Source organism: Enterobacter sp. AN-K1 (assembly GCF_020971765.1).
GTDB lineage: Bacteria > Pseudomonadota > Gammaproteobacteria > Enterobacterales > Enterobacteriaceae > Enterobacter > Enterobacter hormaechei_C.
The window spans coordinates 569,591-626,874 of sequence record NZ_CP087390.1; the positions used below are offsets into that span (position 1 = coordinate 569,591).

The window sequence follows — 57,284 nt, forward strand, 5'->3', positions numbered from 1 at the left end:
GAGCGGCTTGTCGTAGAAGCTGGTACGCCAGCCCTGGAAGTTGGTCAGACGGGCTTCATCGCTGTTGTCCGGGTTATAGACCAACGCCCGCAGGCTGGAGTGCGGATGGGGTTCGACGCCGCTACCGCCGCGCCCCACCAGCATGTCGAACTTGCGCTCGCGCATTGCGCCGTAAATCTGGTTCCCGGTGCCGGTGATGATTTTGGCGTTGATGCCCGCCTGCATCAGCGTCGACTGCACGGCGATGGCGATATTGAGGAACGGCTGATCCGCCAGCACCCGCAGGGTGGTGTCAAACCCGTCCGGGTAGCCCGCCTCCGCCAGCAGCTTTCTGGCGCGCGGGATATCGAGCCTATAGCCCGGGTCCGGCAGCGTGGACGGCATACCCGCCTTGATCGGGCGCTGGTGCAGCACGCCGTAGCCCGGCATCAGCGCGCTGTTGATGCCCTGATAGTCAATCAGATAGCGCACCGCTTCGCGCACCTTCGGGTTAGCGAAATGGGCCTCTTTCATGCTCATCGCCACGTAGTACACCGTGCCTTTCTGCACGGCTTCGACGGTGAGCTGCGGGTCTTTGCGCAGGGCGTTAATGTCCGCCACCGCCATGTTGTTGGCAACGTCGAGGTCGCCTTTCTCAATCATCAGGCGCAGGGTTTGTGACTCCTGGAAATGACGCAGCACCACCCGGCTCATTTTGGGTTCTTCCCGCCAGTATTGCGGGTTGCGCTGCATGCGCAGCACATCCTTCGCCTGCCAGGTTTCCAGCATAAACGGGCCGGAACCCGCTTCGTTGGTGGTAAGCCAGCGGTTGCCCCAGTCGTTATTCACCGCGTGCTGCTGCACCGTTTTGCTGTCGAGCACGCCGAGGTTGCCGAGCGCGCCGAGGGAGTAGATCACCAGCTGCGGATCGTTAGGCTTAGGCAGAACAATTTGCACCGTGTAGGCATCGGTGGCGCTGATTTGGCTGTCGATGTTTTGCTTAGAAAATCCATACGACTTCCACACCGAGGCCTGGGCAAGGTTGAGGTGCAGCAGACGGCGCATCGACCAGACCACATCCTCCGCCGTGAGCGGGTTGCCAGAGTGGAATTTAACGTCGTCACGCAGGTGAAAGGTCAGGGTTTTACGGTCCGGCGAAATATCCCAGGACGTCGCCAGCGCGGGCCTGACGTTGGTGAGCGCGTTCGGGTCCAGCTCCACCAGCGAGTCGTAGAGATTGACCACAATGCCGACCACTTCGTTACCGGTCATTGCCGCCGGATCGAGGGTCAGCAGGTTATTCATGTTCATGCCGATGATGAGCTGGTCGGGCGGCGTTTTCGCGTACGCCGCACCGCTCCCCATCATCAGCGAGAGCGCGAGCAAGCACGCCCCGGCTAAGGGAGATCGTTTCATGTATATATCGCCTGTAGGGTACGTTTTTATCTGTCAGTCGTGGCTGACGGTATTGGCTTCGATATATGCAAAATTAATGTCTTCGCCCAGTCCCGGGCGGGTCGGCAGACTGACCATGCCGTTTTCGTCCATCGGGTCCACCAGGCTGTTGAGGTACGCCGCCGGTTGGTCGTAGTCGAGGAACGGGTGCAGCAGGCCGCGCTCGTACCAGCGGCAGTTTTTGATGGCGCCAATCACCGCCAGGCTGGCCGCGCCGTTGCCGTGTATTTCGCAGTCCATGCCAAAAGATTCCGCCAGGTTCGCCACCTTCAGCGTTGGGGAAATGCCGCCCACGCCGTTCGACCCTGCGCGCAGGATGTCGCAGGCCCCGGCTTTGATCCAGTCAGCACGGCTGTGGTGCTTTCCGCCCAGGCTTTCCGGCCCGATAACCGGAATCGAGAGATTCTCCGCCAGCCACGCGTAGGAGGCCATGCTCTCCTCCTCCATCGGCTCTTCAAACCAGGCGAAGTCAAGCTTTTCCAGCGCTTTGCCGATGTACAGCGCCTCGGTACGGCTGTACCAGTGGTAGCCGTCAATCATCAGGTCAATGTCCGGGCCAACCGCTTCACGCACGGCGGCACAGGCTTTGACGTCCATCTTTGGATTGGGGGCGAAAGAGACCGGCGGCATCCAGGTGTGCAGCTTGATGGCCTTGTAACCGCGCGCCACCAGCTTTTCGGCAAAGCTGGCGTACTCCTCTGGCGTGGATAATCCGCCCGGCAGATCGTCGCCGCACATGGTGCTGCCGTAGGCCGGCACCTTATCGCGATAGCCGCCAAGCAGTTTCCAGACCGGCAGGTTGAGCTTACGGCCAATCAGATCCCACAGCGCCTGTTCAACGAAGCCCAGCGCACGCTCGGTCAGCTGATGCGCGCTTCCCCGCTGCCAGTGCGCCAGATCCTGCCAGATGCGTTCCCGGTTGAATGCGTCCTGCCCCACCAGCACTTTGCGAAAGAAGGTATTGACCACAAAGGGGCGCACCACTTCCGGCGGCGCGAACGAATATCCGCGGGTGCCCTCTTCTGCCGTGATGGTCAGCATCGCCATTTTGGCCATGCTCTCCGGCCCAGGATGCGAATGCCCCGCGGCGTCAGAGACCCGACGCGTCGGGTACTGAAAAACGGTGACGTTTACAGATTCAATTTTCATTATCGGTCCTTAAGTCCGGCGATAAGCCCAGAAGCAGAAAATGACAAAGGGGTTTTATGATTTTAAAAATGCGTTTCAGTATGTAATTTAAGCATAAAAAATCAGCACGTCCTCGGACAAAACGCGTTAAGGAGAGGCTATTTTTTGGGCATATGCACGGTCGGACGTGACAATTTTCACAAAAGCGCGGGGAAATGTGAGGTTGATCGGGAGGCGTTATTTGAAGGTAAGCGCAGAAGCAGGAATATGCTGACCGGCAACAACCCGCGGAAACTTCTGCGCTTACAAATCAGTCAACTAACCCGCTTCCGGGGCTGGAACGGCAAGCGTTTCCAGCAGCGCATGCATAGACGCATACCGGCCACTGGCATTGTTAAAGCTGGCATGATGGCACGCTGGCGAGACGATGATGGTTTTGAGCCCCGCACTAAGGGCGGCACGGTAGCCGCTCTGGCTGTCCTCAATCACTATGCACTGCGAGGCCGTCAGGCCTAATTTTCGCAGCGCCGAGAGATAGACGGCAGGGTGCGGTTTTCCGTAGCGTTCATCGTCGGCGCTGCAAATGACCTCAAAATAGTGACCCATCCTGAGTTTCTTAAGCACCGCATGCACGATTTCATGCGACGAAGAGGTGGCAAGTGCAATCCGGTAACCTGCCTCACGAAAATACGACATCACGTCGTAGATGCCTTCTATCGCTTTGCCTTCCCGGCCAATCAGTTCGATGATGCGCAGACGAATGGCCGCTTCAATCATTTCAGGATCGGCCTCAAGTTTGCAGTATTCGCACCAGGTCCGGGCAATCTCATCCAGCCGCTTGCCTTTCGTCAGTGACTCACACTCTTCGTCGCTGACCTCAGCACGCCAGCCTGCCAGAGCTGCTTTCTGCGCCTGACGCCACAGGCCTTCGGAGTCAATGATGACGCCATCCATGTCAAAAATTACCGCCTTAACATCCATCATACGTCTCCGTGAATGGCCCGACGCTGCCGTCAGGCCTGAATAAATTACGAAATTCCGACCGTTTCACCCTTACAGGTTTCCTGACGAACAAACCCAGGCTGTTCAACCCGAATAAACGGACACAGGATGAAGGCCACGACATACAGCGCCGTGTAGGCAATGACCACGCCGAGCGTGCTGAACCAGGGCAGCAGCACCACGGCAATCGCCGGCGCAAGGAAGTTTGACAGACCGGCTGACAGGTTATACACCGAAATCGCCGCCCCCTTGTGCCGCGGCTCCAGCGCCGGGAACACCGCCGCCATCGGTACGAAGGCCGCCACAAAAATCCCCAGCGCGATGGCCGGGACCAGTGCCATGGCAAAGTTATGCCCGAAGTGCTGCGGAATGTAGTAAAACGCCAGGCTCGAGAGCGCCATCCCGATACAGCCAAACCAGCGCACCACCCGCATCCAGCCCATTTTTTCCGCCACCACGCCCCAGAAGACGTTCGAGAAGATGGTGGTGAAGAAGAATACCGCCCAGACCTGAAGCCACTCGGAGGTGGTGAAGCCCAGTTCGTCAACAAACATCATCGGCATGATGACGGCAAACCCGAACAGGGAGAGGGTGTTGATGATACGCACCATGCTGGAGAGCAGAATACTGCGGTTGGTGTAGAGCAGCGTCGCCGCACGGCCCAGCTCGGCGAATTTTTCCCGGGTGGAGAGAGTCTGCATATGCCGTGGCGTTTCCACCTTACGCATAGAGACCAGCGCAATGATCCCGCCGGTTACGCAGAATGCCAGCGCCAGCCACAGGGTGCCCATCTCCCCGATGTGCGGAATGGTAAAGCTCGGAATGTAGCTGCCGAACACGCCGATGCCGATAGAGTAAACCGCCCAGAACCAGCCCAGCGCCGCGCTGGTACTGTCGCTGCGAACGTTATGCACAATGGCGACGATAAAGGCATAGAGGAACAGCGGATAGGCCAGGCCGCGGATCCCGTAGAACAGCAGAATTAATGCGTAATTTGCCTGACCCAGACCAAAAACGAGAAACAGGACGTGGAAAACGCACCACAGGACGAAGCCAATCAGCATGGTTTTTTGCGGGGTGATGATTTCAGCCACCACGCCGGAAATCCATGCGGAGAGCGCCGCCGCGAGACCGTAGAGCGTGAAGGCGAAAGAGGCTTCAGCAGGCGTGAAGCCCAGCGCCTTAATATAGTGCGACAGGAATGCCAGCTCGAAACCATCGCCCGTCATAAAGACCGCGATAGCGATATACCCCCAGACCAGACTCAGGGGTAATCCCAGCCATTGTTTGTTATTTAACGACATATTGACCTCGTTTTTAGGGTACAGGGAACCGCTCCGGCAGCATCACCGGAGGGTCTTTGCCACAGAATTATGGGTTTCGGTAGTTCAGGTCGTTTTGGTAAAGCGCGTTAAACTGCTGGTAACGCGTCATCAGCGCACGGTGGCGCGCCGGATCGCTGCGCCAGGTTTTATAGACTTCAGGTTTTTCGCACACGGAAGCCAGCGGCTTACCGGCTGCGAGACAGGCCAGCCGTGCAGCCCCCAGCGCACCGCCGGTTTCGCCGCCCTTATGCGTCACCACCGGCATCGCCAGAATATCGGCCAGCAGCTGGGCCCAGAAGGGGCTCCGCGCCCCGCCGCCGACGAGGGAGCACTGTTCAATCTGCGTGCCGCTCTCCTGCAACACGCGAAGGCCATCGGCAATACCGAAGCTGACGCCTTCCAGCACCGCATACCCCATCAGCGCACGCTGGCTGGAGTGCGTTAGCCCCCAGAACATGCCCCGTGCACAGGGATCGTTATGCGGCGTACGTTCCCCGGAAAGGTACGGCAGGAACATCGGCGCGCTCGCTTTCTCCGCATCGCTTAGCTGGGCGATCTCCTCAAGCAATGCCAGCTCCGTGACGCCCACCAGACGGCAAAACCACTGTAGACAACTGGCGGCGCTTAACATCACGCTCATCTGATGCCACAGGTTTGGCAGCACGTGACAGAACGCGTGCACAGCAGACTGGGGCGCCGGACGGTAGGCATCCGTGACCACAAACAGCACGCCGGAGGTGCCCAGCGAAATAAACGCATCGCCCGGCGAAACGGCCCCAACCCCTATCGCGCTGACGGCGTTATCTCCCCCGCCGCCGGCAACGATAACCGAGGGGTTGAGACCCCACCGCTGCGCTACCGCAGGTTCGAGTAGCGCCGAGACCTCACACCCTTCCACCAGCGCAGGCATGGCGGCACGCGACAGCCCACATTTTTCCAGCAGTGCATCCGACCAGTCTCGTTTTCCCACATCCAGCCACAGCGTCCCTGCCGAGTCCGACATATCAGAGATTTTTTTTCCGGTCATTTTGAAGCGCAGATAATCCTTCGGCAGCAGCACGGTGGCGAGACGGCTGAAGTTCTGCGGCTCATGACGGCGCACCCAGAGCAGCTTTGGTGCCGTAAACCCCGGCATTGCCAGGTTCCCCGCCACCTGGTGCAGCTCGGGCGCCATCTCTTCCAGCTCTGCGCACTCCTGCGCGCAGCGGGTGTCATTCCACAGGATGGCCGGACGCAGGGGTTCACCCGCGGCATCCAGCAGTACCGCACCGTGCATCTGTCCGGAAAGGCCAATGGCTTTTATCGCCTGCCAGTGGTGGCCGCACTTCTCCCGGAGGGTGGCAATCAGGTATTCGGTTGCCTCCCACCAGGCTTCCGGCGATTGTTCAGACCAGTGCGGCTTCGGACGCTGTATCGTCAGCGGCGCGCTATGGGTAGCGACAACGCCGTTGTTTTCGTCAATGACCAGCGCCTTTACTTCTGATGTGCCAAGATCGATGCCCAGATACATACCCACCTCTCACTTAATCAGCGCGTAGACGTCAGCGATTTTTTCACGCAGAAGCGCGGCAAAATCTTCCCGGCCGGTCAGATCGCCAAACAGGGCGGTATCGCTGGCATATCGGGCTATCGGATCGTCCGATTCGAACATCGCATGTACCGCAGAGGCGTTGAGGATACCGTCCTGGTATTCATACGGCAGCTTGCCGTGATGCCACTGCTCCATATAGACGTAGAACAGCGCAGGCAGCATAGCGGTAGCGTCAGGACGTACGCCGCGCTGGTAACATTCACGCAGCGTTGGGGCGATCATCGCCGGGATCTTCGAGAACCCGTCGGCCGCGACGCGCTGGTTGGTGTCCTGAATCCAGGGGTTGGTAAAACGCTTAAGCACCACGTCGCGGTAGGCTGGCAGATCGATGCCATTATCTCCCAGGCAGGGAATGACATCTTCCGTCACGTAGCGGTCGGCAATCTTGTAGATAAATTCTGTCAGCGTGCTTTCATGGATATACTGCTGCCCGACCAGAGTACCCGCCCAGGCGATACAGCTATGGGAGGCATTGAGGATGCGGATCTTCGCCTCTTCATAAGGGATGACGGATCCCACCAGCTCCACGCCCACCGTTTCCAGCGCGGGACGAACGTCGCGGAAATTGTCTTCAACCACCCACTGAATAAAGCGTTCCCCCATAACCGGGGCGTTATCGTCTATGCCCGTTCGGGCCTTAATGCGCGCCGGGAGATCGGCCGCCGGACGCGGTGTGATGCGATCCACCATGGTATTCGGACAGGTCGCATTAGCGCTCAGCCAGTCGATGACCCTCTGTTTGCCGCTGAGGGTTAAGAATTCAATCAACCCGTCGTGGAAGCGCTCGCCGTTATGCCGCACGTTGTCACAGTTAAGCAAGGTTACCGGACCCGCTCCGTTCGCCATACGCGCTTCGAGGATGCGGGCAATTGTCCCGTAGATGGTTTTACAGCCGCCCTTAATATCGCTCGCCAGATCGGCATTGGCCACATCCAGCCTGTGGCTGGTATCCAGATAGTAGCCCCCCTCCGTCACGGTAAACGCGATGACCCGAGTCTGCGGGTTCGCCCCTTCGGCAATCAGCGGCTGCAAATCCGCCTGCCACGGGATCAGCGTCTGAATCGAGGCGATCTCTTCATAGTCTCTCTCGCCTTCCGGGCTGACGGTCTCCAGTACATATCGCCCCTTCTGCGCGGCCAGCGCCTGCACCACATGTTCAGCATCGTTGCGTATGTTGCCCGCAGCGATGTGCCAGCGCGTATCGCCGCCGGCAATCAGGCGGTGCAGATACCACGCCTGATGCGCACGATGAAAAGACCCCAGCCCAATATGTAGCCATGTGTATTTCTCGGTCATTGTTCTGTTCTCCAGTGAGGTTATGGCTGAACTGTAGATGATCATTTGATTAAAATAAGAGCTACAGATCACAAAAGAACAAATGACCATTCAAATAACAAATGACCAATAAAGAGCAAACCGCTTGCCTCAGCGCGGAGCACCCGCCAGAATGACAGACAATTGTTGTGGGTGTTGACCGCCCTCAACCCCACTCTTGAGGCAGGGAAACGTGAGCAAAGAAGATGACATCAGGCTCGATCAAAAAGTGCGGGCGGCATGGATGTATTACATCGCCGGGCTTAATCAAAGCGAAATTGCCAGCCAGCTCGGCACATCAAGACCGGTGGTGCAGCGGCTGATTGCCGCCGCGAAAGAGGAAGGCATTGTCTCGATTGGGCTTCATCACCCTGTCGCTAACTGCCTCGATTATGCGCAACTTCTCGCGGAAAAATATCACCTGACCCACTGCAACATTGTGCCCGTCTACCGCAATGAAAGCGCGCTGGATAGCGTGACGTTTGGCTGTTATCAGCTGATGGCCCGCTACCTGCAAGGTGATAAACCCACGGTTGTCGGAATTGGCTCCGGACTGACGCTAAAAAAAACCATCAAGCGTATCGATTTTGACAGCCACAACACCCGCTGTGTCGCCCTGATCAGCGCCATGAACGAGCACGGGCAATGTAACTATTACGATGATGTGCCGTTGCTGCTGGCGCGTAAAATTCAGGGAAAATATTACCAGTGGCCGGCGCCGCGCTATGCTCAGTCCAGCGAGGAGCATGAGATGTGGTGCTCAAACCGCCTGTTCCGTAACGTCTGCGCCGTGGCGGATGCGGCCGATGTGATTTTTGTCGGCATCGGGGCGCTGGGCAGGCAGAGCCCTATCTTCAAAGACGGGTTTATCGATGAGGCACAGCTGGAAGAGTTGACCCAGCGCGGTGGCGTTGGCGAAATACTCGGACGCTTTATCGATGCCGACGGCAAGGTCATCGACAGCCAGATTAATCGCTTTATTACCAGCTACGATATTCGCCAGAGCCAGTGTCCACGTATTGCGGCCGCCTGCGGCGAGGATAAACGCCCGGCGATCCTTGCCGCCCTCAAAGGCGGCTGGGTAAACGGTCTGGTGACGGATGAACAGACCGCGCGCTGGCTGCTGACGCGTCAGGGCTAGCCCGTGACGCTCTGGCTGCCAATCAGTTCCGGTGGGATCTCAATACGCCTGACCGAGGTATCACCGGAATCGAGAATTTCAAATACCTTCTCCAGCATCGCCGGGACGTCCTGGCGCACCATGTCGATATCATGTCCCAGCAGAGAGACAAATGGGTCCCAGTCAAAACAACCCATCGGCGGCTGATTTTGGCCGGTCTGCCCGTATTGGGCCAGCCAACGTACCACCCCCTCCAGCGAAATGGTCGAATTGACAAACAGCCCCTTTAGCGCCGTCGATGGCGACGGGAAGGTGGCTCTGAGCTGCTCCTCCACGCGCGATGACGAGTACCCGGTGACCAGCAGCTGCTGTTCCGGAACGGTCAGCCCATGGGCCTGATGGGCATCAAGGAACCCGCGCAGGCGCTCTGCGGTGTTGTTATCACTCCGGCGTCCGCCCACGAAGGTCAGCGGAGCCAGCGAACCAAACCGTTTAAAGCTGCTGGCGAGGATCCGCTCTGTCAGCATCTTCGCGCCGCCGTAGTTATCCGAAATGATAGAGGGCGCCAGGGTACCCGGCAGATCAAGATTTAGTGTAGGTACGCCCGCCTGATGACAGAGTTCAGCAATTTTGTCCGGGTGTGTCGCCCCCGTGGCAATGACCCAGTCAACCTGCCAGGAGAGCATGGCACGGGCGGCATCCAGCTCGAGTTCCGGCTGTCGGCGTGTGCAGGTAATAATCGGCAACAGCCCTCTGGCACGCGCCATCTCTTCGAATTTTTCCGCTATAGAGCCGAAATAGCGGTTGTCATATTTCGGCACAATCATGCCGATAACGTTCGATTTCTTGCTGCGCAGCAGGCTTGCCTGACGGTTAACCGCGTAGCCCTGCTCTTGTGCAATGCGGGTTACCTTCTCTGCCAGGCTGGCGCTGATGCGGCGTTTCTTCCAGTTGCCATTCAAAATAGCACTCACCGCGCTGGCAGAAACGCCGGTGAGTTCCGCCAGATCGTAAATGGTCGTTTTCTTCGTTTTCTCAACGCGCGTCACAAAATCGCCTCTTCATTTTGAATGTCTCTTGCTGGAGAAATAAGCAAGTGCTAGATCTGCTTCATCGATTGAGCAGTTTGCTTCACGCGTCAGTCAGAACCCCCGTTCTTCACGCGAAAGCAGACACACCCTAAAAATCATCTCTGCATAAAGGATTATAAAATGAATCACTCTGTCCCCTCCATGAATAGTTCCCTTCAGGGCAAAGTCGCTGCTATCACTGGCGCCGCCTCAGGTATTGGCCTGGAGTGTGCAAAAACGCTGCTCGGCGCTGGCGCTAAGGTGGTGTTAATCGACCGGGAAGGCGAAAAGCTTCAGCGCCTTGTCGCCGAGCTGGGCGAGAACGCGTTTGCCCTGCAAATCGATCTGTTCAAACCCGAGCAAGTCGACGCGATGCTGAGCGACATTGTCGGCCTCGCCGGCGGCCTGGATATTTTTCACGCCAATGCAGGCGCCTACATCGGCGGGCCGGTTGCTGAAGGCGACCCGGACGTCTGGGATCGCGTACTGAACCTGAATATCAACGCCGCCTTCCGCTGCGTTCGCGCCGTACTGCCGCATATGATTGCGCAGAAGTCAGGCGATATTATCTTCACCAGCTCCATTGCGGGCGTGGTGCCGGTTATCTGGGAGCCGATCTACACCGCGTCCAAATTTGCCGTTCAGGCGTTCGTGCATACCACCCGTCGTCAGGTCGCGGAACATGGCGTACGCGTCGGAGCCGTTCTGCCTGGGCCGGTAGTGACGGCTCTGCTCGACGACTGGCCGCAGGCCAAAATGGATGAAGCGCTGGCAAACGGCAGCCTGATGCAGCCGATTGAAGTCGCAGAATCGGTGTTGTTCATGGTGACCCGTTCGAAGAACGTTACCGTCCGGGATCTGGTGATTCTGCCTAACAGCGTCGATCTTTAAGGGCCGCAAGGATGAAGAGTACACCAGAAACCGTTATCGGCGTAGACGTCGGCTCCGGCAGCGTCCGCGCGGGCATTTTCGATCTCAGCGGCAGGCTGCTTTCCCACGCGACGCAGAAAATTGCCACCGTGCACCGCAGCGGAAGCCGCGTGGAGCAGTCCAGCGCCGAGATCTGGCAGGCCGTTTGCCGCTGCATCCGCGAGGCGCTGGCGCACTCCGGGACGACTCCGCAGAGCGTTGCCGGCATCGGGTTTGACGCCACCTGCTCGCTGGTGGTGTTGGACGACGACGGCGAACCGCTGGCGGTCAGCCCTGACGGTGAAGCGGAAAACAATATCATCGTCTGGATGGATCACCGTGCGACAGACCAGGCGGAGCGCATCAACGCCACCCATCATCCGGTGCTGGACTATGTTGGCGGAAAAATATCGCCCGAAATGGAGACGCCCAAGCTGCTGTGGCTGAAAGAAAACCACCGAGAGGTCTACGATCGCGCCTGGCAATTTTTCGATTTGGCCGATTTCCTGACCTGGCGCGCGACCGGCGATGTCACCCGTTCCATCTGTACCGTAACCTGTAAATGGACGTGGCTGGCCCATGAGAATCGCTGGGACCCGGACTATTTCCGCACCGTTGGCCTGGACGAGCTGGCCGGAGAAGATTTTGTCCGCATAGGGCAGCATATTGCCGCCCCCGGCACCCCTTGCGGCGAGGGCTTAACGGAGCAGGCCGCGCGTGAGATGGGCTTGCTGCCAGGCACGCCGGTGGCGGTAGGGTTAATTGATGCCCACGCTGGCGGCATCGGGACGTTGGGCGTTGGCGGCGGCGCGCTGAACAATCTTGCGTATGTCTTTGGCACCTCATCGTGCACCATGACCAGCGCCGAGAGCGCCGTTTTTGTGCCCGGCGTCTGGGGGCCTTATTTTAGCGCGATGGTACCTGGGCTGTGGCTGATTGAGGGCGGACAAAGCGCCGCGGGTGCCGCTATCGATCGGTTATTAAGTTTCCATCCTGCCGCACCGCAAGCGCGCCAGCTGGCACAGGAGTCAGACCTGCCGCTGCCGGTTTACCTGGCGGACCGGCTTTTACAGACCTTCGCCACCGCCTCAGAGGCGGTGAACCTGGCAGCAGGACTGCACGTGGTACCCGAATTTCTGGGTAACCGCGCGCCCTTTGCCGATCCCCATGCGCGGGCCACGATCTGCGGGCTGGGCATGGAGAACGATATCAATAACCTGATGGCACTGTATGTGGCCGGTCTGTGTGGTATCGGTTACGGTTTGCGACAAATCATTGACGCCCAGCGTGAATGCGGCGTACAGACCGAAAATATTGTTATCAGCGGCGGCGCGGGCCAGCACCCTTTCGTCCGCCAGCTGCTGGCAGATACCTGCGGGCTGCCGGTGTTAGCGACCCAATGCAGCGAACCGGTATTACTGGGTTCGGCCATTCTCGGGGCGGTGGCGGGAAATATAGCCCCTTCAGTGACCGATGCCATGAAACAATTTACCCACGTGGATAAATATTTCTATCCGCAAGCGAACTATCAGTCCCTTCATCTGCGTCGATACGAGGCTTATAAGCAGTTACAACAGACTGCGACAGTAATCAGAGAATAAATACACGTCAGTATATTTAGAGAAAAAGACAATAAGAAAACTCACGCCGGAATATTTCCGGTGTGGGCTTACCTGTACGCTACAAACGAGGTCAATATGTCCGAAATAAATAAACAGTGGCTGGGATTGCCGCTGAACCTGCTATGGGGATATCTGGCGATCGCGGTCTTTATGACGGGTGACGGTTTCGAGCTGGCATTCCTGTCGCACTATATTAAATCACTGGGCTTCACGCCTGCTGAAGCCTCTTTCGCCTTCACGCTTTACGGTCTCGCGGCGGCGCTCTCCGCGTGGATTTCCGGCGTGGTGGCTGAAATCATCACCCCGCAAAAAACCATGCTGATTGGCTTCGTCCTGTGGTGCGTTTTCCACGTCCTGTTTCTCGTTTTTGGTCTGGGTCAGGCAAATTACGCATTAATTCTGCTGTTCTATGGGATCCGCGGTCTGGCCTACCCGTTATTTTTGTACGCCTTCATCGTGGTCATTATTCATAATGTGCGTAGCGATAAATCCAGCTCGGCGCTGGGCTGGTACTGGGCGGTTTATTCCGTAGGTATTGGCGTGGCGGGCAGTTATATTCCGAGCTTTACCATTCCGCACATCGGGGAGATGGGCACCCTGTGGCTGGCACTGGCGTTTTGTCTGGCGGGGGGAGTCATCGCCATGGTATCCCTGCGCAGCGTCAAAACCCCAACGCACATGCATAATCTCTCCACCCGGGAAAAATTCGCCGAGCTGGGCCGTGCAGCGACGCTGCTCTACACCAACCGCAGTATTCTGCTCTCCAGCATGGTGCGTATCATCAACACCCTCTCCCTGTTCGGGTTTGCCGTCATCATGCCGATGATGTTTGTTGACGAACTGGGCTTCACCACCTCCGAGTGGCTTCAGGTCTGGGCGGTATTCTTCTTCACCACCATCTTCTCGAACGTCTTCTGGGGCGTGGTGGCGGAAAAAATGGGCTGGATGCGGGTGGTGCGCTGGTTTGGCTGTATCGGGATGGCGCTCTCGAGCCTGGCGTTTTACTACATTCCGCAGCACTTCGGGCATAACTTTGCCATGGCGCTGGTCCCGGCCATCGCGCTGGGGATTTTTGTGGCGGCCTTCGTACCGATGGCGGCGGTGTTCCCGGCGCTGGAGCCGCGGCACAAGGGGGCGGCGATTTCGGTGTATAACCTGTCAGCCGGTCTGTCTAACTTCCTTGCGCCGGCGATTGCCGTGGTGCTGCTGCCCTGGTTCAGCACGCTCGGCGTGGTCATCGCCTATACGGTGCTTTATCTGCTGGCTTTTGTTCTGTGTGCCTTTATCCGCGTCACGCAGCCGGGCTTAGAAAAAGCAAATAGCAGCAAGAGAGGGATGGCGGGTCTGCTGAATACTCCTCATCCTGAAACGCTGAAGGAGTAAGCGAGAGAACTTTCCTGCCGGGTCACGCTTATCCCGGCAGGAAGATGCGTGCGATTAGGCAATCGTCACTTTATTGTCCAGATAGACATCCTGAACCGCATTAATCAGCTTGACGCCGTCGGCCATGGATTTTTTAAACGCCTTGCGGCCCAGGATCAGCCCCATTCCGCCGGCGCGTTTGTTAATCACCGCCGTGCGCACCGCGTCGGTCAGATCGGTTTCACCGCCTGCTGCACCGCCGGAGTTAATCAGCCCGGCGCGGCCCATGTAGCAGTTAGCCAGCTGGTAGCGCACCAGATCGATAGGGTTGTCGCTTGTCAGCTTGCTGTAGACGCGGTCGTCGGTATAGCCAAAGTTCACCGCTTTATACCCGCCGTTATTCTCGGCCATTTTCTGTTTCACGATGTCCGCGCCGATGGTTGCCGCCAGGTGATTTGCCTGACCGGTCAGATCCGCTGATACGTGGTAATCCACGCCGTCTTTCTTAAACGCGTTGTTACGCAGATAGGCCCACAATACGGTCACCATCCCCAGCTCGTGCGCGCGCTCAAACGCGGCAGAGATCTCTTCTATCTGCCGACGCGACTGCTCAGAGCCAAAATAGATAGTCGCCCCGACCGCTACCGCACCCATGTTGAACGCCTGTTCGACGCTGGCGTACAGTGTCTGGTCGTATTCGGTTGGGTAGCTCAGGGTTTCGTTGTGATTCAGCTTGACGAGGAACGGAATGCGGTGAGCATAGCGGCGGGAAACGGAGGCCAGCACGCCATACGTCGATGCCACACAGTTACAGCCCGCTTCAATCGCCAGCTCGACAATGTTTTTCGGGTCAAAGTAGAGCGGGTTAGCAGCAAACGACGCTCCCGCCGAGTGCTCTACGCCCTGGTCAACGGGCAGAATGGAGAGATAGCCGGTCCCGCCCAGACGACCGGTATTGTAAAGCGTCTGCATGTTTCGCAGTACGGCAGGCGGACGGTTGTTGTCGACCATGACGCGGTCTACGTAATCATGGCCAGGCAGATAAAGCTGGTCGGCTGGAATGGTCATACAACGATGCTGTAAAAGGCTGTCGGCGTCTTTGCCAAGCAGTTGCGCAATATCAGTCATAGTGATGCTCCCGTAAGTCCGACATGATGTCGGAGCGTGTGATCCAAGCCCACGTTTTTGCAGGCAGACTAAGCCTGGTACCGACTTAACCTATTTTCCACCATTTGCAACTTTTTTAAGCACAATCTGCTGGCTCGTTTCGTGTACAACATTTTTGTTACACTGATCAAACAATCGCCTTAAAGGTATTTAAAAGGTATTATCACATGGTATGTTACATGCGTACCTCTGACATGCAGGATTAAAAAATGAAAACGAAAGTCCAACTGTCATTCATGATGTTCGTTGAATGGTTTATCTGGGGCGCATGGTTTGTGCCGCTGTGGCTGTGGCTGAGTAAGAGCGGGTTTACCGCCGGGGAAATTGGCTGGTCGTACGCCTGTACCGCGATTGCCGCGATCCTCTCTCCCATCCTTGTCGGCTCGCTGACGGACCGTTTCTTCGCCGCCCAGAAAGTGCTGGCCGTGCTGATGTTCGCTGGCGCGATTCTGATGTATTTCGCAGCACAGCAAACCCAGTTCAGCACCTTCTTCCCGCTGCTGCTGGCCTACTCCCTGACCTATATGCCGACCATCGCGCTGACCAACAGCATCGCCTTTGCGAACGTCGATGACGTGGAGGCTGATTTCCCGCGCATCCGCGTGATGGGCACCATCGGCTGGATTGCCTCCGGCCTGGCGTGCGGCTTCCTGCCGCAGATGATGGGCTATAGCGACATCTCTGACACCAATATCCCGCTGCTGATGACCGCTGCCAGCTCCCTTCTGCTTGGCGTCTTCGCGTTGTTCCTGCCGAATACCCCGCCGAAGAGTACCGGCAAGCTGGATTTCAAAGTGATGCTGGGGCTGGATGCGCTGATCCTGCTGCGCGATAAAAACTTCCTGGTGTTCTTCTTCTGCTCGTTCCTGTTCGCCATGCCGCTGGCCTTCTACTATATCTTTGCCAACGGCTATCTCACCGAAGTGGGGATGAAAAACGCCACCGGCTGGATGACCCTCGGCCAGTTCTCTGAAATCTTCTTCATGCTCGCTCTGCCATTCTTTACCAAACGCTTTGGTATTAAGAAGGTCTTGCTGCTGGGCCTGATCACCGCCGCCATTCGCTACGGTTTCTTTGTTTACGGCGGCGCCGAGCAATACTTCACCTACGCCCTGCTGTTCCTCGGCATTCTGCTGCACGGCGTAAGCTATGACTTCTATTACGTCACCGCGTACATCTACGTGGATAAAAAAGCGCCCGTGCACATGCGCAACGCGGCGCAGGGCTTGATCACGCTGTGCTGTCAGGGCTTTGGTAGCCTGCTGGGTTACCGTCTCGGCGGCGTGATGATGGAAAAAATGTTCGCATATAAAGAGCCGGTGAATGGGCTGACCTTCAACTGGGCCGGAATGTGGACGTTTGGTGCAATCATGATTGTGGTGATTGCCGTGCTGTTTATGCTGTTTTTCCGCGAATCGGATAAAGAGATCACCGCAATTGAGGTGGTTGATGGCGATACCGCGCTGACACGAGGGGAAGTTAAATGAAACAAGACCGTATTCTCGGTGCTCTTTACGGGCAGGCGTTAGGGGATGCGATGGGGATGCCGTCGGAGCTGTGGCCGCGCAAGCGGGTGAAAGCGCACTTCGGCTGGATCGACCGTTTCTTACCCGGCCCGGCTGAGAATAATGCCGCCTGTTACTTTAAGCAGGCCGAATTTACGGATGATACGTCGATGGCGCTGTGCCTGGCCGACGCGATTATCGAATGCGACGGGGAAATTAACCCTGACGTTATCGGTAAGCATATTCTGGACTGGGCGCTGGATTTTGACGCGTTCAATAAGAATGTGCTCGGCCCGACCTCCAAAATTGCCCTGAACGCCATCCGTGACGGCAAGCCGGTGAGCCAGTTGGAAAACAACGGCGTCACCAACGGGGCGGCGATGCGCGCCTCCCCGCTGGGATGCCTCCTGCCAGCCACGCGTCTGGCGCACTTTGTGGAACAGGTTGCGTTAGCCTCCAGCCCGACCCATAAATCGGATCTCGCCATCGCCGGTGCGGTGGTGATCGCCTGGGCGGTTTCACGCGCTATCGACGGCGAGCGCTGGCATAACATCGCCGATGCCCTGCCGGGTATTGCCCGTGCGGCGCAGGAGGCGAACACGACCACCTTCAGCGCATCGCTTTCCGCTCGTATTGAGCTGGCCCTGAAAACCGTGCGCGAAGCCAACGGTACCGAGTCCGCCAGCGAGCAGATCTATCAGCTTATTGGCGCGGGCACGAGCACCCTTGAGTCCGTTCCGGCGGCGATTGCGATGGTCGAACTCGCGGGTACCGATCCGAACCGCTGCGCGGTGTTATGCGCCAACCTGGGCGGTGATACTGACACTATCGGCGCGATGGCAACGGCCATCTGCGGCGCGCTGCACGGTGTACAGGCCATTGATCCGGTACTCAAAAACGAACTTGATGCCGTAAACCGGCTCGATTTCGGCCACTACTGCGAAAAACTGCTGCACTTCCGGGAGCAAAGGGAGGGCGTATGAGTGCTTTTGCCCGCCGTCTCGAAACCCTTCACGCCACGCGCCCCGTAACGGTACTCGGCGCGGCGGTCATCGACGTGATTGCCGACGCCTACGCCCTGCCCTGGCGCGGGTGTGATATCGAGCTGAAGCAACAGGGAGTGAATATTGGCGGCTGCGCGCTGAATATCGCCATCGCCCTGAAGCGGCTCGGCATTGCTGCGCAAAACGCCCTTCCCGTCGGCCACGGCGTGTGGGCCGATATTATCCGTAACGCCATGGCGAAGCAGGATCTGCACAGCGCCGTGGAAGCGGAAACGGGCGATAACGGCTGGTGCCTGGCGCTGGTGGAGCCTGACGGTGAACGGACCTTTATGTCGTTTAGCGGCGTGGAGAACCAGTGGCAGCAGCGCTGGCTGGACGGGTTAAGCGTGTCGGCAGGGAGCCTGATCTCTTTGTCCGGCTACCAGCTGGCGTCCCCCAGCGGTGAGCTGCTGACGGCCTGGCTGGAAAGTCTTCAGGATGCGACGCTCTTTATCGATTTCGGTCCGCGCATCGCGGATATTCCCGACCCGCTGATGGCGCGGATCATGGCCTGCAAACCAATCGTCTCGCTCAATCGTCAGGAGGCGCAACTTGCCGCCGAATGGCTTGGCGTAAACGTGGAAGAGCTCGGCACACGGTGGCAGCAGAGGTTTGGCGCTGCGCTGATCGTACGCCATGATAAAGACGGGGCGGTCTGGTACGACGGTGACGCTTCCGGACACGTTCCGGCGTTTCCTGCTACCGTGGTCGATACCATCGGCGCGGGTGACAGCCATGCGGGAGGTACCCTTGCCGGGCTGGCCGCGGGATGGTCACTGCCAGAGGCGGTGCAGCTTGGCAATGCCGTAGCCGCCTGGGTAGTCAGCCATCGCGGTGGCGACTGCGCCCCCACGCGCGAGGCCCTACTCCTCGCACACAAAGACGTATAGGTCGCTGCGGCAGTAGCTGATGCTGTACTCAATTGGCCGGTGCTGTTGATCGAGCGCGACTTGCTTGATCACCAGCACCGGTATCTTATCGTCCATCTTGATATGTGCCTGAAACTCGCTGTCCGGCATCCGGGCGCTGACGCGGGAACGGGTGCGCTGCGGAAAGATATTCTGGCTGCGGAAGTAATCGTAAAGCGAGACGCCGATGTCGTCCGGATTGGGGATTAATCCTACCGGTACCCAGGACTCCTCTATTGATACCGCATCGTCATCCACGTAGCGGATGCGCTTAAGCAGAAATACATCGCTGTCCGGCGCAAGGGAAAGGTGGCGGGCGATCTCTTCCGGGCACTTCACGACGCGTTTATTAACCCACAGCGTGTTGGGCGTTTTGCCCCGCAGCACCACCTGCTGAGAAAACCCGCGCGCCTCTTTTAGCGAATATTCAAAGATATTGTTGATTTGCGTACCGTATCCACGCGCGCGGGTGACGACGCCGGCCTCTTCCAGCGCCTGCATCGCTTTACGCACCGTAATGCGCGACACACCGGCCAGCTGGCTCAGATCGCGCTCGCCCGGCAAAATATTACCGTGCGCGAGCACGCCGCTGCGTACCGCGTTTTTAACCGTTTCGGCAAATTTCAGGTACAACGGCGTGTTGTCCGGTGCGGCAATTCGTTCCTTGAGTTGAGCAATTAACCGGGTATGCGCTTGTTCCATCTCTGTTTTTCTCTGGCATAAGGTTTTATGCCAGTATACGGCTTACCACCATGCATGAAAATGGTGAACCGGCCCAATACCGTGACCCACTTCCAGAGAATCGGCTTTTGCCAGCGCGCACGAGAGCCAGATCTTCGCCTCCTGCACCGTATCCGCCCAGTTCGCGTTTCGGGGACGCAGCGCCGCCAGCGCCGCCGAGAGCGTACATCCCGTGCCGTGGGTGTTTTTGGTCTGTACCCGCGGGGCGGTGAAACGTTGCGCGCCATCGCGGGTGAAGAGCCAGTCCGGGCTTTCTGCATCATCAAGATGACCGCCTTTCATCAGCACCGCGCTGCATCCCATCGCCAGCAGCGCATTGCCCTGCTCTTTCATCTCACGTTCGTTTTGCGCGTGTGACGCATCCAGCAGCGCGGCGGCTTCAGGGAGGTTTGGCGTGATCAGCGCCACCTGCGGCAGCAGCTTTTTACGCAGGGTGTCGACGGCAGAGGCGGAGAGCAACGGATCGCCGCTTTTGGCCAGCATCACGGTATCGAGCACCACGTTTTTTATCTGATAACGTTTGAGACGTTCAGCGACCGCTTCAACAATGTCCGCCTCTGCAAGCATGCCGATTTTGGTGGTGTCGATGCGTACATCGCTGAATACCGAATCCAGCTGTGCGGCGACAAAATCCGGCTCAATACGATATACCGACTGTACACCACGCGTGTTTTGCGCCACCAGCGCGGTGATAACCGAGCATCCGTAAGCGCCGAGCGCAGAGAAGGTTTTCAGGTCTGCCTGGATCCCCGCTCCGCCGCTGGGATCGGTTCCCGCAATAGTCAAGGCATTAATGCGTGTCATACCAGCTCCTCCAGCGCGTAAAGCGCATCCAGAAACGCCGGGGCAAAGCTGCCGGGGCCCCGGCTGTGAGTCAGTGCAGCTGACCCTGCGCGCTTCATAAAGCCGCAGGCTGCCGTCGCATTATCAAGCCTGTCGCCAGGCAGCGAACAGCAGGCGGCGACGACCGCCGAAAGCGCACAGCCTGTTCCCACCACGCGGGTCATCAGCGTGTCGCCGCCCGCGACCGTACGGGTTCGCTGACCATCAGTGATGTGATCCACTTCTCCTGTGACGACCACAACGGCGTGGGTCTGGCGGGCGAGCGTCTGCGCAGCGGTCAACGCGCTCGCCGCCGTATCGGTGGAATCAACCCCGCGCCCGCCCGCACTCATTCCGGCAAGGGCGAGGATTTCGGAGGCGTTTCCACGAATGGCCGCAGGTTTAAGGGACAATATTTGCTGGCAAAATCGGGTGCGGTACGCCAGCGCGCCAACCGCAACCGGATCCAGAACCCAGGGCGTACCCGCGGCTACCGCGCTCTCAATGGCCCGACGCATCGACTGGGCGCGCGGCGCGGTGAGTGTACCCACGTTGATGAGCAGAGCATCGGCAAGCGCGGCAAACTGTTCCGCTTCCTCGGCTTCGATCACCATTGCCGGGGAAGCACCCAGCGCGAGCAAAACGTTGGCGGTGAAGGTCTGCACGACATCGTTGGTCATACAGTGCGTGAGCGGGGAACGGGTTCGGAATTGATGTAAAACGTGTGAGTCTAGCAGGTCAGGCTGCATGGTTTCGCTCCTGCCGTGCGTGAAGAAGCGATGACCGGGTAGGCATCTGACTTCCCTACGCTGGCATTATCCAGATCAGGTAATACGGGTATTTCTCAGCCTTCACAAAGAAGGGCACCCCGAGTCAAATTACTTATAAAACAGTTGTTTACGAAATGGGCATTCGTAGTCATGTAGTGTAACCGGGGGGTAACCCGGGTGCAAGGGGTTTAGGGCTGTCCGTTAACCCCCTGTAACGAACAATAAACGACAAGATATTAACTACCCTCAATATGTATACATTATTGTTCAGTTAATTATCCCACCTTATTTGTTAAGAACTCATGAAAAATATTATTCACTCACTATGCTGAGAAATTTTATTTTTATCCATAATGACGCACAGGGAGTGCTTTTATAAGACAGCCCACCTTCTTTCGTATGAAATAAACCCGCATATTAATGTAAACATTTCTTTTGCAGAATTTTATTTCTGTCAAACACTTAATTTAACCCTCTCATTTACCACATCATTTTCACCTTAATGTTTACATTAATAACAACCGCAAAATGACTTTAACGCCGTCGGAACTATTCATAATATTTATGACTTAGATCAACATCATTGGTTTGCGTTTAATTGATAGTTTGCTCGCGTCACTAAATAAGATTTAGACAACGTTCAACCGTTTTAAATCCCGAAAAATTAATCTGTTCAGCTTCAGTATTTTCAACAGTTAATGATGTGAGCTTTTCAAATGAAATCTATGAATAAAACCTTTATTGCTATTTTTGTAATGGGCGTTGTCTTAGTGGGTACAACGAGCCTGGCTGAAGCCGCGAATACGGTTTGGGACGATCGGCAAATTACTAATATTGTAAATGACCATCAGGATCAGATTGCACAAAACAACGCTGATAGCATTAACCGTGATATCGCAATGGATAACCGCTTAACGCAGGTTTATGACGACCTTCAGTCCACAAAACCAGGCGTGTTAGTCGTGGATAAAATGGCTAACGACGCACATCAGAAAGCGTTGCTTGCCGGCGCGCTTGCCGATACCGCCAGTCTGAAAAGTGAGACGGCCCTACAGGGTGTAGCGACTAACGGCACAGCCATTATCAACCTTCAACACGTCGATAATATTCAGGATAGCCGCCTTACTGCTCTCGAAAATGCACCTAAACCCATCAACGGTACAGATGGAGCGAAAGGTGATAAAGGGTGATACTGGCGCACAAGGCATTGCGGGAAGAAATGGGCGCGACGGTGTAGACGGTCATAACGGTAAAGATGGTGTGACAACCACCGTAACACAACGATAGCTGGATACGGCTACCCAGGCGAAGGTCGCTAAAAATAGCCTGGCTGTTACCGCCGCCACGCAGGATCTGCAAGCCACCAGGCAGACATTACTGGCAATGAATACCAACACCAGCCAGCAATTTAAATCTCTGCGTGATGAAGTGGACAATAATAAGAAGCAGGCCAATGCCGGTATTTCAGGGGCGATGGCGGGTTTGCCACAAGTGCAAACCAATCAACGCGTCATGTTCTCTGCTGGCGGCGCGACTTACAACAGCGAGAGCGCGCTTGCTGTCGGTGCATCCGTTAACTTTAATTCCCATGTCATCGCGAAAGTGAGCTTCTCAGATGATACCGCGAATAATATGGGCGCTTCGGTTGGGATTGGAATGGGCTTTTAAAGCGTAAAACAATCATCGGGACAAATATAAAGCCTCATTTTAGCGGATGAGCATTTCGTTGATACAAAAAGATGTCTAAATATATTTTTATTTCGGTAGCCCTGTATCTGATGCTGATTTCGGTCGGGATCTGGATCGGCGTGATGTATGTCTCCTGGTATTTGTGTCGTTTTTAAGGCGGTAAAATGAAAAAAGTAATGATGTTCGTTATAGGTACTGCGGTGCTTGCAGGTTGTGTCTCGCCTGCGCACGCCATAAACGCCCATTATCGCGCTCAATTAGAGCGTTCGGGATGCACGCAAATTAGCGCTGGCGATGGCTCTTGCGATATCAGCAAAACCAAAGCGGAAAATGCGTCACAACACGAACCAACGACATCCGTTCACGATCCCCTGCGTGAAGCCTCGTTCTCGTCGGATACGGTTAACGCCACGCTTTCTCACGGCTTCTTTAGCGCCACCGTAAACGGCAAAAAAGCCAGCGTTAAACGTCTGAATGCGAATTTCTATGAGATCCGTGGTAATGGTTTTGTGATATCGCTAAGCCTGGATGAAAACGGTATTACGGACGCGTCGTGGAATAAAACGAAGGGACGTGAACACGGTATTTTACGCGTTAGCCAGAAATAAACAGCGTAAGGAGGCTCACTGCCTCCTTTTCACCTGACAATCGCACGATTTGTCACACTCTTTTGTCTGATTTTACAATGCGGATAAATCATACGTAAGCTACTGTTTTTATTTAGCATAAAGTGCAATCTCCCCCATACAAACGGCGTTCTTCCCTGCCCTGTGCCCTGTGTCACAAAACAGTAAGCAAATTAACCATTGAGCCCGGTGACAAAAGGCTCTATATTGGCGGCGTTTTTTTCAGGCCCCATCTGTTTTTTAACTTTTTATTCAATCGTTGCTCATAACGAAGCGGCGGTTGTAGGAGTGATATGATGACGGATAAAGTCCGTATTGACACCGTAGATGCCCACAAAAGCAACGAAACCTATCTGGCCCGTCAGGCCGAATTTGAATCTAACGTCAGGAGTTATCCGCGCAAATTGCCTTTAGCGATTACGAAAGCAGAAGGCGTGTGGATCACCGATGCAGATAATAAAGAATACCTTGACTGTTTAGCAGGCGCAGGCACCCTCGCGCTTGGACACAATCATCCTGATGTGCTGAAAAGCATCCAAAATGTCATTACCAGCGGCTTGCCGTTACATACCCTGGATCTGACCACGCCGTTGAAAGACGCGTTTTCAGAATACCTGCTCTCTCTGTTGCCTGGTCAGGGCAAAGAGTACTGCCTGCAATTCACTGGCCCGTCCGGGGCTGACGCCGTTGAAGCGGCGCTGAAGCTGGCAAAAAAAGTGACCGGTCGTAGCGGTATCATCAGTTTCTCTGGTGGTTACCACGGTATGACCCACGGCGCACTGTCCGTCACCGGCAACCTGTCTCCGAAAGAAGCGGTTGACGGTATGATGCCAGAAGTCCAGTTCATGCCTTACCCACACGAGTACCGTTGCCCACTGGGTATCGGTGGTGAAGCGGGCGTGAAGGCGCTGACCTACTACTTCGAAAATCTGATTAACGACGTCGAAAGCGGCGTGCGTAAACCTGCCGCGGTGATCCTCGAAGCCGTTCAGGGTGAAGGTGGCGTGAACCCGGCGCCTGTTGAGTGGTTGCAGCGCATCCGTAAAGTCACTCGGGAACACGGTATCCTGCTGATCCTCGACGAAGTCCAGGCTGGCTTTGCCCGTACCGGTAAATTCTTTGCCTTCGAACACGCTGGCATTGAGCCAGACATCATCGTGATGTCTAAAGCAGTCGGTGGCGGTCTGCCGCTGGCCGTGCTCGGTATCAAAAAGCAGTTCGATGCATGGGCGCCAGGTCACCATACCGGTACTTTCCGCGGCAACCAGCTGGCGATGGCTACCGGTCTGACCACGCTGAAGATCCTGAAAGACCAGAACATCGCGGGCAAAGTAGCTGCACAGGGCGAATGGCTGAAAGGCCAGCTGAAAGAGATGGCGAAACGCTATCCGGTGATCGGCCACGTTCGCGGTCTGGGCATGATGATCGGTATTGAAATCGTTAAGCCACATGAAGCCGCCGATCACATGGGTTGCTTGCCGGGCGATGGCGAGCTGTCTGCACTGATCCAGAAGAAATGCTTCGAAGCCGGCCTGATTCTGGAGCGTGGCGGCCGTAACGGTATCGTTCTGCGTCTGCTGCCTTCTCTGCTGATCAGCGATGACGAGCTGAAAGTCTTCCTGGATAAATTCGAGCAGGCACTGCTTGCTGCGGGCGTTAGCCCGGCGTAACCGGAGTTGTTGAATACGATGTCTGATTCAAACCCAATTTTGTTCTCCTCTGCGCAGAGCATTGAAGCTTACCAGCAGGCGATTGAACAAAGCACTCAGGCTGTGATGCAGTGGCTGAAACAGCCTGAGATGTACCAGGGCAAAACGGTCGCGGAGCTGCGCGACCGTATTAAGCTGGATTTCAACCCGAAAGGGCTGGGCAACGAAGCGGCGATCGAACGCGCCGTGGAGTTCTTCCTGAAAGACAGTTTGTCCGTTCATCACCCGCAGTGCGTGGCGCACCTGCACTGCCCAAGCCTGGTGGTTAGCCAGGCGGCGGAAGTGCTGATCAACGCCACTAACCAGAGTATGGACTCCTGGGATCAAAGCCCGTCCGCAACCATCATTGAGATCAAACTGATCGAATGGCTGCGTACCCGCGTGGGTTATCAGGCTGGCGACGCAGGCGTCTTCACCAGCGGCGGCACCCAGAGTAACCTGATGGGGCTGATGCTGGCGCGTGACGCGTTCTTTGCGCGTCAGGGCCACTCGGTTCAGCAGGACGGTCTGACAGGCGATCTGCGTAAGATCCGCGTGCTGTGTTCGGAAAATGCCCACTTCTCCGTGCAGAAAAACATGGCGCTGATGGGTCTGGGCTACCAGTCCGTGGTGCAGGTGAAAACTGACGAATTCTCCCGCATGGATCTCACCGATCTGGCGGCGAAAATCGAACAGTGCAACGCGAACGGCGAGCAGATCCTGGCGATTGTGGCCACGGCCGGTACGACCGATGCGGGTGCTATCGATCCGCTGCGTGCTATTGCTGAGCTGGCTGCGAAACAGAATATCTGGGTGCACGTTGATGCGGCCTGGGGCGGCGCGCTGCTGATGTCTGAGCAGTATCGTCACTACCTGGACGGTATCGAGCTGGTGGATTCCGTCACCCTGGACTTCCACAAGCAGTTTTTCCAGACCATCAGCTGCGGTGCGTTCCTGCTGAAAGAAGCGCGTCACTATGAGCTGATGCGCTATCAGGCGGCCTATCTGAACTCTGAGTTCGATGAAGAAGCGGGTGTACCTAACCTGGTCTCCAAATCTCTGCAAACCACGCGCCGTTTCGACGCGCTGAAACTGTGGATGAGCCTGGAAGCGCTGGGTCAGGAGCAATACGCGGCAATCATCGATCACGGCGTGACGCTGGCGCAGCAGGTTGCGGCTTACGTGAAAGAGCAGTCTGCTCTGGAACTGGTAATGCAACCCCAGCTGGCAAGCGTGCTGTTCCGCTTCCGTCCGCAGGCGCAGATAGATGACGCCGGTATTGCCCTGCTGAACCAGAAAATTGGCGATGCGCTGCTGGAGTCTGGCCGTGCAAACGTCGGTGTGACCGAGCATAACGGTATCACCTGCCTGAAGCTGACCCTGCTGAACCCAACCGTAACGCTGGAGGACGTAAAAGTCCTGCTGTCTCTGGTTGAGCGTACCGCGCAGGAAGTGATGGCGAAGTAATACTTATCCCTCTCCCACCCGGGAGAGGGATTGTTTTTCCCGCGCTAACGCCTTTCCCCTTTTTTCCTCGAAGCATAACCGTATTCATACTGGCTGTACCCCGAGCTGTAATACAGCGCTGCGGATTTAACAATATCGTTGAGGATTGTGCCGCTGACCTTCACGCCAACGAGCTGTAGCCGTTTAACGGTATTCTCCATCTCTTTCACGCTGGTTTTATCGAAACGGGCAACCATTAGCGTTGTTCCGGCGGCTCTGGCGACCAGCGCGGCATCGGTGACGGCCAGGACCGGCGGTGTATCAATGATGACGATGTCATATTGCGCGTTAACCCAGGACATGACGGAAAGGAATCGTTCGCTTAACAGCAATTCTAACGGGCGCAGGGGTTCCGGTCCGCAGGTGATGACGTCAATCCCCGCTTTTTCAGCATGCTGAATGACCTCCGCTAAGTCGCGTTTCCCTTCGAGCAGGCAGGACAATCCGTGGCGGTTCTCCAGACCAAAAATATTATGAACATAGCCCTGGCGCATATCCGCATCAATAAACAGCACCCGCTGACCGCTCTGCCCGGCGATGGCCGCCAGATTCGTCGCCACCAGCGTTTTTCCGCAGTCCTGCGTGGGGCCAGAAATCATCACAATGCGGTTCTCAGCCTCCATCATGGTGAAATGCAGACTGGTCCGCAGCCCGCGCACCGCTTCAACAAACATATCAGCAGGGCGATCGACGGGCAGGAAAGGCACATCCGAGGTTTTGTGTTTCCAGCGACGAGAAAACGGATTTTTTCTGCGCAACTGCGTTTTACTCCACAGCCACTGTGAACGTGGCAACGTAGCCAGAACCGGCATCCCCTGCGCTTCCAGCTGTTCGGAAAGCGTGATCCCACGTTTGAACGCCTGACGTACCAGCACGGTCCCCATTGAGAGCATTAGCCCGAACAGCGCGCCAAGAACGATGATTAACGCTTTACGCGGCTTTATCGGGTCCGGCAGCGTAACAGCCTCATCAATGATCCTCACGTTCCCGACAGCGCTGGAGCGGGAAATATTCAGCTCCTGCTGGCGCGTCAATAGCTGTAAATAAATCGTGCGACCCGACTCAACATCGCGGCTCAGGCGTAAAATCTCCTGCTGCGTGGAGGGCATAGCTGACACACGGTTATTGAGACGCTCCCGTTCCCGCTCAAGGGTCTGTCTCTTTTCATGCAATGCACGATAGGTAGGGTGACTTTTTTTAAAGAGCTGGGAGATCTCTGCCTCCCGGAACGTCAGCTCATTTAGCTGATTCTCAACGTTAACAACCTGATCCAGCACGGATTTTGCCTCTAAAGACAGGTCCACCGAGTCGCGCTGCGCCCGGTAGGCATTCAGCCTCGCTTCAGCCTGATCCAGATCCGCTCTGATTTTCGGCAACTGCTCCTGTAAAAAATCCAGACTACGAGAATCCTGAGCCTCCTGCCGCGCGATATTTTGCTGAAGATAATTGTCAGCAATCGCATTCAGCACCCGGGCGATGTTGTCAGGGTCTTCGCCCGTCAGGGTTAAGGTCACGATACCGCTCTGTTTCTCCGATTCTGCAACCGTGAGACGCTTCTTAAGCGCGTTAATCGTCTCAAGCCGCGTCAACGACTTAAGCGAAAATTGCGTGCCTGGCTCAGCCTCAATCGACGTCACCAGCAGAACGATCCCTTGCGTAACCAGCGTTTTCCCAACCTGGCCGTCGGCCTCAATGTTTTCGCCCGTCAGGTGATATTTTCCCGCTTCCTGTACGGTCAGCGTGAGCTCTTGCGCTTTGCCTTCCACCTGCGGGATCTGGAGTTCGCCTAACGTGATTTTGCCCTGCTCACGCCCTTGCAGACGCTGCCAGAGACGCCCCACCACAGGCAAAACGCGCTGCTTTGCCTGCTGTGTCAGAGCTAATTTGTCAACGGTCTCGCCGAGGATCATGCGGGATTTCAGCAGTAAAATTTCAGGGGCAACATCCGGCGACACATCGGTGCCCAGCTGGCTCAAACCTTTGAGCAGGTTGTTATCGTGTTTGTTTTCAATTTGCACCATGGCATCCGCCTGATAAACAGGTGGCGCAATCCAGGCATAGAGACCGGCGCACATGATGAACAGGAACGTCACGCACAGAATCATCGTGCGGTGGTCGATCATCTCGACGAGCAAACGAACGAGATCGACTTCATGTTGTTGGGGTGCCGCTGCACCATAATTGTCTGTTGTGTAAGACGACATTAATACTTCATTCCTTTCTGACCTAAACGACGTGCCCATTCCTGACTGGCTTTACCCAATAGCCCAAACACATATTCAAACGCTTCCCGGCTTTGACGGTAGGGATCGGGGATCTCCTGCGGCTCCAGCCATTGCCCAAAAAGCAGCGACTTTCCTCGAATCTCCGGCGCCATGGCCGCAATGAAGCGAAGATGTTCCGGCTCCATAACCAGGATAAGATCGGATCCCTGCATCAAATTGCGTGTCAGCCTGCGCGCCACATGACCGTCGAGGGAAATCCCATGCCGCCAGGCTACGTCCTGGGCGCTGTCATCCGCCGGGCACCCTTCAAGCCCGAATATGCCCGCCGAGGCGATATATCTGTCGGGCAGGTGCTGGCGTAAAAGCCGCTCCCCAATCGGAGAACGGCAGACATTTCCGGTGCAAACCACGAGTATTGATTTGAACATTATTGCGGCCACGATCTGATGTAACGAACCGTTTCGGTAAGGTCATGCACCCCGCTGATGGTCGGAACAAGCTGTGATATCACGCGATTCCAGCGGGACAGTGGTGCAGTGGTGACATAGACAATGTCATAGGGCTCAAGCTGAAACTCGGTGCCTAACACCATGGCTGATGCGTCCTGAGCATTGAGCTGGTAGAGGTTGGCAATTTTTTCTGAACGCTCGCTTTTCGGCAGCGAACGAATGACAAAAATTCCGGTGGCATCGGCCATATTCTGGTTCAGCCCACCGGCATTGCCCAGCGCTTCGGCCAGGGTCATGCCGCTGCGATCCATTTTCAGCGTGCTCTGTTTAACGACCTCGCCCATGACGAACACTTTCAGCGCATCGTTACGGGGGACAAACAGAATATCGCCGGGATAGAGCAGCTTATTTTGCGTGAGATCGCCATGCTGCATCAGCGCATATAGCGAGAGGCGCGTGTCCTTCCCATTATGCGTCAGCACGACATTGCGCCAGTCCGCGTCGGCAGAGAGCCCCCCAGCGGCGTTTACGGCATCCATGACCGTTAACGGAATATTAGTAATAGCCTGCTGCCCTGACTTCACCACTTCGCCCGTCACATAGGCTTTTTGTGAGCGAAAAGAGGCGACGCTGACATCCACCTGCGGGCTTTCAATAACATTGTTCAGCCGGGCCGTGATCTCCTCGCGTACCCGTGCGACCGTTTTGCCAGCCACCGGCAATTTACCGACATAGGGATAGAAAAGTGTGCCGTCGGCATTGACCCAGTTACCGGTGTCACTGGCGCTACGATACTGCCCTGCCGGGGTTGTAAGTTCAGGGTGATCCCAGACGGTGACGGTCAGAATATCCCCAACGCCGATACGGTATTCCCAGTTTTTGACCTGTTCATCCAGATTAGGATTTGCCTGAGATTTCAAAACCGATGGCCGCAATTTTTCAATTAACGAAGGCGTAAGAGGATAAACATCAATCCGTTTCTCAAGACGATCATTTGCATCTTCTGCGGCAATTATCTTTTTCCCAGCGAGATCGAGATGCTGGCCAGGGTAAAATACGCAGCCAGATAAGGGGGTAATAATTAAAAATAATATCGATACAACTGTTGTGTTTTTCATTTATTACATAATATCTTTTATAGTAGTGATTATCGTATACAGGATAAAACAGTAACATTTCACTCAAGCACAAGTTGCTGTTATTCAATGAATTAACAGAAACACAAAGAGTATTTATAAAACCACACGACATTCCTTTGGGCAGACTTTACAGCCCTGCATTGTCTTAATCAGGCATTCGGAAAGAGGGTTTCAGGCAATCTTAAATGTTCTATTTGTTGAATGCATGCCTGAATCTTAGTAAATTTGCCTTGAAAATGTTTTTTCAGAATTAATTAATAAACCAATAATTATGTTATCTGTATAAGCTCATATTTATTCGTCGAAGTAATAATTAATGACGGTTGCGACTACACAAAACCGTGCACTTTTGTTACATTTTTTGCAAACTCACCCTGTGAGGATACTTAAAATGAACTGTCTGCCATCCGTTAGCGGATCTGCACACAAAAAGTATCAGTAACGATATGACTGGAGAAAAAATGGCTAAGCGTAAATTGTTGCTTCTGGGTGTATTACTGTCACTGGCGGGGGCCGCGCACGCTGTACCGCAAACATCGACAGCGCCTTCCGGCATCAAGGCCTATGAAGAGCAAGAGTTTATTGCCGATTTTACGAAGTTTAAAATCGGCGACACCGCGCCCGCGCAGTATCAGACGCCTGAGTACACCATCAAACAGTACCAGCTGCGTAACCTTCCCGCGCCCGATGCCGGCACACACTGGACCTACATGGGTGAGAATTATGTTCTGATTGGCGATGCCGATGGCAAAATCTACAAAGCCTATAACGGAGATATTTTCTATCACCGCTGATACGATCCTAATCCGTCCGTGGCAGGAGAGCGATCGCCCTTTCCTGCGCACGCTCTTCCTTCACGCCCGACGTGAAGCCTGGCCGTGGATGGACAGTTCTGCGTGGCAGCTTGAAGATTTTGACGCGGCAACCCTGGACGAAGGGATTTGGGTGGCGGAGCAGGATGGGCACCGACTTGGCTTTGCCTCAGTCTCGACGAACGATAATTTTCTGCACAACCTGTTTGTCGATCCGAACTATCAGAGCCTGGGCGTCGGACATGTGTTGCTTGAACACGTGCAGAAGACGTTTACCAGCACGGGTTCACTCAAGTGTCTGGTGAAGAATGAGCGGGCGGTTGCGTTTTACCAGCGCCACGGCTGGCACATTGAGGCGACGGGAGATTCTCCGGACGGAGAGTATTATTTGATGCACTATCGGCTTGGGTAAAGTCAGGTGGCGCTACGCTTACCTGACCTACAAAATCGAGCCAGGCCGGGTAAGGCGAAGCCGCCACCCGGCACTAACGCGCAGAGGCGTTACACCGCGCGGAAGGCGATTTCACCCGGAATGACTTCGCCCTGCCAGTAAAGCTGCGCCGCAACGCGCCCCGCCAGCTGACGATAGATTTCCGTGAATTCGCTATCCGGACGGCTGACCACCGTTGGCTTACCGCTATCCAGATCTTCACGCAGTGTGATATGCAGCGGCAGTTGCCCCAGCAGTTGCGTGTGGTATTGCGCCGCCAGCTTTTCGGCGCCACCGGTACCAAAGATAGGCTCATGGTGCCCGCAGTTGCTGCAAATGTGCATGCTCATGTTCTCGACGATACCCAGTACCGGCACCTCCACCTTCTCGAACATGACGATGCCTTTTTTGGCGTCGATCAGCGCGATATCCTGCGGCGTGGTGACCACGACGGCGCCGGTAACCGGAATGTTCTGCGCCAGCGTCAGCTGGATATCACCGGTGCCCGGCGGCATGTCCAGTACCAGATAATCGAGGTCAGGCCACATTGTCTCCTGCAACATTTGCAGCAGCGCCTTGCTGGCCATCGGGCCACGCCAGACCATTGCGTTATCGTCCGTGACCAGGTAACCAATGGAGTTGGTCGCCAGACCGTGCGCCACGATTGGCGCCATGTGGGTGCCGTCCGGCGAGGTTGGACGCTGGTTTTCCGCCCCCAGCATGTTTGGAATGGACGGGCCGTAGATATCCGCATCCAGAATGCCGACTTTCGCCCCTTCAGCCGCCAGCGCAAGCGCCAGGTTCACGGCGGTCGACGATTTACCCACCCCGCCCTTGCCCGAGCTGACGGCGATGATGTTCTTCACGCCGTTAACGCCCGGCTGATTTTTCACGCGCTTGAGCGTGGCGATGCTGTGGCTTAGCTTCCAGTCAATTGCATTTGCGCCGGTAATGCGCAGCAGCTCAGAGCTGGTTTGCTCTTTCAGGGCATCAAAGGCGCTGGTCCAGACGAACGGCATCTGTAGCTCAATGTGCAGCGTATCGTCCAGCCATGCGACGTGATGAAGCGCTTTCAGCGTCGTGAGATTGTGCTTCAGGGTTGGATGCTGAAAATTAGCCAGCGTCCCGGCGACCATTGCTCGTAAGGCTTCCGGTGATTTGGCCTGGGATTGAGAACTCATCCCGACTCCTTTGTTCTTGTGAATAAGACCTTAGACAAACAAGTTTACCTGAAAGGCCGCGGTTTGTGCTTACTTAATAATGCCCCTTTTGGTAATATCGAAAACCCTTTTCACAGTTAAAAGAAGTAATGCCTACTATGACTCAAGTCGCGAAAAAAATTCTGGTAACGTGCGCCCTGCCGTACGCCAACGGCTCAATCCACCTCGGCCACATGCTGGAGCATATCCAGGCTGATGTCTGGGTCCGTTACCAGCGAATGCGCGGCCACGAGGTGAACTTCATCTGTGCGGACGATGCCCACGGCACGCCGATCATGCTGAAAGCGCAGCAGCTGGGCATTTCCCCGGAACAGATGATCGCCGAAATGAGTCAGGAGCATCAGACCGATTTTGCTGGCTTTGACATCAGCTATGACAACTATCACTCCACGCACAGCGACGAAAACCGCGAGCTGTCAGAGCTGATCTACACCCGTCTGAAAGAGAACGGTTTCATTAAAAACCGCACCATCTCTCAGCTGTACGATCCGGAAAAAGGCATGTTCCTGCCGGACCGTTTCGTCAAAGGCACCTGTCCGAAATGTAAATCCCCGGACCAGTACGGCGATAACTGCGAAGTGTGCGGCGCAACCTACAGCCCGACCGAGCTTATCGAACCGAAGTCCGTGGTCTCCGGCGCGACGCCGGTGATGCGTGACTCCGAGCACTTCTTCTTCGACCTGCCGTCGTTCAGCGAAATGCTGAAGGCGTGGACCCGCAGCGGTGCGTTGCAGGAGCAGGTCGCGAACAAAATGCAGGAGTGGTTCGAATCCGGTCTGCAACAGTGGGATATCTCCCGCGATGCGCCCTACTTTGGCTTCGAAATCCCGAACGCGCCGGGCAAATATTTTTACGTCTGGCTGGATGCGCCGATTGGCTACATGGGGTCGTTCAAGAATCTTTGTGACAAGCGCGGCGACACCGTAAGCTTCGACGAATACTGGAAGAAAGATTCCGATGCCGAGCTGTATCACTTCATCGGTAAAGACATCGTTTACTTCCACAGCCTGTTCTGGCCAGCAATGCTGGAAGGCAGCAACTTCCGCAAGCCGACCAACCTGTTCGTACATGGCTACGTAACGGTGAACGGCGCGAAGATGTCTAAATCTCGCGGGACGTTTATTAAGGCCAGCACCTGGCTGAACCACTTTGACGCGGACAGCCTGCGCTACTACTACACCGCGAAGCTCTCTTCCCGCATCGACGATATCGACCTGAATCTGGAAGATTTCGTGCAGCGCGTGAACGCGGACATCGTCAACAAGGTGGTCAACCTGGCGTCCCGTAACGCAGGTTTTATCGCCAAACGCTTTGACGGCGTGCTTTCTGCCGAACTGGCCGATCCTGAGCTGTATAAAACCTTCACCGACGCCGCCGCTGCGGTTGGCGAAGCCTGGGAAAGCCGTGAATTCGGTAAAGCCATTCGCGAAATCATGGCTCTGGCAGACGTGGCCAACCGCTATGTGGACGAGCAGGCGCCGTGGGTGGTGGCGAAACAGGAAGGCCGCGACGCCGACTTGCAGGCGATCTGCACCATGGGTCTGAACATGTTCCGCGTGCTGATGACCTGGCTGAAGCCGGTTCTGCCGCAGCTGGCAGCCCGCGCGGAAGCATTCCTGAACACCGAACTGACCTGGGATGCCATCCAGCAGCCGCTGCTCGGCCACAAAGTGAACACCTTCAAGGCGCTGTATAACCGCATCGAGATGAAGCAGGTTGACGCGCTGGTGGAAGCATCCAAAGAAGAGGTGAAAGCGGCTGCCGCACCGGTGACCGGCCCGCTGGCGGACGATCCGATTCAGGAGACCATCACCTTTGATGATTTCGCCAAAGTCGACCTGCGCGTGGCGCTGATCGAAAACGCGGAGTTCGTGGAAGGTTCTGACAAACTGCTGCGTCTGACCCTGGATCTGGGCGGCGAGAAGCGTAACGTCTTCTCCGGCATTCGTTCCGCGTATCCCGATCCGCAGGTGCTGATTGGTCGTCAGACCGTGATGGTGGCAAACCTGGCGCCGCGCAAAATGCGCTTCGGCATCTCTGAGGGGATGGTGATGGCCGCAGGCCCGGGCGGGAAAGATATCTTCCTTTTAAGCCCTGACGAAGGCGCGAAGCCGGGTCAGCAGGTGAAGTAATAAAAAAGCCGGATGAGAATCCGGCTTTTTTTTGCCCGGCGGCGCTACGCTTGCACGGGCCTACGGGTTTTGTAGGCCGGGTCAGGCGAAGCCGCCACCCGGCTAAAATCACCCCTTCTGGTTATGCACCCGCTGCGTCAACCCACGCAGGAAATAACGCAGAAACTGATCCCCACACTCGCGGTAATTCTTATGATCCGGCGCGCGCATCATGGCGGTGATTTCCGGCATCGACACGCGAAATTTCTGCTCGGTCATGATCGCCAGAATGTCGTCAGTTTTCAGGGAGAAAGCAATACGCAGCTTTTTCAGCACCGTGTTGTTATTCACCCGACGCTCCAGCGCCAGCTCAGGCGCAGATTCATCTTTGCCGCGCTTGTCGTAGATCAGGCCATTCAGAAAGCCCGACAGAATAATGTCCGGGCAGCGAACAAAACCCTCTTCATCTTCTTTAGTCATCCAGGTGTCGAACCCGGCGGACGTGGATTCCATGTCGGAGAGCGCAAGAATGCGCACCATGTCATTATTGTTCGCTTTCAGGGTGTAGCGCAGGCTACGAAGAATATCGTTACTTAGCATAGAGCCTTCGAATGTCGATGATGCAATGGCGCGCAGTGTACCAGTTTTACAGCCCTATCGCCTCTTTCAAACTTTTCAGGTAGCGACGACTGACGGGAACGATTTGCCCGGCACGTAACACCAGCTCGGCCTGGCCGTTATCTTCCAGACGGATCTCCTTCAGGTGCGCCATGTTCACCAGATACTGACGATGGCAGCGGATTAGCGGCGTGCGACTCTCCAGCGTGCGCAGGGTCAGCTCGGTAAAGCCTTCGTTACCTTCAGCGCTGGTGACGTATACCCCGCTCAGACGGCTGCTGACAAAGGCAACGTCGTCCATTTGCAGGAGGTAAATCCGGCTGTGCCCGGTACAGGGTATAAACTTCAGGGGCTGCTGATGCTCCGGCAGCAGCGTCACGTCCTGCACGGTACGCTCCTGATGCAGGCGGGTCAGGGTCTTTTCAAGGCGTTTCTCTTCAATCGGCTTCAGCAGATAATCAAATGCGTGCTCTTCAAACGCCTTTACCGCGTACTCATCAAAGGCCGTCAGAAAGACGATATAGGGACGGTGCTCCGGGTCGAGCATGCCGACCATCTCCAGCCCGCTGATGCGCGGCATCTGAATATCGAGGAACAGCACGTCCGGGCGCAGTTTATGCACCGCACCGATGCCTTCAATCGCATTGGCACATTCCCCCACAACCTCGATATCACTCTGCTCCTGCAACAGAACACGCAGGTTTTCCCGTGCTAACGGCTCATCATCGACAATCAGCACTCTTAACATGCGTTCTCCTCCAGCGGCAATCGTAAGGTAATTCGGGTATAGCGGTCTGGCTCACAGGCGACGGTGATACCGCAGTCGTCACCAAAATGCGCGCGCAGGCGTTTATCCACCAGGCTCATGCCCAGACCGCCTGACGCGGAAGCTTCATACAGCCCCGCGTTGTCTTCAATATCCAGCACCAGATGGTGGTTAAAACGGGAAGCGGAAATCATAATCTCTCCACTTCCCAGCAGCTGCGACGTCCCATGCTTAATGGCATTTTCTACAATCGGTTGCAGGGTAAAGGCGGGAAGATGCTGATACGCCAGATCGTCCGGGACGGATAACGACACCTGTAAACGTGACTGGAAGCGCGCTTTTTCAATTTGCAGATAGGCGTTTACATGCTCAATCTCGTCCGCGAGGGTGACGATCTCCGAGGGTCGCTTCAGATTTTTGCGGAAAAAGGTCGAGAGAAATTGCACCAGCTGCGCGGCCTGATCGCTGTCGCGGCGGATCACCGCTTTCAGCGTGTTGAGCGCGTTAAACAGGAAATGCGGGTTCACCTGAGCGTGCAGGAGCTTAATTTCTGACTGCGTCAGCAGCGCTTTTTGCCGTTCATACTGCCCCGCCAGTATTTGCGCCGAAAGCAGCTGGGCGATCCCCTCCCCCAGCGTGCGGTTGATGGAGCTGAACAGGCGGTTTTTGGCTTCGTAAAGCTTAATAGTGCCCATGACGCGCTGGTTTTCACCCCGCAGGGGAATGACCAGCGTAGAGCCGAGTTTGCACTGCGGATGCAGGGAACAGCGGTACGGCACTTCATTTCCGTCGGCATACACCACTTCACCCGTTTCAATAGCGCGCAGGGTATAGGCCGAGGAGATCGGTTTGCCCGGCAGATGGTGGTCGTCGCCGGTACCGGTAAACGCCAGCAGCTTCTCGCGATCGGTAATCGCCACGGCTCCGATATCCAGCTCTTTATACAGCACCTGCGCCACCTTCATACTGTTCTCCTCGTTGAATCCCTGCCGCAGGATCCCTTCCGTCGACGCCGCAACTTTTAAGGCGGTGGCAGAAAATGCCGAGGTGTATTTTTCGAACATGGCGCGTTTGTCGAGCAGAATGCGCATAAACAGCGCCGCACCTACAGTATTGGTGACCATCATCGGTGCGGCAATGCTGCTGACCAGATGTAACGCATCGTCAAACGGGCGCGCGATCAGCAGGATGATCGCCATCTGCGCCATTTCCGCCACAAAGGTAATCGCCCCTGCGGTAAAGGGACTGAACACTTTATCCGGGCGACCGCGCTTAATCATATAGCTGTGGACGAGACCACCGAGCAGCCCTTCGACGATGGTGGAGATCATGCAGCTCAGCGCCGTCATACCGCCCATCGAATAGCGGTGCAGGCCGCCGGTTAACCCCACCAGACCGCCGACAACCGGGCCTCCGAGCAGCCCGCCCATTACCGCGCCGATGGCGCGCGTATTGGCGATGGAATCTTCGATATGGAGACCAAACCAGGTCCCCATAATGCAGAATATGGAAAATACGACGTAGCAGAGGAATTTGTGCGGCAGACGGACGGTGACCTGCATCAGCGGGATAAACAGGCGCGTTTTGCTCATCAACCAGGCGATGACAAGGAACACGCACATCTGCTGAAGCAACAGCAGCACCAGATTAAACTCGTACATACTCACAAACCGCACATTCTAAAAACGCGTAACATACACTGATAGCGGTTAACTTTCTTTGAAACGTGCCAAAAAAGCGATAAATCGTGTCCGCCATCACACCTTTAGCCGGAGATAACCTGTCTTTCGTATAATTTGTACAAAAAAGAATCAAATCTTCCTGGTTCCGCAAAGTGGGTCTACAGTTAAGCTGGGGACGCGCAAGCCTGGGGGCGAAAATGGCGCTTTACACAATAGGTGAAGTGGCACTCCTGTGTGATATCAATCCCGTTACGCTACGGGCGTGGCAGCGACGGTATGGATTGCTTAAGCCGCAAAGAACGGACGGTGGGCACCGCCTGTTTAACGATGCGGATATTGACCGGATCCGCGAGATCAAAAGCTGGATCGACAATGGCGTACAGGTCGGCAAGGTAAAATCGCTTCTGAGCCAGGACGATCCAGATACGCAGCTTCTCTGGCGCGAGCAGCAGGAAACGCTGCTGAGGCTGTTGCAGAGTGGCAATTTGCAGCGTCTGCGCGGCTGGATCAAAGAACAGGGTCGAGACTACCCGGCGCAAACCTTGATCACCCATCTTTTTATTCCCCTACGGCGTCGGCTTCAGTGTCAGCAAACCACCTTACAGGCACTGCTCAGCATGCTTGATGGCGTGCTGATTAACTATATTTCCGTCTGTCTTGCCTCAGCGCGGAATAAAAACAGCAAAGATGCGCTGGTGATCGGCTGGAACGTACACGATACCACCCGGCTGTGGCTCGAAGCCTGGATTGCCACCCAGCAGGGCTGGCGCGTTGACGTGCTTGCCCACTCCCTGGCCCAGCTCAGGCCGGAACTGTTTGAGGGACAGACGCTGCTGGTCTGGTGCGGCGAAGTCCCCTCCGCTTCCCAGCAGCAGCTCCTGACGGAATGGCGCGAACATGGTTATCCCGTTTACTCGCTGGGGCCAAATGCGTCGTAACGGCATTTAATGGTTCATTAACAGCTGCGCTTCACCGTATAATTGTTCCGTTAACAACAGGAGCACATGATGAAGGCAACGAAACTGGCCGTAATTACCCTCTTTGCACTGATGGCCATCAGCGGTATCGGTGGCGTTATGCTTGCAGGTTATTCATTTATTGTTCGCGGCGGTGTTGGCTGAGGTATCCGGCCAGGCGTTCAAACAGGCGATCCACCACAATCGCCGCCAGCGCAACCAGAACCGCCCCCTGAATAATGTAAGCCGTATTAAACCCGCTTAACCCGATAATGATCGGCGTTCCCAGCGTATTGGCTCCGACCGTCGAGGCGATGGTTGCCGTACCAATGTTGATAATCACGGACGTTCGCACGCCGGCGATAATCACCGGTGCGGCCAGCGGCAGTTCGACCTTCACCAGCCGCTGCCAGGCGCTCATCCCCATCCCTTCCGCTACGCTCAGCACCGATGCAGGCACCGCCGCAATCCCCGCCAGCGTCCCTTGCAGAATGGGCAACACGCCGTACAAAATCAGCGCAATGATGGCAGGCTCCTGCCCAAAACCGATCGCCGGCACGGCAATCGCCAGCACGGCCACCGGCGGGAAGGTCTGCCCCGTTGCGGCGATGGTCTCCACCAGCGGACGAAACTCCCTGCCCGCGGGTCTCGTCACCGCAATCCCGGCGCCTGTGCCCAGCACGATGGCAATCACGCTTGACACCGCCACCAGCCAGAAGTGCGCCAGGGTGAGATTAACAAAGCTCTCCTGCTGGTACACCGGGCGCGGCAGCCCGGGAATAAGCGCATTAAACAGCGCCGCGCTGTGCGGCATCAGGTAGAGTAAGGCGATAAACAGCCCTGTCAGCCAGAGTAACGGATCACGGACCCACTTCACGCGTCACCTCCCCCGCCAGCAGATCGCGAAAATGGATCGTCCCGCATGGCGTCCCCTGCCCGTCCGCAACGGGTAACACCTCGCACTGCCGGGCGACAAACGCCGACAGGGCATCGCGCAGGCTCATCCCATCGTGCAGCGGTTCACCACCGATTTGCGCATCCTGCGGACGCAGATAGTTCCTGACGGTGCGCAGCGAGAGCAGCCTGACGCCAAGCTCGCTGCGGCCAAAAAATTCACGCACAAAATCATTCGCTGGCGAGGTTAACAGCTCAAGCGGCGTACCCTGCTGGACGACTTCGCCGTGATCCATCAGTATCAGACGATCGGCCAGCCGCAGCGCTTCGTCGATATCATGCGTCACCAGCACGATGGTGCGCCCTAGAATACGGTGGATGCGACTCATCTCCGCCTGAAGTGCGCCGCGGGTGACCGGATCCAGCGCGCCGAAGGGCTCATCCATCAGCAGCACCTGCGGGTTAGCGGCCAGCGCGCGCGCCACCCCGACCCGCTGCTGCTGTCCGCCGGAAAGCTGGTGCGGATAGCGGTCGCGAAGCGACGCGTCCAGGCCCAGCAGCGCCATCAGCTCGTCGACACGCTCATTGATCTTCCCCCGGGACCATTTTTCCAGCTGTAGCACGGTGGCAATGTTCTGGGCCACCGTCCAGTGGGGAAACAGGCCGATGGACTGAATGGCGTAGCCCATACGCCGCCGCAGTTCCAGCACCGGCAGGCTGCGGATCTCCTCTCCGGCAAAGCGAATCGTCCCGCTGTCATGTTCCACCAGCCGGTTGATCATCTTCAGCGTCGTCGATTTTCCCGACCCCGACGTCCCGATCAATACCGAGAACGCCCCCTCGGCAAAATGCAGATTGAGGTGGCTTGCCGCCGGACGGCCCGCAAAGGTTTTACTCACATCATGAAATTCAATCATTGGCTCTTCTCCTGAGCAGCGCGAGCCACAGGGCAAACAATGCATCCAGTACGACCGCCAGCGCAATCGTGGGCACAACACCCAGCAGCACCAGATCCAGCGCGCTGCTCAGCAGCCCCTGGAACACCAGTGCCCCAAAGCCGCCCGCCCCGATCAGCGCGGCAATCACCGCCATCCCCACGGTTTGCACCGTCACCACCCGCAGGCTGCGAACCAGCAGCGGAAGCGCAAGCGGCAGCTGTATTTTCCAGAAACACTGGCGCGCACTCATCCCCATCGCATGGGCGCTTTCCAGCACGTCAGGCGGAACCTGGCTTAACCCCGCCACCACGCCGCGCACCAGCGGCAGCAGCGCATACAGCACAAGGGCGATAAGGGCAGGCGTCAGCCCGGTTCCGGCAATGCCTGCCGCGGCCAACGCAGGGAAGGATTTCACCAGACCGGCCAGGGGGGCAATCAGCAGGCCAAACAGCGCAACGGAGGGGATGGTCTGAATAACGTTGAGCACGGTAAAGACGGCACCCTGGCGGCTGGGATGCCGGTAGCACCCGATGCCCAGCGGCACGCCCAGCAGCAACGCCGGGATCAGCGTCCCGAACAGGATCGTCAGATGTTGCGCCAGCGCGTTGTCAAATACCTCCTGGCGGTTGGCGTACTCTTTTAACAGCGAGAGTTGATTCAGATCGCCGCTGAAGAGGATCAGCAGAGGGATAACCCAGAATTGCGCGTTCAGCAGCCAGCGCCAGACGGGTAGCGGCGTGAGACGGCGAATGGCATCGCTACAGACCAGCAGACAAAGTGCCAGCCACAGCCACAGCCCGCTGCCAATCGACGTGCGCGCCAGCGGGCTTTCAACCGAGGCCATCTGCGTTGCCGCCTGTCCCGCGCTCCAGAACAGCACGATAAACAGTGCTTCGCTGAGCAGAAGCGTCAGCCAAAGGGCGGCTCGCCCTGGCCAGAAGGCTAAGGCTACAGTACTCGCCAGCGCCGCGCCCAGCAGTAGCGGCGTAAATGACCAGATCTGCCAGAGCGCGCGCGGTTCGCCCGACACCAGACGGTTTGGCGCGACATTTACAAAGGGTAACGCGACCGCCGCAATGGCCACACAGGCCAACAGCAGCAGGACGCGGTTATGACATTTTATTGGCACAGCCTTGTCCCGTTACTTCACAAGCCCTTGTTGTTTCAGGAAGTCGGCAGCCACCTTTTTGGCATCCAGCCCCTCAACGGCAATGCTGGCATTCAGCTGTTGCAGCGTTTTCGCATCCAGTTTTTCAAACACCGGTTTGAGCCATTCCGCAATATCCGGGTAGGCTTTCAGCACCGCCTCGCGCACGACCGGGGTTGGGGCGTAAATGGGCTGAACGCCTTTCGGGTCGGTCAGGGTTTGCAGACCAAGCGCCGCGACCGGGCCGTCGGTGCCGTAGGCCATCGCCGCGTTGACGCCGGAGGTTTGCTGCGCCGCCGCCTTAATGGTCACCGCCGTGTCGCCGCCCGCCAGCGAGAGCAGCTGAGACTGTTCGAGCTTGAAATCATAGGCTTTTTCAAACGCTGGCAGGGCATCAGCGCGCTCGATAAACTCTGCCGAGGCCGCGAGCTTAAACTCGCCCTTCTCTTTCAGGTAGCGGCTGAGATCGTCAAGCGAGGTGAGCTTGCCTTTCTCGGCAATATCTTTACGCACCGCGATGGTCCAGGTGTTGTTGGCCGGTGCCGGCGTAAGCCAGACCAGCTTATTTTTTTCCGCGTCAAGCTTTTTGACTTTTTCGTACCCGGCTTTGGCATTTTTCCAGGCCGGATCGTTTTCATCCTTGAAGAAGAATGCCCCGTTGCCGGTGTATTCCGGGTAGATATCCAGCTCGCCGGACGTGATGGCACCGCGTACGACAGGTGTGGTGCCAAGCTGTACTTTATTGACCGTTTTCACGCCGTGGCTTTCGAGTACCTGCAAAATGATATTGCCGAGCAACGCGCCCTCGGTATCAATTTTGGAACCCACCTTAACCGGCTCTGCGGCCTGTAGCGGCAGGCTTAGCGCCGCCAGAAGCACCGCCGATCCTGTTATCCCCTTAATAATCGTCATTCTGCTTTCCTCATTATTTTGTGGCCTTTTTCATAGGCTTGAGACAAAAGCGTAGCTTAAAACAGCGAATTTAACCGTTTTTCGTACAAGATGAGAGGCATCCCCCGCCAGGCGGGGGATGGGGAGGAAGGTAAGATTATTGCAGCTCGAATTCGGCTTTGTTCACGCGGGCGGAATCCACGCCAATGAAGACGTTGAATTTGCCAGGCTCGGCATCGTATTTCATCTGCTGGTTCCAGAACTTCAGCGCATTCACGTCAATCGGGAAGCTGACCGTTCTGGTTTCGCCCGGTTTCAGGTTGACCTTCTCGAAGCCGCGCAGCTGTTTCACCGGACGGCTCATTGAGGCCGTGACATCCTGAATGTACATCTGGATCACCGTCGCGCCTTCGCGTTTGCCGCTGTTGGTCACCTCCACGCTGGCGGTCACTTTGCCGTCATGCTTCAGGGTCGGCGCCGACATTTTCACGTCAGACACCTTGAAGGTGGTGTAGCTCAGGCCATAGCCAAACGGATACAGCGGGCCGTTCGCCTCATCGAAATAACGAGACGTGTACTTGTTCGGCTTGTCAGCGTTATACGGACGACCAGTGTTCAGGTGGCTGTAGTAAACCGGGATCTGCCCGACGGAGCGCGGGAAGGACATCGGCAGCTTGCCGGACGGGTTGTAATCGCCAAACAGCACGTCGGCAATGGCGTTACCGCCTTCGGTACCGGCGAACCAGGTTTCCAGAATAGCGTCAGCCTGCTGGTCTTCTTTCACCAGCGCCAGCGGACGCCCGTTCATCAGCACCAGCACCAGCGGCTTGCCGGTGGCTTTCAGGGCCGCGATCAGATCGCGCTGGCTTTGCGGGATGGTGATGTCGGTCCGGCTGGAGGCTTCGTGCGCCATCCCCTGCGCTTCACCCACCACCGCGACCACCACGTCGGACTGCTTCGCGGCGTTAACCGCTTCGTCAATCATCTCTTTCGGCGTGCGCGGATCCACCTTCACCGCTTCCTCGTACTGGTTGAGGAAGGTGACGATGTCTTTATCGTCGGTGACGTTCGCGCCTTTGGCGTAAACCACTTTTGCGTTATCACCCACGGCGCTCTTGATACCGGTCAGCACGGTCACGGACTGGTCGGCCACGCCCGCGGCAGACCAGCTGCCCATGACGTCACGCTTGCTGTCGGCCAGCGGGCCGACCACGGCAATGGTGCCGGATTTTTTCAGCGGCAGCGTCTCGAGACGGTTTTTCAGCAGCACCAGGCTTTCGCGCGCTACTTCCCGGGCTTCTTTACGGTGCAGACGGCTTTCGGCGTTAGTGTCCGCCGGGTCTGACTCTTTTGGCCCCAGATGGCTGTACGGATCGTTAAACAGCCCCATGTCATATTTCACGTTCAGCACGTGGCGGGCGGCGTCGTCCAGCTCTGCCATCGTCACTTTGCCGCTCTTCACCAGCCCCGGCAGGTATTTGCTGTAGTACTCATCGCTCATGCTCATGTTGATTCCGGACTTGAGCGCCACGCGTACCGCGTCTTCCGGGTCAGACGCCGTGCCGTGTTTGATCAGCTCTTTAATCGCGCCGTGGTCAGAGACGGTAATGCCCTTAAAGCCCCACTGGTCGCGCAGCACGTCTTTCAGCAGCCACGAATCGGAGGTGGCAGGCGTGCCGTTGAGAGAGTTCAGCGCTACCATCACCGCGCCGCTCCCCGCGTCCAGCCCTGCCTTGTATGGCGGCATGTAGTCGTTAAACAGGCGCTGTGGGCTCATGTCGACGGTGTTGTACTCTTTACCGCCCTCCACCGCGCCATAGGCGGCGAAGTGCTTGACGCTGGTCATGACCGAGTAACGATCTGCCGGGCTTTTGCCCTGCATCGCTTCCACCATGGTTTTGCCCATCGTGGCGGTTAAATACGTGTCTTCACCGAAGCCCTCCGAAGCGCGGCCCCAGCGCGGATCGCGGGAGACGTCAACCATCGGCGCCCAGGTCATATTCAGGCCGTCGTCTGCGGCTTCATATGCCGAAACGCGCCCGACGGTTTTCACCGCATCAAGATTAAAAGAGGAGGCTAAGCCGAGGCTAATCGGGAAGACGGTACGCTGGCCGTGCACCACGTCATAAGCGAAGAACAGTGGAATTTTCAGGCGGCTCAGCTCCATCACCTGATCCTGCATCTTGCGGATATCCTGGCGGGTAACGGTGTTAAAAATGGCCCCTACCTGCCCGTCTTTGATCATCTCGCGAATGGCTTCTTTCGGGTTATCCGGACCGACGCTGATCAGGCGCAGCTGGCCGATTTTCTCATCGACCGTCATCTTTTTGAGTAAATCCGTGACAAAGGCGTCGCGGGCTTCGGGCGTGAGCGGGTGATTACCAAACAAATCCTCTGCCAGCGCAGGTTGCAGCGCCAGGCTGACGGCGACACCTACAGAACATAGCCATTTCATGTTGTTATTCTCTCTCATCAATAACCGCGGGAAGCACCCGGCCAGACCGTGCGAAAAGCGCAGTGTGCCATAAAGCCTGAAAACCTTGCAGGGTTATTCTCTGATTTTTCTCATGAATACCCGACCGCTCAACGGCTAATCGCGCTATGCTTTACAGCGAGAAATTTGCCCCACCACAAGGAGTGGAAGATGTCTTCTGTTCGAACTGACGATAACACTACATTTATTAACGAACTGTCTCGCCTGGTTGGTCACTCTCACCTGCTTACCGACCCGGCCAAAACCGCCCGCTATCGGAAGGGCTTTCGCTCCGGCCAGGGCGACGCGCTGGCGGTAGTCTTCCCCGGTACGTTGCTCGAACTGTGGCGCGTGCTCAGCGCCTGCGTTGCGGCAGACAAGATTATTTTAATGCAGGCTGCGAATACCGGCCTGACCGAAGGCTCCACGCCGAACGGCAACGATTACGATCGTGACATCGTGATTATCAGCACCCTACGCCTCGACAAACTGCACCTGCTGGACAAGGGCGAACAGGTGCTCGCCTTCCCCGGCACCACGCTTTACTCGCTGGAAAAAGCGCTTAAGCCGCTGGGACGCGAACCGCACTCGGTGATCGGCTCATCGTGCATTGGCGCCTCGGTGATCGGCGGGATCTGCAATAACTCCGGCGGCTCGCTGGTGCAGCGCGGCCCGGCTTACACGGAAATGTCGCTGTTCGCCCGTATCGATGAAAACGGCAAGCTGACGCTGGTTAACCATCTGGGGATCGATCTGGGCGTAACGCCTGAACAGATCCTCAGCAAACTCGACGATGACCGCGTGAAGGACGAAGACGTTCAGCACGATGGCCGTCACGCGCATGACCACGATTACATCACCCGCGTGCGCGATATCAATGCCGATACGCCGGCGCGCTATAACGCCGATCCGGATCGCCTGTTTGAATCCTCCGGCTGCGCGGGCAAGCTGGCCGTTTTTGCGGTGCGCCTCGATACCTTCCCGGCAGAGAAAAAGCAGCAGGTGTTTTACATCGGCACCAATCAGCCGGAGGTGCTGACGGAGATCCGTCGTCATATTCTGGCCGAGTTCACTCACCTGCCGGTGGCGGGCGAGTATATGCACCGGGACATTTACGACATCGCCGAGCGCTACGGCAAAGATACCTTCCTGATGATCGACAAGCTCGGCACCGACAAAATGCCGTTCTTCTTCACTATGAAGGGCCGCACCGACGCGATGCTGGAGAAAGTATCGTTGTTCAAACCGCACTTCACCGACCGCTTTATGCAGAAGCTGGGTAACGTCTTCCCGGCGCATTTACCGGAGCGGATGAAGACCTGGCGCGACAAGTATGAGCACCATCTGCTGCTGAAAATGGCCGGGGACGGAATTGCCGAAGCGCAGAGCTGGCTCACCGAATTCTTCAAAACCGCCGACGGGGATTTCTTTGCCTGTACGCCGGAAGAAGGCAGCAAAGCCTTCCTGCACCGCTTCGCCGCGGCGGGTGCTGCCATCCGTTATCAGGCGGTGCATTCCGAAGAGGTGGAGGATATTCTGGCGCTGGATATCGCCCTGCGTCGCAACGATACCGAGTGGTTTGAACATCTGCCGCCGGAGATCGACAGCAAGCTGGTGCATAAGCTCTATTACGGCCACTTTATGTGCTATGTCTTCCATCAGGATTACATCGTCAAAAAAGGGGTTGATGCACACGCGCTGAAAGAACAGATGCTGGCGCTGCTGCACGAGCGTGGCGCGCAATATCCTGCCGAGCACAACGTAGGACACCTGTACAAAGCGCCGGAGACGCTTAAACAGTTTTATCGCAAAAATGACCCTACAAACAGTATGAACCCGGGCATTGGTAAGACAACGCGGAAGAAATACTGGAAAGAGAGTGCCGAAACAGAGGAACACAATACGCAAGCCTCTGATGAACTCTTATAGCCAAATTTAAGAGATTGTTAAGCCCTCCTCAAACGTACTAGAGTATCTGCCTGTTGCCAGAGAAACGTTTCTCTGGCTTTCCAAACAAGGAGCGGGCAGAACATGTCGGCTGTAGAAACTTTCCCCGAAACTGAAATCGAGGTGCGCGACGCCCTTCCTGACGATGCGCATGCCATCTCGGCGATATACGCCTGGCATGTGCTTCATGGCCGTGCGTCCTTCGAGGAAGTTCCCCCCACTGTCGATGAAATGCGTCAGCGGATGAAGAGCGTGACCGACAGCGGTTTACCGTGGCTGGTTGCGCTGTATCGCGGCATTGTTGTCGGCTACTGCTACGCCACGTTTTATCGTCCACGCCAGGCCTACCGGTACACCCTTGAGGAATCCATCTATGTGGATGCCAGCACTACCGGGCGCGGGTTTGGCTCGGCCTTACTCCAGGCACTGATCGCCCGTTGTGAACAAGGACCCTGGCGGCAGATGATTGCCGTGGTTGGTGACGGAAACAATAATGCGGGATCGTTACGGCTGCATAAAAAACATGGCTTCGAGGTTGTCGGTCAACTGCGCAGCGTGGGGTATAAGAAGGGCGACTGGCGGGATACGTTGATCATGCAGCGTCCACTCAACGATGGTGACTGGACGCTGCCGGAGTAGGCGCTTTCGCCCGGTGGCGCTTCGCTTACCGGGCCTACGTATCGGGGCCGCTTTAGGGCCGTAGGCCGGGTAAGGCGAAGCCGCCACCCGGCACAGACAGGCGGCTCAGTCGTTCTGCGCCGTCGCCATCTGTTCCGCTTTCTGCTTTTTATACGCCAGCGCTGAAGCCGGCACCGGCTGCACTTTCCCGGTTTCAATCCAGGTGCGCAGGCGGCTGGCGTCCGCAAAGTGGGTATATTTGCCGAAGGCATCCATCACCACCAGCGCCACTGGCTTACCGTTAAACACGGTGCGCATCACCAGGCAGTGCCCTGCCGCATTAGTGAATCCGGTCTTGGTTAACTGAATATTCCAGTTATCGCGATACACCAGATGGTTAGTGTTGCGGAACGGCAGCGTATACGCCGGGTTCGAGAATGTCGCCATCTCCTCACGCGTGGTACTGAGCTGACCGATCAGCGGGTATTGCTTACTGGCGATCAGCAGCTTGGTTAAATCACGCGCCGTCGAGACGTTATGAATCGACAGACCGGTTGGCTCTACGAAATGGGTATTTTTCATCCCCAGCGCTTTGGCTTTGGCGTTCATCGCGCGGATAAACGCGTCGTAACCACCAGGATAATGGTGGGCAAGGCTTGCCGCCGCGCGGTTCTCAGAGGACATCAGCGCCAGCAGCAGCATATTTTTACGGCTGATTTCACTGTTCAGACGCACGCGAGAGTAGATCCCTTTCATCTCTGGCGTGTGGCTGATATCCACCTTCAGCTTTTCGTCCAGCGGCAGTCGTGCATCAAGCACCACCATCGCGGTCATGACTTTGGTTATGGAAGCGATCGGGCGCACCAGATCCGGATGACTGGCGTAGATCACCTTGTTGGTATTCAGGTCAACGATCATCGCGCTGCCGGACGCAATCTGGGGTTGCGCAGCAGCGGTGGCGACTGCGGTCGTTTTGGCGATGGCTGGCGCGGTAGCGGAGACGCCCAGCAGCAGCGCAAGACTAAGGAGTGACACTCGAAATTTCAGCATGATGAGACTTCTGATAATGATTCACGCACGTTATGACGTACACCGCCTGTGTCAACGGATAAACACAGGCTGGCTTCGGCATCATAGCGATCACCGTGCGTTGTCGCCAGCGGAGAATCATAACCAGATGCTGCATTGCTGGCATTTACGCCAGCAATGCAGGGAACTTAAAAGAGACGGTATCCATAACCCCAAAGAATAACTGTCAGGGCCAGTAGCGCCTCAAGGACCAGTACGCCGATGGCAAGCGTAGAGCTGGAGAAGCTCAGGCCCTCTTCTTTATTGATATTGAGGAAGGTTGGCACCCCTACATACAGCAGATAACCGGTGTAAAAGAGGGCAACCGTACCGATCAGCGCGCACAGCCAGACCAGTGGATAGAGCGCGACAATACCGCTTAAAAACAGCGGGGTCGCGACGTATCCGGCGAAGACCATACAGTGTGCCAGCGACGGGCGCTGCGGATAGTTGCGCGCCATCCAGTGGATGACCCGCCCCATCACCGCCACCCCGGCCAGCATCAGGCCATAAAACAGAATGGCCAGGTACAGTCCGGTAAACCAGGAAAGCTGAACCACGGTGCCGTCACCAAAGTTCCAGCCTATCTGCGTAGTACCAATAAACGCGCAGACCACCGGCACCGCTGCCATCAGCAGGACATGGTGGGTATAGTGATGCGCGACCGTTTCGTTCTCGTTACGGATCACCTGCATTTCACGATCGGGATGGGAGAAAAGTCCCCAGACATGGTTCATAACGCCCCCTTGTTGTCGGCCCGTCAGCGATAGCTTAAGTATAATGCAGGCTTTAGATTATTTTATGTACAGTGGGAAATTTCCGTTGATTGCCGCGCGGTTGATGGATGGGGTATATGATTAACGCAGGCACAGTAAGGGAGATGACGTTTACGTAATGGATATCAACGGTCTTATTGAACAATATGGATACGCCGCGCTGGTGATCGGCAGCGTCGCGGAAGGCGAAACCATCACGCTGCTGGGCGGGGTGGCCGCACATCAGGGATTGCTGAAATTCTCGCTGGTGGTCGCCGCCGTCGCGTTGGGCGGTATGATTGGCGATCAGCTGCTCTACTTTCTGGGGCTGCGCTTTGGCCCAACGCTTTTGCAACGTTTTGCTAAGCATCAAAAGAAAATTCGCCGTGCTCAGCGGCTTATCCAGCGACGTCCCTGGCTGTTTGTGATTGGTACCCGCTTTATGTACGGCTTTCGCATCATCGGGCCAATACTGATTGGCGCGAGCCGCTTACCGCCGAAAATCTTCCTGCCGCTGAACATTCTCGGGGCGATTGCCTGGGCGCTGATTTTCACCACGCTTGGCTACGTGGGTGGCGAAGTAATAGGTCCGTGGCTGCATAATCTCGATCAGCATCTTAAACACTGGGCCTGGTTGATCCTGGTTGTTGCAGTGGTGATTGTGGTACGGCTGTGGCTCAAGCATCGCGAAAAGCGGCGGGATGAAGAGTGAGTTCGGCCTGCTGCCCCTCACCCTACCCCTCTCCCCAAACGCTATACACCCTCTCCCCTTGGAGGTGAGGGGAATGCTTATTCCGCAGGCTTAAACTGCGGATTCGCCAGCATAAAACCGCCGTCGACGATAAACGACTGCCCGGTGGTGTAGCTGGCGTCGCTGTCACACAGCCACGCCACCAGGCTGGCAATTTCTTTGGTATGCCCTGGCCGTGCCAGCGGGATTTCCGGCATTGCGCCTTCTTTCACTTCGCTGTCGTCCATATCATTCATCGGCGTGGCGATCGCTCCGGGCGCAACGGCGTTCACCAGAATCTTATGTTTAACCAACTCCAGCGCCATCGACTTTGTTAACCCGCCCAGCGCATGTTTGGCCGCCGTATAGGCGCTGGCGTCCGGCAATGGCGTATGTTCATGCACCGAGGTGATATTCACGATCCGCCCCCCTTCCCCCTGCTTCACCATCTGACGCGCCGCGATTTGCGAGCAGAGAAACGCGCCGTCCACGTCAACGGTGAATATGTGCCGCCAGTCGTCAAACGACAGGTCCAGAAATGGCGCTTTATTCATCGCCCCGGCATTGTTAACCAGCACATCCAGCCGCCCGAAACGCGTAATCAGGGTTTCAATGGCCTTTGCGCCTTCCGGCAAATTGCTTAAGTCGAGATGAATGGCCTCGGCACGCTGCCCGCGCGCTTCAATTTCACGGCAGGTTGCCAGCGCCCCTTTCTCATCTGAATGCCAGGTTACTCCGACATCAAACCCGCGTTCGGCCAGCATCAGGGCCGTCGTTTTGCCAATTCCTGAATCCGATGCGGTAACAATTGCGACTCGCGTCATACTCACCTCCTGATAATCTGCAAAGAGGTAAGTATAGATAATGCGCAATGTTAGCCGTGATGATATCCGCCACCCAGCGCGGAGGTGAGCTGGAGCGTGGCATCCACGTACTGACCTTTCAGCATGAACCCGGTAATACGCTCTTTGAGCGCCGGAATTTTTGCTTCACTCACTCGGGAGCCGGCAATGATCCCGGCGCTGAAACGCGCCTGTGCCAGCGCAACGACGCGCGCCGCATCTTTTTCGATCTGCTGCTGGTGCTGATTTTTGGCGGTCAGCGTTTCCACTTCGCTGGCCGTCCGGGCAACCTGGTTTACGGCATCTACCACGGCCTTGTTGTAGTTCGCCACGGAGAGGTTGTTTTGCGCCTGGGCGATATCCAGGTTCGCATTCAACCGACCGCTGTCAAAAATTGGCAGCGTCAGCCCGGCGGTTACGCCCATTTGCTGCGCAGATGAGCGGAACAGGTCACTCAGGTGCAATGCATCCTGCTGCAAGAATGCCATCAAATTGATGTCAGGGTAGAACGCGGCTCTGGCGGCATCCACTTCGCTCATGGATGCTTCGATATACCAGTGCGCCTCCTGCAAATCCGGGCGCCGAGCCAGCAGTTCATAACCGAGCGTTGATGGCAACGACGCCTCTGCGTCAGGTAAGGCATGCCGGGCGAGCGTGACTGAAGGGGTATGGGTCAACGCATTCAGACGCGCCTCAATGACCTTCATTTTGCCGTGCACGTCAGCGAGCTGTTCATCGGTTTTGCTGGCATTGATATCCGTTTCAACGCCTTCCACCGAGGAGGTAATGCCGTGCTGATAAAGCTCGCGATCGGCACCGATGATATTTTCCTGCTCCCGTTTGATTTGCGCGAGTACGTCACCCACCGCGGCCTCGGTCTGCCAGTCCCAGTACAGCCGCGCGACGCTGCTGGCGAGCAGCTGGCGGGTCTGCTCCAGCTCCGCTTTTTGCGCATTCACCTGACCGATGCGGGCCTCAATTTGGGCGCGGTTTTTACCCCATAAATCCAGATCCCAACCCGCCGTCAGACCAAAGGTGCCGTTGGTGTACCAGGGGCCGGTTGTTCCCGCCGCCGGGTCGGTCAGCGCAAATGGCCCCATCAGCCCCTCTGCCGACATTTTTTGCCGTTCAACATCTGCGGAAAAATCCAGCTGTGGACCCTCAGCAGCGACAGCGGCTTTCGCCTGTGCTTCCGCCAGGGTAATACGCTGACGGGCAATTTGCATATCCGGCGCATCCGCCAGCGCTTTGTCGATCAGCGCGTTGAGCTGGGGGTCGTTAAAGTCTTTCCACCATTCGCTTTTTGGCCAGTCGGCATGACGCAGTTGGGTATTTACAGCTGCGGCGGCGGCTTGCGTTTTTACTGGAGACACCGTGGCATGTTCCGGCGCGCAGGCGGCCAGCATAAAAACAAGAGGAGCACTCAGAGATAAAGTAAGAGAACGTTTCATTACGCCATGAACTCAAAAAAATAAAGGCGCAACTTACGCTTACTGACGTTCCGTTTTTTAGTAACGCGTGGCAATCTGCATATTGTTATACATTTTCATATCCGGAAATTTATTCTCCAAGACAATGATTTAATTTCATGTATTCATGCTAATTATGAATTGGCTGCTACACTTACTTCGACAGACATACGCAGGAGAGGCGAATGAAAATATTATTGTGGGTTATTTTGATTATATTTCTGATAGGGCTGCTGGTGGTAACCGGCGTATTCAAGATGATTTTCTGATTCTGTTGCCCGGCTCCGCGCCGGGCAAACACTTCACAGTTCGCTCAGGATTTTGACTGGATCACCCGGGCAATATCCGCAGACGTCTGTAGGGTACGGATCTCCTGAAATAATCCCAGCGCGTCGTCGTACTCTTTACGCAAATAACTCAGCCACTGCTTAATGCGCGCGACGTGATACAAGCCGGTATCGCCCTGCTTTTCCAGCCGCGTGTATTTTTGCAGTAGTTTCACCACATCCGCCCACGGCATCCGCGGCTCATTATATTTCACCACCCGGCTGAGGTTCGGCACGTTCAGCGCACCGCGGCCAATCATCACGGCATTACAGCCGGTCTCTTTGAGGCAGGCCTGCGCGCTCTCATAATCCCAGATTTCGCCGTTGGCAATCACCGGGATCGTAAGCCGTTTGCGGATCTCGCCAATCGCCTGCCAGTTAATGCGCTCGGCTTTATAACCATCCTCTTTGGTTCGCCCGTGCACCACCAGCTCGGTGGCGCCCGCCTGCTGCACCGCGTCAGCAATTTCAAACTGCTTGTCGTCGCTGTCCCATCCCAGACGCACTTTGACCGTCACCGGCAGGTGCGATGGCACCGCCTCACGCATGGCCTTTGCGCCGCGATAAATCAGCTCCGGATCTTTAAGTAGCGTCGCCCCCCCGCCGCTGCCGTTGACCAGCTTTGACGGACAGCCGCAGTTAAGATCGACGCCGTACGAACCAAGCGCTACCGCGCGGGCGGCGTTTTCAGCCAGCCACTCAGGATACTGGCCGAGCAGCTGGACGCGCACCAGCGTACCGGACGGAGTGCGGCTCTGACGATGCAGTTCCGGGCAGAGACGATAAAATGATTTTTCTGGCAGCAACATATCGACCACGCGCAGAAACTCCGTCACGCAGAGATCGTAATCGTTCACCTCGGTAAGCAGCTCGCGCACGAGAGAGTCGAGCACACCTTCCATCGGGGCCAGTAAAACACGCATTCTGAGTACCTGTGAAAAAAGACGCGCTATAGTAGCTGCTCTCTATGTATGTTGAAAGCCCGGCGTTCCATTGCGGAATGTCTGGTATGCCCAAAATTCATGATGTGATCCGTGGCACATTTTCAGGTTTAATTGTATGATGAATACGTCTCAGCAAGGACTTTCACCATGAGCAAATCACTGAATACTATCTGGCAATACCTTCGCGCCTTCGTCCTCATTTATGCCTGCCTGTACGCCGGCATTTTTATCGCTTCGCTGCTGCCGATTACGATACCCGGCAGCATTATCGGCATGCTGATCCTGTTTGTGCTACTGGCATTACAGGTGCTGCCCGCGAAATGGGTTAATCCGGGGTGCTTCGTTCTCATTCGCTATATGGCCCTGCTTTTTGTGCCTATCGGCGTTGGGGTGATGCAGTATTACGATGTGCTTAAAGCGCAGTTCGGCCCGATTGTGGTCTCCTGCGCCATCAGTACGCTGGTGGTATTCCTGGTCGTCAGCTGGAGTTCACACATTGTGCATGGCGAACGCAAGGTCGTCGGGGAGAAAACAAAAAAATGATGGCGAATATCTGGTGGTCCCTGCCGTTAACCCTGGTGGTGTTCTTTGCTGCGCGTAAGCTTGCGGTGCGTTTCAAAATGCCGTTGCTCAATCCGCTGCTGGTCGCCATGGTGGTGATTATTCCTTTTCTGCTGCTCACCGGCATTCCTTATGAGCGTTACTTCGCCGGGAGCAAGATCCTCAACGATTTGTTGCAGCCTGCCGTGGTGGCGCTGGCGTTTCCTTTATATGAGCAACTGCATCAGATCCGCGCGCGCTGGAAATCCATCATTACCATCTGCTTTGTGGGTAGCCTTGTTGCGATGATCACCGGTACCTCGGTGGCCTTATTGATGGGCGCGTCGCCGCAGATCGCCGCCTCTATCCTGCCTAAATCCGTCACCACGCCGATTGCCATGGCCGTGGGCGGCAGCATCGGGGGCATTCCGGCCATCAGCGCCGTGTGCGTGATTTTCGTCGGTATCCTGGGCGCGGTGTTTGGTCATACGCTGCTGAATATCATGAAAATTCGGACCAAAGCGGCACGCGGTCTGGCGATGGGTACCGCCTCGCACGCGCTGGGCACCGCACGCTGCGCGGAACTGGATTATCAGGAAGGGGCATTCAGCTCGCTGGCGCTGGTGATCTGCGGGATTATCACTTCCCTGGTCGCGCCGTTTATCTTCCCGATTATTCTGGCAGTCATGGGCTAAAATTTGCGATGCGTCGCGCAAATTTCATTTTCATTTCATAAGTTGCACACATAATGAGATTTGGATCACATATAAAGGCCGTACGGCTCCGTACACTACCGATCCATTAACCTTGATGAGGCAACGTCATGCATCCACGTTTTCAAGCTGCTTTCTCTCAGCTTGCAGAGAATTTGCAATCAGCCCTGGCTCCGGTTCTGGCGGATGCGCATTTCCCCGCCCTGCTGACGGCAGATCAGGTCACGGCCCTTAAACAGGCAACGGGGCTGGACGAAGACGCGCTGGCTTTCGCCCTGCTGCCCCTTGCGGCTGCCTGCGCCCGCGCTGACCTTTCCCATTTTAACGTAGGCGCAATTGCGCGCGGCGTGAGCGGAACCTGGTACTTCGGCGGAAACATGGAGTTTCTTGGTGCGACCATGCAGCAAACCGTCCACGCGGAGCAGAGCGCCATCAGTCACGCCTGGCTGCGCGGCGAAAAAGCCCTGCGCGCCATCACCGTCAACTATACCCCTTGCGGCCACTGCCGCCAGTTTATGAATGAGCTGAACAGCGGTCTTGAACTGCGTATCAACCTGCCGGGACGCGCACCGCATACGCTGGGTGATTACCTGCCGGATGCTTTCGGCCCGAAAGATCTTGAGATCAAAACCCTGCTGATGGACGAGCAGGACCACGGTTATGCGCTCTCGGGAGATGAGCTGAGCGAAGCGGCCATTGCCGCCGCCAATAAAAGCCACACGCCATACAGCAAATCTCCAAGCGGCGTCGCCCTTCAGTGCCGCGACGGCCGCATCTTCACCGGCAGCTATGCAGAGAACGCCGCATTTAACCCGACGCTGCCTCCGCTCCAGGGTGCCCTGAACCTGCTTAGCCTGAACGGGTATGACTACCCGGATATTCAGCGCGCAATCCTGGCTGAAAAGGCCGATGCGCCGCTGATCCAGTGGGACGCGACCGCAGCCACGCTGAAAGCGCTGGGCTGTTCAACCATCGACCGCGTGCTGCTGGCATAATCTGTTCGGCGGGCAGAGTTGCCCGCCAGTCTGACGAAAAACCCCTCAGTTGAATCGCTGTTTCTTGCGCTAACCAGGCGGGTACAGTAGCCTGAGGGAAATTTCATCATCGGTACGAGCCATCTGCATGTTAAAGCGCGTGTTTTACAGCCTGTCTGTCCTGGTCGGCATACTGCTGTTGATCGTGCTGGGTCTCGACCGCTGGATGAGCTGGAAAACAGCCCCCTACATTTTTGATGACCTACAGGATCTCCCCTACCGTCAGGTTGGCGTGGTGCTTGGCACCGCCAAGTATTACCGCACTGGCGTCATAAATCAGTATTACCGGTATCGTATTCAGGGCGCGCTGAACGCCTATAACAGCGGCAAGGTGAACTATCTGCTGCTGAGCGGCGATAACGCGCTGCAAAGCTATAACGAGCCGGTGACGATGCGCAAAGATCTGATTGCCGCAGGCGTCGACCCGGCCGATATCGTGCTCGACTACGCCGGATTCCGCACGCTTGATTCCATCGTGCGTACCCGCAAGGTGTTCGACACCAATGATTTCATCATCATTACCCAGCGTTTCCACTGCGAGCGGGCGCTGTTTATCGCCCTGCATATGGGCATTCAGGCGCAGTGTTATGCGGTGCCATCGCCAAAGGATATGCTGAGCGTGCGCGTACGTGAGTTTGGCGCCCGTTTTGGCGCGCTGGCTGACCTGTACTTATTCAAACGTGAACCGCGCTTTTTAGGCCCGCTGGTGCCGATCCCAACGATGCACGAAGTGCCGGAGAATGCACAGGGTTACCCGGCGGTAACGCCAGAGCAGTTGCTGGAAATTCAGAAGAAGTAATAACTTTGTCGGGTGGCGGCTTCGCCTTACCCGACCTACGATCGCGATTTTGTAGGCCCGGTACGCGTCGCGCCACCGGGCAAAAAAAGGCCCGCTACGTGAGCGGGCCTTTTCATTCTGAAGATCTTACTTCTTACGCGCGTACTTCAGTGAATCCAGCGCAACCGCGAAGATGATGATGGCACCCTTGATGATGTACTGCCAGTACGGGTTCACGCCGATGTAGGTCAGGCCGTAGTTGATAACGGTGAAGATGATCACACCGGTCACCACGCCCAGCACGGTCCCCACGCCGCCGCTGAAGGAGACGCCGCCAACCACGCAGGCTGCAATCGCATCCAGTTCGTACATAAAGCCGAGGTTGTTGGTTGCAGAGCCGATACGGCCCGCTTCCAGCATCCCGCCG

At 56.4% G+C, this 57,284-nt stretch carries 53 protein-coding genes and 1 riboswitch (2 of these 54 running past the window's edge); of the genes, 24 read left to right on the plus strand and 29 right to left on the minus strand.

The genetic code is table 11. The features are described 5' to 3' along the window. From LOC22_RS02770 to dalD, 6 genes are all read right to left on the minus strand, one after another. Positions 1-1,395, minus strand: the 5' portion of a protein-coding gene (locus LOC22_RS02770; RefSeq protein WP_230239337.1) for an ABC transporter substrate-binding protein. 222 nt of this gene lie to the left of the window's left edge; the window shows 1,395 of its 1,617 coding nt (coding positions 1-1,395); the start codon lies at positions 1,393-1,395; its stop codon lies off the left edge, out of view. Between the two features lie 33 nt (positions 1,396-1,428). Then, a complete protein-coding gene (locus LOC22_RS02775; RefSeq protein WP_015572356.1) occupies positions 1,429-2,583 on the minus strand; it encodes a mandelate racemase family protein in 1,155 nt (384 codons plus the stop codon). Between the two features lie 297 nt (positions 2,584-2,880). Beyond that, a complete protein-coding gene (locus LOC22_RS02780; protein ID WP_086524652.1) occupies positions 2,881-3,546 on the minus strand; it encodes an HAD family hydrolase in 666 nt (221 codons plus the stop codon). Between the two features lie 44 nt (positions 3,547-3,590). After that, positions 3,591-4,868 (minus strand): RbtT/DalT/CsbX family MFS transporter, encoded by a 1,278-nt coding sequence (locus LOC22_RS02785; protein WP_017693074.1) that lies wholly within the window; start codon positions 4,866-4,868, stop codon positions 3,591-3,593. Between the two features lie 67 nt (positions 4,869-4,935). Next, positions 4,936-6,399 carry a xylulokinase gene (gene xylB, locus LOC22_RS02790; RefSeq protein ID WP_015572354.1) on the minus strand — a complete coding sequence of 488 codons (1,464 nt, stop codon included), beginning with the start codon at positions 6,397-6,399 and terminating at the stop codon, positions 4,936-4,938. A 9-nt stretch (positions 6,400-6,408) separates the two neighbouring features. Further along, a complete protein-coding gene (dalD, locus tag LOC22_RS02795) occupies positions 6,409-7,776 on the minus strand; it encodes a D-arabinitol 4-dehydrogenase (RefSeq protein WP_032104897.1) in 1,368 nt (455 codons plus the stop codon). A 211-nt stretch (positions 7,777-7,987) separates the two neighbouring features. Between dalD and LOC22_RS02800 the strand changes: the two genes are divergently transcribed. Then, positions 7,988-8,935, plus strand: coding sequence for a sugar-binding transcriptional regulator (locus tag LOC22_RS02800; protein ID WP_017383561.1), 948 nt, complete (start codon positions 7,988-7,990; stop codon positions 8,933-8,935). On the opposite strand, the gene LOC22_RS02805 is transcribed toward LOC22_RS02800, so the two are convergent. Further along, positions 8,932-9,963 (minus strand): substrate-binding domain-containing protein, encoded by a 1,032-nt coding sequence (locus LOC22_RS02805; protein WP_032654226.1) that lies wholly within the window; start codon positions 9,961-9,963, stop codon positions 8,932-8,934. The genes LOC22_RS02800 and LOC22_RS02805 overlap by 4 nt on opposite strands. Before the next feature lie 162 nt (positions 9,964-10,125). Between LOC22_RS02805 and LOC22_RS02810 the strand changes: the two genes are divergently transcribed. From LOC22_RS02810 to LOC22_RS02820, 3 genes are all read left to right on the plus strand, one after another. Continuing rightward, a complete protein-coding gene (locus LOC22_RS02810; protein WP_017693070.1) occupies positions 10,126-10,875 on the plus strand; it encodes an SDR family oxidoreductase in 750 nt (249 codons plus the stop codon). An 11-nt stretch (positions 10,876-10,886) separates the two neighbouring features. Continuing rightward, a complete protein-coding gene (locus LOC22_RS02815; RefSeq protein WP_149121279.1) occupies positions 10,887-12,494 on the plus strand; it encodes an FGGY-family carbohydrate kinase in 1,608 nt (535 codons plus the stop codon). Positions 12,495-12,590: 96 nt separating this feature from the next. After that, complete coding sequence (locus tag LOC22_RS02820) at positions 12,591-13,898, plus strand: RbtT/DalT/CsbX family MFS transporter (RefSeq protein ID WP_023304097.1); 1,308 nt, start codon at positions 12,591-12,593, stop codon at positions 13,896-13,898. Between the two features lie 54 nt (positions 13,899-13,952). Here LOC22_RS02820 and fbaB read toward each other — a convergent pair whose 3' ends face one another. Further along, positions 13,953-15,005 carry a class I fructose-bisphosphate aldolase gene (gene fbaB / locus LOC22_RS02825; RefSeq protein WP_015572352.1) on the minus strand — a complete coding sequence of 351 codons (1,053 nt, stop codon included), beginning with the start codon at positions 15,003-15,005 and terminating at the stop codon, positions 13,953-13,955. Positions 15,006-15,253: 248 nt separating this feature from the next. Between fbaB and LOC22_RS02830 the strand changes: the two genes are divergently transcribed. Genes LOC22_RS02830 through LOC22_RS02840 form a run of 3 tightly spaced genes read left to right on the plus strand, consistent with a single transcriptional unit; the run spans position 15,254 to position 18,482 of the window. Next, positions 15,254-16,531: a nucleoside permease gene (locus LOC22_RS02830; protein WP_003859236.1), complete on the plus strand. Its 1,278-nt coding sequence runs from the start codon at positions 15,254-15,256 to the stop codon at positions 16,529-16,531. Further along, positions 16,528-17,532 (plus strand): ADP-ribosylglycohydrolase family protein, encoded by a 1,005-nt coding sequence (locus LOC22_RS02835; RefSeq protein WP_230239338.1) that lies wholly within the window; start codon positions 16,528-16,530, stop codon positions 17,530-17,532. Before LOC22_RS02830 ends, LOC22_RS02835 begins: the two co-directional genes overlap by 4 nt. Further along, positions 17,529-18,482 (plus strand): PfkB family carbohydrate kinase, encoded by a 954-nt coding sequence (locus LOC22_RS02840; protein WP_230239339.1) that lies wholly within the window; start codon positions 17,529-17,531, stop codon positions 18,480-18,482. Before LOC22_RS02835 ends, LOC22_RS02840 begins: the two co-directional genes overlap by 4 nt. Here LOC22_RS02840 and LOC22_RS02845 read toward each other — a convergent pair. Genes LOC22_RS02845 through thiM form a run of 3 tightly spaced genes read right to left on the minus strand, consistent with a single transcriptional unit; the run spans position 18,456 to position 20,812 of the window. Beyond that, positions 18,456-19,202, minus strand: a complete 747-nt coding sequence (locus LOC22_RS02845; protein ID WP_003859242.1) for a GntR family transcriptional regulator — start codon at positions 19,200-19,202, stop codon at positions 18,456-18,458. The genes LOC22_RS02840 and LOC22_RS02845 overlap by 27 nt on opposite strands. Positions 19,203-19,244: 42 nt before the next feature. Next, on the minus strand, positions 19,245-20,045 hold the full coding sequence (thiD, locus tag LOC22_RS02850) for a bifunctional hydroxymethylpyrimidine kinase/phosphomethylpyrimidine kinase (RefSeq protein ID WP_017383356.1): 801 nt from the start codon (positions 20,043-20,045) through the stop codon (positions 19,245-19,247). Beyond that, positions 20,042-20,812: a hydroxyethylthiazole kinase gene (gene thiM, locus LOC22_RS02855; protein ID WP_032654237.1), complete on the minus strand. Its 771-nt coding sequence runs from the start codon at positions 20,810-20,812 to the stop codon at positions 20,042-20,044. The genes thiD and thiM overlap by 4 nt, the downstream gene beginning before the upstream one ends. A gap of 35 nt (positions 20,813-20,847) precedes the next feature. Further along, a riboswitch (TPP riboswitch) is annotated at positions 20,848-20,944 on the minus strand. Between the two features lie 614 nt (positions 20,945-21,558). On the opposite strand from thiM, the gene LOC22_RS02860 reads away from it, so the two are divergent. From LOC22_RS02860 to LOC22_RS02880, 5 genes are all read left to right on the plus strand, one after another. Further along, on the plus strand, positions 21,559-22,023 hold the full coding sequence (locus tag LOC22_RS02860; RefSeq protein ID WP_230239340.1) for a hypothetical protein: 465 nt from the start codon (positions 21,559-21,561) through the stop codon (positions 22,021-22,023). Positions 22,024-22,216: 193 nt separating this feature from the next. Next, positions 22,217-22,501: a YadA C-terminal domain-containing protein gene (locus tag LOC22_RS02865; RefSeq protein WP_017693061.1), complete on the plus strand. Its 285-nt coding sequence runs from the start codon at positions 22,217-22,219 to the stop codon at positions 22,499-22,501. Positions 22,502-22,686: 185 nt separating this feature from the next. Further along, entirely contained in the window at positions 22,687-23,130 is a 444-nt protein-coding gene (locus tag LOC22_RS02870) for a hypothetical protein (protein WP_047719268.1), read from the plus strand. Positions 23,131-23,441: 311 nt separating this feature from the next. Beyond that, the gene (locus LOC22_RS02875; protein ID WP_230239341.1) at positions 23,442-24,818 is read left to right on the plus strand and encodes a diaminobutyrate--2-oxoglutarate transaminase; all 1,377 of its coding nucleotides are present in this window, start codon (positions 23,442-23,444) and stop codon (positions 24,816-24,818) included. A gap of 18 nt (positions 24,819-24,836) precedes the next feature. Next, entirely contained in the window at positions 24,837-26,303 is a 1,467-nt protein-coding gene (locus LOC22_RS02880; protein ID WP_230239342.1) for a pyridoxal phosphate-dependent decarboxylase family protein, read from the plus strand. 44 nt (positions 26,304-26,347) lie between these two features. Here the strand turns inward: LOC22_RS02880 and LOC22_RS02885 are convergent, their stop codons facing one another. From LOC22_RS02885 to LOC22_RS02895, 3 genes are read right to left on the minus strand one after another with little or no spacing between them, the layout of a single operon-like run. Continuing rightward, positions 26,348-28,546: a polysaccharide biosynthesis tyrosine autokinase gene (locus tag LOC22_RS02885; protein WP_230239343.1), complete on the minus strand. Its 2,199-nt coding sequence runs from the start codon at positions 28,544-28,546 to the stop codon at positions 26,348-26,350. Beyond that, positions 28,546-28,995: a protein tyrosine phosphatase gene (locus LOC22_RS02890; RefSeq protein WP_319023528.1), complete on the minus strand. Its 450-nt coding sequence runs from the start codon at positions 28,993-28,995 to the stop codon at positions 28,546-28,548. Before LOC22_RS02890 ends, LOC22_RS02885 begins: the two co-directional genes overlap by 1 nt. Continuing rightward, on the minus strand, positions 28,995-30,134 hold the full coding sequence (locus tag LOC22_RS02895) for a polysaccharide export protein (RefSeq protein ID WP_017383365.1): 1,140 nt from the start codon (positions 30,132-30,134) through the stop codon (positions 28,995-28,997). The genes LOC22_RS02890 and LOC22_RS02895 overlap by 1 nt, the downstream gene beginning before the upstream one ends. Positions 30,135-30,616: 482 nt before the next feature. On the opposite strand from LOC22_RS02895, the gene LOC22_RS02900 reads away from it, so the two are divergent. Next, the gene (locus LOC22_RS02900) at positions 30,617-30,949 is read left to right on the plus strand and encodes an RcnB family protein (protein ID WP_230239345.1); all 333 of its coding nucleotides are present in this window, start codon (positions 30,617-30,619) and stop codon (positions 30,947-30,949) included. Beyond that, entirely contained in the window at positions 30,900-31,379 is a 480-nt protein-coding gene (locus LOC22_RS02905) for a GNAT family N-acetyltransferase (RefSeq protein ID WP_032619327.1), read from the plus strand. Before LOC22_RS02900 ends, LOC22_RS02905 begins: the two co-directional genes overlap by 50 nt. An 89-nt stretch (positions 31,380-31,468) precedes the next feature. On the opposite strand, the gene apbC is transcribed toward LOC22_RS02905, so the two are convergent. Beyond that, positions 31,469-32,578, minus strand: coding sequence for an iron-sulfur cluster carrier protein ApbC (gene apbC, locus LOC22_RS02910; RefSeq protein WP_023295046.1), 1,110 nt, complete (start codon positions 32,576-32,578; stop codon positions 31,469-31,471). A gap of 137 nt (positions 32,579-32,715) precedes the next feature. Here apbC and metG point away from each other — a divergent pair, with 137 nt between their 5' ends. Continuing rightward, complete coding sequence (gene metG, locus LOC22_RS02915) at positions 32,716-34,749, plus strand: methionine--tRNA ligase (RefSeq protein WP_015572338.1); 2,034 nt, start codon at positions 32,716-32,718, stop codon at positions 34,747-34,749. A 108-nt stretch (positions 34,750-34,857) separates the two neighbouring features. Here metG and LOC22_RS02920 read toward each other — a convergent pair whose 3' ends face one another. Genes LOC22_RS02920 through LOC22_RS02930 form a run of 3 tightly spaced genes read right to left on the minus strand, consistent with a single transcriptional unit; the run spans position 34,858 to position 37,773 of the window. Beyond that, a complete protein-coding gene (locus LOC22_RS02920) occupies positions 34,858-35,328 on the minus strand; it encodes a DUF1456 family protein (protein WP_015572337.1) in 471 nt (156 codons plus the stop codon). Positions 35,329-35,374: 46 nt separating this feature from the next. Then, positions 35,375-36,094 (minus strand): two-component system response regulator BtsR, encoded by a 720-nt coding sequence (gene btsR / locus LOC22_RS02925; RefSeq protein ID WP_017383369.1) that lies wholly within the window; start codon positions 36,092-36,094, stop codon positions 35,375-35,377. Beyond that, a complete protein-coding gene (locus LOC22_RS02930) occupies positions 36,088-37,773 on the minus strand; it encodes a sensor histidine kinase (protein ID WP_017383370.1) in 1,686 nt (561 codons plus the stop codon). Before LOC22_RS02930 ends, btsR begins: the two co-directional genes overlap by 7 nt. Before the next feature lie 218 nt (positions 37,774-37,991). Here LOC22_RS02930 and mlrA point away from each other — a divergent pair, with 218 nt between their 5' ends. Continuing rightward, the gene (mlrA, locus tag LOC22_RS02935; protein ID WP_017693055.1) at positions 37,992-38,732 is read left to right on the plus strand and encodes an HTH-type transcriptional regulator MlrA; all 741 of its coding nucleotides are present in this window, start codon (positions 37,992-37,994) and stop codon (positions 38,730-38,732) included. 69 nt (positions 38,733-38,801) lie between these two features. Beyond that, complete coding sequence (locus tag LOC22_RS02940; protein ID WP_017383372.1) at positions 38,802-38,915, plus strand: protein YohO; 114 nt, start codon at positions 38,802-38,804, stop codon at positions 38,913-38,915. Here the strand turns inward: LOC22_RS02940 and LOC22_RS02945 are convergent. The 5 genes from LOC22_RS02945 to bglX all read right to left on the minus strand — a co-directional run bounded on the left by LOC22_RS02945 (position 38,890) and on the right by bglX (position 45,075). Further along, positions 38,890-39,627 (minus strand): ABC transporter permease, encoded by a 738-nt coding sequence (locus tag LOC22_RS02945; RefSeq protein ID WP_017383373.1) that lies wholly within the window; start codon positions 39,625-39,627, stop codon positions 38,890-38,892. The genes LOC22_RS02940 and LOC22_RS02945 overlap by 26 nt on opposite strands. Further along, the gene (locus LOC22_RS02950; protein WP_230239346.1) at positions 39,611-40,561 is read right to left on the minus strand and encodes an ABC transporter ATP-binding protein; all 951 of its coding nucleotides are present in this window, start codon (positions 40,559-40,561) and stop codon (positions 39,611-39,613) included. Before LOC22_RS02950 ends, LOC22_RS02945 begins: the two co-directional genes overlap by 17 nt. Next, positions 40,554-41,711, minus strand: coding sequence for an ABC transporter permease (locus LOC22_RS02955; RefSeq protein ID WP_017383374.1), 1,158 nt, complete (start codon positions 41,709-41,711; stop codon positions 40,554-40,556). Before LOC22_RS02955 ends, LOC22_RS02950 begins: the two co-directional genes overlap by 8 nt. Before the next feature lie 12 nt (positions 41,712-41,723). Next, positions 41,724-42,641, minus strand: a complete 918-nt coding sequence (locus LOC22_RS02960) for an ABC transporter substrate-binding protein (protein ID WP_045141686.1) — start codon at positions 42,639-42,641, stop codon at positions 41,724-41,726. A 136-nt stretch (positions 42,642-42,777) separates the two neighbouring features. Beyond that, complete coding sequence (gene bglX / locus LOC22_RS02965) at positions 42,778-45,075, minus strand: beta-glucosidase BglX (protein ID WP_149500569.1); 2,298 nt, start codon at positions 45,073-45,075, stop codon at positions 42,778-42,780. Between the two features lie 189 nt (positions 45,076-45,264). Between bglX and dld the strand changes: the two genes are divergently transcribed. Beyond that, positions 45,265-47,022, plus strand: a complete 1,758-nt coding sequence (gene dld / locus LOC22_RS02970) for a D-lactate dehydrogenase (protein WP_015572331.1) — start codon at positions 45,265-45,267, stop codon at positions 47,020-47,022. Positions 47,023-47,124: 102 nt separating this feature from the next. Further along, positions 47,125-47,679, plus strand: a complete 555-nt coding sequence (locus LOC22_RS02975; protein WP_039270357.1) for a GNAT family N-acetyltransferase — start codon at positions 47,125-47,127, stop codon at positions 47,677-47,679. A 105-nt stretch (positions 47,680-47,784) separates the two neighbouring features. Here LOC22_RS02975 and pbpG read toward each other — a convergent pair whose 3' ends face one another. Both pbpG and LOC22_RS02985 read right to left on the minus strand, forming a co-directional pair. Continuing rightward, positions 47,785-48,708, minus strand: a complete 924-nt coding sequence (pbpG, locus tag LOC22_RS02980; RefSeq protein ID WP_015572329.1) for a D-alanyl-D-alanine endopeptidase — start codon at positions 48,706-48,708, stop codon at positions 47,785-47,787. A 167-nt stretch (positions 48,709-48,875) separates the two neighbouring features. Further along, the gene (locus LOC22_RS02985) at positions 48,876-49,463 is read right to left on the minus strand and encodes a Yip1 family protein (RefSeq protein ID WP_003859296.1); all 588 of its coding nucleotides are present in this window, start codon (positions 49,461-49,463) and stop codon (positions 48,876-48,878) included. A gap of 157 nt (positions 49,464-49,620) precedes the next feature. Between LOC22_RS02985 and LOC22_RS02990 the strand changes: the two genes are divergently transcribed. Then, positions 49,621-50,193 (plus strand): DedA family protein, encoded by a 573-nt coding sequence (locus tag LOC22_RS02990; RefSeq protein ID WP_015572327.1) that lies wholly within the window; start codon positions 49,621-49,623, stop codon positions 50,191-50,193. Positions 50,194-50,270: 77 nt separating this feature from the next. Here the strand turns inward: LOC22_RS02990 and LOC22_RS02995 are convergent, their stop codons facing one another. From LOC22_RS02995 to dusC, 3 genes are all read right to left on the minus strand, one after another. After that, a complete protein-coding gene (locus LOC22_RS02995) occupies positions 50,271-51,035 on the minus strand; it encodes an SDR family oxidoreductase (RefSeq protein WP_023295053.1) in 765 nt (254 codons plus the stop codon). Positions 51,036-51,085: 50 nt separating this feature from the next. Then, positions 51,086-52,504 carry a multidrug resistance outer membrane protein MdtQ gene (mdtQ, locus tag LOC22_RS03000; RefSeq protein ID WP_026080616.1) on the minus strand — a complete coding sequence of 473 codons (1,419 nt, stop codon included), beginning with the start codon at positions 52,502-52,504 and terminating at the stop codon, positions 51,086-51,088. Between the two features lie 331 nt (positions 52,505-52,835). Beyond that, positions 52,836-53,771, minus strand: a complete 936-nt coding sequence (gene dusC, locus LOC22_RS03005; protein ID WP_015572323.1) for a tRNA dihydrouridine(16) synthase DusC — start codon at positions 53,769-53,771, stop codon at positions 52,836-52,838. Positions 53,772-53,939: 168 nt separating this feature from the next. Here dusC and LOC22_RS03010 point away from each other — a divergent pair, with 168 nt between their 5' ends. The 4 genes from LOC22_RS03010 (at position 53,940) to sanA (ending at position 56,878) form a co-directional block, all read left to right on the plus strand. Continuing rightward, on the plus strand, positions 53,940-54,335 hold the full coding sequence (locus tag LOC22_RS03010; protein WP_003859308.1) for a CidA/LrgA family protein: 396 nt from the start codon (positions 53,940-53,942) through the stop codon (positions 54,333-54,335). Next, positions 54,332-55,027: a CidB/LrgB family autolysis modulator gene (locus LOC22_RS03015; protein WP_015572322.1), complete on the plus strand. Its 696-nt coding sequence runs from the start codon at positions 54,332-54,334 to the stop codon at positions 55,025-55,027. The genes LOC22_RS03010 and LOC22_RS03015 overlap by 4 nt, the downstream gene beginning before the upstream one ends. A 128-nt stretch (positions 55,028-55,155) precedes the next feature. After that, positions 55,156-56,040 carry a cytidine deaminase gene (cdd, locus tag LOC22_RS03020; RefSeq protein WP_017383380.1) on the plus strand — a complete coding sequence of 295 codons (885 nt, stop codon included), beginning with the start codon at positions 55,156-55,158 and terminating at the stop codon, positions 56,038-56,040. 127 nt (positions 56,041-56,167) lie between these two features. Further along, entirely contained in the window at positions 56,168-56,878 is a 711-nt protein-coding gene (gene sanA, locus LOC22_RS03025) for an outer membrane permeability protein SanA (RefSeq protein WP_017383381.1), read from the plus strand. A gap of 126 nt (positions 56,879-57,004) precedes the next feature. On the opposite strand, the gene mglC is transcribed toward sanA, so the two are convergent. Further along, positions 57,005-57,284 carry the 3' portion of a galactose/methyl galactoside ABC transporter permease MglC gene (mglC, locus tag LOC22_RS03030; protein WP_003859318.1) on the minus strand. Its footprint extends 731 nt past the window's final position, so the window shows 280 of its 1,011 coding nt (coding positions 732-1,011); its start codon lies off the right edge, out of view; the stop codon is at positions 57,005-57,007.

Coding starts and splice junctions, on each gene's coding strand:
- LOC22_RS02775 (WP_015572356.1), bottom strand. CDS start 2,583: ATGAAAATTGAATCTGTAAACGTCACCGTTTTTCAGTACCCGACGCGT.
- LOC22_RS02780 (WP_086524652.1), bottom strand. CDS start 3,546: ATGATGGATGTTAAGGCGGTAATTTTTGACATGGATGGCGTCATCATT.
- LOC22_RS02785 (WP_017693074.1), bottom strand. CDS start 4,868: ATGTCGTTAAATAACAAACAATGGCTGGGATTACCCCTGAGTCTGGTC.
- xylB (WP_015572354.1), bottom strand. CDS start 6,399: ATGTATCTGGGCATCGATCTTGGCACATCAGAAGTAAAGGCGCTGGTC.
- dalD (WP_032104897.1), bottom strand. CDS start 7,776: ATGACCGAGAAATACACATGGCTACATATTGGGCTGGGGTCTTTTCAT.
- LOC22_RS02810 (WP_017693070.1), top strand. CDS start 10,126: ATGAATCACTCTGTCCCCTCCATGAATAGTTCCCTTCAGGGCAAAGTC.
- LOC22_RS02815 (WP_149121279.1), top strand. CDS start 10,887: ATGAAGAGTACACCAGAAACCGTTATCGGCGTAGACGTCGGCTCCGGC.
- LOC22_RS02820 (WP_023304097.1), top strand. CDS start 12,591: ATGTCCGAAATAAATAAACAGTGGCTGGGATTGCCGCTGAACCTGCTA.
- fbaB (WP_015572352.1), bottom strand. CDS start 15,005: ATGACTGATATTGCGCAACTGCTTGGCAAAGACGCCGACAGCCTTTTA.
- LOC22_RS02830 (WP_003859236.1), top strand. CDS start 15,254: ATGAAAACGAAAGTCCAACTGTCATTCATGATGTTCGTTGAATGGTTT.
- LOC22_RS02835 (WP_230239338.1), top strand. CDS start 16,528: ATGAAACAAGACCGTATTCTCGGTGCTCTTTACGGGCAGGCGTTAGGG.
- LOC22_RS02840 (WP_230239339.1), top strand. CDS start 17,529: ATGAGTGCTTTTGCCCGCCGTCTCGAAACCCTTCACGCCACGCGCCCC.
- LOC22_RS02845 (WP_003859242.1), bottom strand. CDS start 19,202: ATGGAACAAGCGCATACCCGGTTAATTGCTCAACTCAAGGAACGAATT.
- thiD (WP_017383356.1), bottom strand. CDS start 20,045: ATGACACGCATTAATGCCTTGACTATTGCGGGAACCGATCCCAGCGGC.
- thiM (WP_032654237.1), bottom strand. CDS start 20,812: ATGCAGCCTGACCTGCTAGACTCACACGTTTTACATCAATTCCGAACC.
- LOC22_RS02860 (WP_230239340.1), top strand. CDS start 21,559: ATGAATAAAACCTTTATTGCTATTTTTGTAATGGGCGTTGTCTTAGTG.
- LOC22_RS02865 (WP_017693061.1), top strand. CDS start 22,217: ATGAATACCAACACCAGCCAGCAATTTAAATCTCTGCGTGATGAAGTG.
- LOC22_RS02870 (WP_047719268.1), top strand. CDS start 22,687: ATGAAAAAAGTAATGATGTTCGTTATAGGTACTGCGGTGCTTGCAGGT.
- LOC22_RS02875 (WP_230239341.1), top strand. CDS start 23,442: ATGATGACGGATAAAGTCCGTATTGACACCGTAGATGCCCACAAAAGC.
- LOC22_RS02880 (WP_230239342.1), top strand. CDS start 24,837: ATGTCTGATTCAAACCCAATTTTGTTCTCCTCTGCGCAGAGCATTGAA.
- LOC22_RS02885 (WP_230239343.1), bottom strand. CDS start 28,546: ATGTCGTCTTACACAACAGACAATTATGGTGCAGCGGCACCCCAACAA.
- LOC22_RS02890 (WP_319023528.1), bottom strand. CDS start 28,995: ATGTTCAAATCAATACTCGTGGTTTGCACCGGAAATGTCTGCCGTTCT.
- LOC22_RS02895 (WP_017383365.1), bottom strand. CDS start 30,134: ATGAAAAACACAACAGTTGTATCGATATTATTTTTAATTATTACCCCC.
- LOC22_RS02900 (WP_230239345.1), top strand. CDS start 30,617: ATGGCTAAGCGTAAATTGTTGCTTCTGGGTGTATTACTGTCACTGGCG.
- LOC22_RS02905 (WP_032619327.1), top strand. CDS start 30,900: ATGGCAAAATCTACAAAGCCTATAACGGAGATATTTTCTATCACCGCT.
- apbC (WP_023295046.1), bottom strand. CDS start 32,578: ATGAGTTCTCAATCCCAGGCCAAATCACCGGAAGCCTTACGAGCAATG.
- metG (WP_015572338.1), top strand. CDS start 32,716: ATGACTCAAGTCGCGAAAAAAATTCTGGTAACGTGCGCCCTGCCGTAC.
- LOC22_RS02920 (WP_015572337.1), bottom strand. CDS start 35,328: ATGCTAAGTAACGATATTCTTCGTAGCCTGCGCTACACCCTGAAAGCG.
- btsR (WP_017383369.1), bottom strand. CDS start 36,094: ATGTTAAGAGTGCTGATTGTCGATGATGAGCCGTTAGCACGGGAAAAC.
- LOC22_RS02930 (WP_017383370.1), bottom strand. CDS start 37,773: ATGTACGAGTTTAATCTGGTGCTGCTGTTGCTTCAGCAGATGTGCGTG.
- mlrA (WP_017693055.1), top strand. CDS start 37,992: ATGGCGCTTTACACAATAGGTGAAGTGGCACTCCTGTGTGATATCAAT.
- LOC22_RS02940 (WP_017383372.1), top strand. CDS start 38,802: ATGAAGGCAACGAAACTGGCCGTAATTACCCTCTTTGCACTGATGGCC.
- LOC22_RS02950 (WP_230239346.1), bottom strand. CDS start 40,561: ATGATTGAATTTCATGATGTGAGTAAAACCTTTGCGGGCCGTCCGGCG.
- LOC22_RS02960 (WP_045141686.1), bottom strand. CDS start 42,641: ATGACGATTATTAAGGGGATAACAGGATCGGCGGTGCTTCTGGCGGCG.
- bglX (WP_149500569.1), bottom strand. CDS start 45,075: ATGAAATGGCTATGTTCTGTAGGTGTCGCCGTCAGCCTGGCGCTGCAA.
- dld (WP_015572331.1), top strand. CDS start 45,265: ATGTCTTCTGTTCGAACTGACGATAACACTACATTTATTAACGAACTG.
- LOC22_RS02975 (WP_039270357.1), top strand. CDS start 47,125: ATGTCGGCTGTAGAAACTTTCCCCGAAACTGAAATCGAGGTGCGCGAC.
- pbpG (WP_015572329.1), bottom strand. CDS start 48,708: ATGCTGAAATTTCGAGTGTCACTCCTTAGTCTTGCGCTGCTGCTGGGC.
- LOC22_RS02985 (WP_003859296.1), bottom strand. CDS start 49,463: ATGAACCATGTCTGGGGACTTTTCTCCCATCCCGATCGTGAAATGCAG.
- LOC22_RS02990 (WP_015572327.1), top strand. CDS start 49,621: ATGGATATCAACGGTCTTATTGAACAATATGGATACGCCGCGCTGGTG.
- LOC22_RS02995 (WP_023295053.1), bottom strand. CDS start 51,035: ATGACGCGAGTCGCAATTGTTACCGCATCGGATTCAGGAATTGGCAAA.
- mdtQ (WP_026080616.1), bottom strand. CDS start 52,504: ATGAAACGTTCTCTTACTTTATCTCTGAGTGCTCCTCTTGTTTTTATG.
- dusC (WP_015572323.1), bottom strand. CDS start 53,771: ATGCGTGTTTTACTGGCCCCGATGGAAGGTGTGCTCGACTCTCTCGTG.
- LOC22_RS03010 (WP_003859308.1), top strand. CDS start 53,940: ATGAGCAAATCACTGAATACTATCTGGCAATACCTTCGCGCCTTCGTC.
- LOC22_RS03015 (WP_015572322.1), top strand. CDS start 54,332: ATGATGGCGAATATCTGGTGGTCCCTGCCGTTAACCCTGGTGGTGTTC.
- cdd (WP_017383380.1), top strand. CDS start 55,156: ATGCATCCACGTTTTCAAGCTGCTTTCTCTCAGCTTGCAGAGAATTTG.
- sanA (WP_017383381.1), top strand. CDS start 56,168: ATGTTAAAGCGCGTGTTTTACAGCCTGTCTGTCCTGGTCGGCATACTG.